The sequence below is a fragment of the Citrobacter sp. Cf132 genome, assembly GCF_030333885.1.
Classification (GTDB): domain Bacteria; phylum Pseudomonadota; class Gammaproteobacteria; order Enterobacterales; family Enterobacteriaceae; genus Citrobacter; species Citrobacter freundii.
This window is the reverse complement of the sequence record NZ_JAOWFA010000069.1, coordinates 59,014-111,259: the sequence shown is the minus strand read 5'-3', so window position 1 is coordinate 111,259 and position 52,246 is coordinate 59,014. Positions and strand designations below refer to the sequence as shown.

At 51.7% G+C, this 52,246-nt stretch carries 50 protein-coding genes, 1 tRNA gene and 1 pseudogene (1 of these 52 cut by a window edge); 36 read left to right on the top strand and 16 right to left on the bottom strand.

The annotated features are described in order from the left end of the window. Positions 1–70: 70 nt before the first annotated feature. Positions 71–1,051 carry an IS5-like element ISKpn26 family transposase gene (locus tag OGV85_RS19805; RefSeq protein ID WP_000019450.1) on the top strand — a complete coding sequence of 327 codons (981 nt, stop codon included), beginning with the start codon at positions 71–73 and terminating at the stop codon, positions 1,049–1,051. 138 nt (positions 1,052–1,189) lie between these two features. On the opposite strand, the pseudogene OGV85_RS24475 reads toward OGV85_RS19805, so the two are convergent. Next, positions 1,190–1,438 (bottom strand): annotated as a pseudogene (locus OGV85_RS24475) (undecaprenyl-phosphate glucose phosphotransferase); the annotation flags it as partial. A 1,040-nt stretch (positions 1,439–2,478) separates the two neighbouring features. Here OGV85_RS24475 and OGV85_RS19800 point away from each other — a divergent pair. The 4 genes from OGV85_RS19800 to OGV85_RS19785 are packed head-to-tail and all read left to right on the top strand — an operon-like array spanning position 2,479 to position 7,439. Then, complete coding sequence (locus OGV85_RS19800; protein WP_003037185.1) at positions 2,479–3,057, top strand: fimbrial protein; 579 nt, start codon at positions 2,479–2,481, stop codon at positions 3,055–3,057. Positions 3,058–3,111: 54 nt separating this feature from the next. Then, a complete protein-coding gene (locus OGV85_RS19795; RefSeq protein ID WP_061548175.1) occupies positions 3,112–3,783 on the top strand; it encodes a fimbrial biogenesis chaperone in 672 nt (223 codons plus the stop codon). Between the two features lie 13 nt (positions 3,784–3,796). Beyond that, positions 3,797–6,355 (top strand): fimbria/pilus outer membrane usher protein, encoded by a 2,559-nt coding sequence (locus tag OGV85_RS19790; RefSeq protein ID WP_061548176.1) that lies wholly within the window; start codon positions 3,797–3,799, stop codon positions 6,353–6,355. 10 nt (positions 6,356–6,365) lie between these two features. Next, complete coding sequence (locus OGV85_RS19785) at positions 6,366–7,439, top strand: fimbrial protein (RefSeq protein ID WP_286553869.1); 1,074 nt, start codon at positions 6,366–6,368, stop codon at positions 7,437–7,439. Here the strand turns inward: OGV85_RS19785 and OGV85_RS19780 are convergent. Continuing rightward, positions 7,432–8,883, bottom strand: a complete 1,452-nt coding sequence (locus OGV85_RS19780; protein ID WP_061548177.1) for a sensor histidine kinase — start codon at positions 8,881–8,883, stop codon at positions 7,432–7,434. The two genes, OGV85_RS19785 and OGV85_RS19780, sit on opposite strands and share 8 nt — an antisense overlap. Further along, positions 8,870–9,544 carry a transcriptional regulator TctD gene (gene tctD, locus OGV85_RS19775; RefSeq protein WP_003826032.1) on the bottom strand — a complete coding sequence of 225 codons (675 nt, stop codon included), beginning with the start codon at positions 9,542–9,544 and terminating at the stop codon, positions 8,870–8,872. Before tctD ends, OGV85_RS19780 begins: the two co-directional genes overlap by 14 nt. 153 nt (positions 9,545–9,697) lie before the next feature. Between tctD and OGV85_RS19770 the strand changes: the two genes are divergently transcribed. Genes OGV85_RS19770 through OGV85_RS19760 form a run of 3 tightly spaced genes read left to right on the top strand, consistent with a single transcriptional unit; the run spans position 9,698 to position 12,649 of the window. Then, the gene (locus tag OGV85_RS19770; protein WP_003839716.1) at positions 9,698–10,675 is read left to right on the top strand and encodes a Bug family tripartite tricarboxylate transporter substrate binding protein; all 978 of its coding nucleotides are present in this window, start codon (positions 9,698–9,700) and stop codon (positions 10,673–10,675) included. Between the two features lie 14 nt (positions 10,676–10,689). After that, entirely contained in the window at positions 10,690–11,124 is a 435-nt protein-coding gene (locus OGV85_RS19765) for a tripartite tricarboxylate transporter TctB family protein (RefSeq protein WP_008321484.1), read from the top strand. Positions 11,125–11,134: 10 nt separating this feature from the next. Further along, positions 11,135–12,649 (top strand): tripartite tricarboxylate transporter permease, encoded by a 1,515-nt coding sequence (locus tag OGV85_RS19760; protein WP_003826025.1) that lies wholly within the window; start codon positions 11,135–11,137, stop codon positions 12,647–12,649. 70 nt (positions 12,650–12,719) lie between these two features. Here OGV85_RS19760 and OGV85_RS19755 read toward each other — a convergent pair whose 3' ends face one another. Then, positions 12,720–13,610, bottom strand: a complete 891-nt coding sequence (locus OGV85_RS19755) for a LysR substrate-binding domain-containing protein (protein WP_061548178.1) — start codon at positions 13,608–13,610, stop codon at positions 12,720–12,722. Between the two features lie 98 nt (positions 13,611–13,708). Between OGV85_RS19755 and OGV85_RS19750 the strand changes: the two genes are divergently transcribed. Beyond that, positions 13,709–14,314 (top strand): short chain dehydrogenase, encoded by a 606-nt coding sequence (locus OGV85_RS19750; protein WP_003037207.1) that lies wholly within the window; start codon positions 13,709–13,711, stop codon positions 14,312–14,314. 52 nt (positions 14,315–14,366) lie between these two features. Here OGV85_RS19750 and OGV85_RS19745 read toward each other — a convergent pair whose 3' ends face one another. Next, positions 14,367–16,541: an extracellular solute-binding protein gene (locus tag OGV85_RS19745; RefSeq protein ID WP_061548184.1), complete on the bottom strand. Its 2,175-nt coding sequence runs from the start codon at positions 16,539–16,541 to the stop codon at positions 14,367–14,369. A 334-nt stretch (positions 16,542–16,875) separates the two neighbouring features. On the opposite strand from OGV85_RS19745, the gene OGV85_RS19740 reads away from it, so the two are divergent. From OGV85_RS19740 to csiR, 9 genes are all read left to right on the top strand, one after another. Then, complete coding sequence (locus OGV85_RS19740) at positions 16,876–17,700, top strand: MBL fold metallo-hydrolase (protein ID WP_003037212.1); 825 nt, start codon at positions 16,876–16,878, stop codon at positions 17,698–17,700. 11 nt (positions 17,701–17,711) lie between these two features. Beyond that, positions 17,712–18,947 carry an MFS transporter gene (locus OGV85_RS19735; protein ID WP_003037215.1) on the top strand — a complete coding sequence of 412 codons (1,236 nt, stop codon included), beginning with the start codon at positions 17,712–17,714 and terminating at the stop codon, positions 18,945–18,947. A 31-nt stretch (positions 18,948–18,978) separates the two neighbouring features. Further along, positions 18,979–19,692: an MgtC/SapB family protein gene (locus tag OGV85_RS19730; protein WP_003037218.1), complete on the top strand. Its 714-nt coding sequence runs from the start codon at positions 18,979–18,981 to the stop codon at positions 19,690–19,692. Between the two features lie 239 nt (positions 19,693–19,931). Continuing rightward, positions 19,932–20,909, top strand: a complete 978-nt coding sequence (glaH, locus tag OGV85_RS19725; RefSeq protein ID WP_049016144.1) for a glutarate dioxygenase GlaH — start codon at positions 19,932–19,934, stop codon at positions 20,907–20,909. Between the two features lie 19 nt (positions 20,910–20,928). Next, on the top strand, positions 20,929–22,197 hold the full coding sequence (lhgD, locus tag OGV85_RS19720; protein ID WP_061548179.1) for an L-2-hydroxyglutarate dehydrogenase: 1,269 nt from the start codon (positions 20,929–20,931) through the stop codon (positions 22,195–22,197). A gap of 23 nt (positions 22,198–22,220) precedes the next feature. Further along, complete coding sequence (gene gabD / locus OGV85_RS19715) at positions 22,221–23,669, top strand: NADP-dependent succinate-semialdehyde dehydrogenase (RefSeq protein ID WP_061548180.1); 1,449 nt, start codon at positions 22,221–22,223, stop codon at positions 23,667–23,669. A 25-nt stretch (positions 23,670–23,694) separates the two neighbouring features. Continuing rightward, positions 23,695–24,978, top strand: coding sequence for a 4-aminobutyrate--2-oxoglutarate transaminase (gabT, locus tag OGV85_RS19710; RefSeq protein ID WP_061548181.1), 1,284 nt, complete (start codon positions 23,695–23,697; stop codon positions 24,976–24,978). A 128-nt stretch (positions 24,979–25,106) separates the two neighbouring features. Next, positions 25,107–26,507 carry a GABA permease gene (gabP, locus tag OGV85_RS19705; RefSeq protein WP_003037233.1) on the top strand — a complete coding sequence of 467 codons (1,401 nt, stop codon included), beginning with the start codon at positions 25,107–25,109 and terminating at the stop codon, positions 26,505–26,507. A gap of 45 nt (positions 26,508–26,552) precedes the next feature. Next, positions 26,553–27,239: a DNA-binding transcriptional regulator CsiR gene (gene csiR, locus OGV85_RS19700; protein ID WP_061548182.1), complete on the top strand. Its 687-nt coding sequence runs from the start codon at positions 26,553–26,555 to the stop codon at positions 27,237–27,239. 12 nt (positions 27,240–27,251) lie between these two features. Here csiR and lysM read toward each other — a convergent pair whose 3' ends face one another. Beyond that, positions 27,252–27,701, bottom strand: a complete 450-nt coding sequence (lysM, locus tag OGV85_RS19695; RefSeq protein WP_003037241.1) for a peptidoglycan-binding protein LysM — start codon at positions 27,699–27,701, stop codon at positions 27,252–27,254. Positions 27,702–27,796: 95 nt separating this feature from the next. Next, positions 27,797–27,955: a YqaE/Pmp3 family membrane protein gene (locus OGV85_RS19690; RefSeq protein WP_032949882.1), complete on the bottom strand. Its 159-nt coding sequence runs from the start codon at positions 27,953–27,955 to the stop codon at positions 27,797–27,799. Positions 27,956–28,139: 184 nt separating this feature from the next. On the opposite strand from OGV85_RS19690, the gene OGV85_RS19685 reads away from it, so the two are divergent. From OGV85_RS19685 to OGV85_RS19675, 3 genes are all read left to right on the top strand, one after another. Then, complete coding sequence (locus OGV85_RS19685; RefSeq protein WP_003037247.1) at positions 28,140–28,439, top strand: ArsR/SmtB family transcription factor; 300 nt, start codon at positions 28,140–28,142, stop codon at positions 28,437–28,439. A gap of 9 nt (positions 28,440–28,448) precedes the next feature. After that, a complete protein-coding gene (locus OGV85_RS19680; RefSeq protein ID WP_032949883.1) occupies positions 28,449–28,976 on the top strand; it encodes a rhodanese family protein in 528 nt (175 codons plus the stop codon). A 90-nt stretch (positions 28,977–29,066) separates the two neighbouring features. Further along, the gene (locus tag OGV85_RS19675) at positions 29,067–29,246 is read left to right on the top strand and encodes a GDFGVC terminal motif YodC-like protein (RefSeq protein WP_003037253.1); all 180 of its coding nucleotides are present in this window, start codon (positions 29,067–29,069) and stop codon (positions 29,244–29,246) included. Positions 29,247–29,282: 36 nt separating this feature from the next. Here the strand turns inward: OGV85_RS19675 and stpA are convergent, their stop codons facing one another. Next, positions 29,283–29,684, bottom strand: a complete 402-nt coding sequence (stpA, locus tag OGV85_RS19670) for a DNA-binding protein StpA (RefSeq protein ID WP_003037256.1) — start codon at positions 29,682–29,684, stop codon at positions 29,283–29,285. 557 nt (positions 29,685–30,241) lie between these two features. On the opposite strand from stpA, the gene alaE reads away from it, so the two are divergent. Then, positions 30,242–30,691 (top strand): L-alanine exporter AlaE, encoded by a 450-nt coding sequence (gene alaE, locus OGV85_RS19665; RefSeq protein ID WP_003037259.1) that lies wholly within the window; start codon positions 30,242–30,244, stop codon positions 30,689–30,691. Between the two features lie 36 nt (positions 30,692–30,727). Here the strand turns inward: alaE and OGV85_RS19660 are convergent, their stop codons facing one another. Both OGV85_RS19660 and pdxR read right to left on the bottom strand, forming a co-directional pair. Next, positions 30,728–31,078, bottom strand: coding sequence for a DUF2002 family protein (locus OGV85_RS19660; protein WP_044699663.1), 351 nt, complete (start codon positions 31,076–31,078; stop codon positions 30,728–30,730). Between the two features lie 248 nt (positions 31,079–31,326). Then, positions 31,327–32,661 carry a MocR-like pyridoxine biosynthesis transcription factor PdxR gene (gene pdxR / locus OGV85_RS19655; RefSeq protein WP_003037264.1) on the bottom strand — a complete coding sequence of 445 codons (1,335 nt, stop codon included), beginning with the start codon at positions 32,659–32,661 and terminating at the stop codon, positions 31,327–31,329. Between the two features lie 90 nt (positions 32,662–32,751). Here pdxR and OGV85_RS19650 point away from each other — a divergent pair, with 90 nt between their 5' ends. From OGV85_RS19650 to emrB, 14 genes are all read left to right on the top strand, one after another. Further along, positions 32,752–33,183 (top strand): carboxymuconolactone decarboxylase family protein, encoded by a 432-nt coding sequence (locus tag OGV85_RS19650; RefSeq protein WP_003037267.1) that lies wholly within the window; start codon positions 32,752–32,754, stop codon positions 33,181–33,183. Positions 33,184–33,462: 279 nt separating this feature from the next. Further along, the gene (gene nrdH / locus OGV85_RS19645; RefSeq protein ID WP_003846033.1) at positions 33,463–33,708 is read left to right on the top strand and encodes a glutaredoxin-like protein NrdH; all 246 of its coding nucleotides are present in this window, start codon (positions 33,463–33,465) and stop codon (positions 33,706–33,708) included. Further along, a complete protein-coding gene (gene nrdI, locus OGV85_RS19640) occupies positions 33,705–34,115 on the top strand; it encodes a class Ib ribonucleoside-diphosphate reductase assembly flavoprotein NrdI (protein ID WP_061547633.1) in 411 nt (136 codons plus the stop codon). The genes nrdH and nrdI overlap by 4 nt, the downstream gene beginning before the upstream one ends. Further along, on the top strand, positions 34,088–36,232 hold the full coding sequence (gene nrdE / locus OGV85_RS19635) for a class 1b ribonucleoside-diphosphate reductase subunit alpha (protein ID WP_061547634.1): 2,145 nt from the start codon (positions 34,088–34,090) through the stop codon (positions 36,230–36,232). The genes nrdI and nrdE overlap by 28 nt, the downstream gene beginning before the upstream one ends. Positions 36,233–36,242: 10 nt before the next feature. After that, on the top strand, positions 36,243–37,202 hold the full coding sequence (nrdF, locus tag OGV85_RS19630; RefSeq protein ID WP_061547635.1) for a class 1b ribonucleoside-diphosphate reductase subunit beta: 960 nt from the start codon (positions 36,243–36,245) through the stop codon (positions 37,200–37,202). Between the two features lie 354 nt (positions 37,203–37,556). Beyond that, positions 37,557–38,759: a glycine betaine/L-proline ABC transporter ATP-binding protein ProV gene (proV, locus tag OGV85_RS19625; RefSeq protein ID WP_003037282.1), complete on the top strand. Its 1,203-nt coding sequence runs from the start codon at positions 37,557–37,559 to the stop codon at positions 38,757–38,759. Beyond that, complete coding sequence (proW, locus tag OGV85_RS19620) at positions 38,752–39,816, top strand: glycine betaine/L-proline ABC transporter permease ProW (RefSeq protein WP_003037285.1); 1,065 nt, start codon at positions 38,752–38,754, stop codon at positions 39,814–39,816. Before proV ends, proW begins: the two co-directional genes overlap by 8 nt. Positions 39,817–39,884: 68 nt before the next feature. Beyond that, entirely contained in the window at positions 39,885–40,880 is a 996-nt protein-coding gene (gene proX / locus OGV85_RS19615) for a glycine betaine/L-proline ABC transporter substrate-binding protein ProX (RefSeq protein ID WP_003037288.1), read from the top strand. A 191-nt stretch (positions 40,881–41,071) separates the two neighbouring features. Beyond that, complete coding sequence (locus tag OGV85_RS19610) at positions 41,072–42,256, top strand: MFS transporter (protein WP_003037289.1); 1,185 nt, start codon at positions 41,072–41,074, stop codon at positions 42,254–42,256. Between the two features lie 122 nt (positions 42,257–42,378). Next, entirely contained in the window at positions 42,379–43,116 is a 738-nt protein-coding gene (locus OGV85_RS19605) for an AzlC family ABC transporter permease (RefSeq protein ID WP_003839672.1), read from the top strand. Further along, positions 43,106–43,441 carry an L-valine transporter subunit YgaH gene (gene ygaH, locus OGV85_RS19600; protein WP_061547636.1) on the top strand — a complete coding sequence of 112 codons (336 nt, stop codon included), beginning with the start codon at positions 43,106–43,108 and terminating at the stop codon, positions 43,439–43,441. Before OGV85_RS19605 ends, ygaH begins: the two co-directional genes overlap by 11 nt. Positions 43,442–43,531: 90 nt before the next feature. After that, the gene (gene emrR, locus OGV85_RS19595) at positions 43,532–44,062 is read left to right on the top strand and encodes a multidrug efflux transporter EmrAB transcriptional repressor EmrR (RefSeq protein ID WP_003037300.1); all 531 of its coding nucleotides are present in this window, start codon (positions 43,532–43,534) and stop codon (positions 44,060–44,062) included. Between the two features lie 130 nt (positions 44,063–44,192). Then, positions 44,193–45,365, top strand: a complete 1,173-nt coding sequence (emrA, locus tag OGV85_RS19590; RefSeq protein ID WP_061547637.1) for a multidrug efflux MFS transporter periplasmic adaptor subunit EmrA — start codon at positions 44,193–44,195, stop codon at positions 45,363–45,365. A 16-nt stretch (positions 45,366–45,381) separates the two neighbouring features. Beyond that, the gene (emrB, locus tag OGV85_RS19585) at positions 45,382–46,920 is read left to right on the top strand and encodes a multidrug efflux MFS transporter permease subunit EmrB (RefSeq protein ID WP_003037306.1); all 1,539 of its coding nucleotides are present in this window, start codon (positions 45,382–45,384) and stop codon (positions 46,918–46,920) included. 48 nt (positions 46,921–46,968) lie between these two features. Here emrB and OGV85_RS19580 read toward each other — a convergent pair whose 3' ends face one another. From OGV85_RS19580 to OGV85_RS19555, 6 genes are all read right to left on the bottom strand, one after another. Further along, positions 46,969–48,336, bottom strand: coding sequence for a carbohydrate porin (locus OGV85_RS19580; protein WP_048218484.1), 1,368 nt, complete (start codon positions 48,334–48,336; stop codon positions 46,969–46,971). 345 nt (positions 48,337–48,681) lie between these two features. After that, the gene (luxS, locus tag OGV85_RS19575; RefSeq protein WP_003037312.1) at positions 48,682–49,197 is read right to left on the bottom strand and encodes an S-ribosylhomocysteine lyase; all 516 of its coding nucleotides are present in this window, start codon (positions 49,195–49,197) and stop codon (positions 48,682–48,684) included. 149 nt (positions 49,198–49,346) lie between these two features. Beyond that, positions 49,347–50,903, bottom strand: coding sequence for a glutamate--cysteine ligase (gshA, locus tag OGV85_RS19570; protein ID WP_003037314.1), 1,557 nt, complete (start codon positions 50,901–50,903; stop codon positions 49,347–49,349). 77 nt (positions 50,904–50,980) lie between these two features. Continuing rightward, complete coding sequence (locus OGV85_RS19565) at positions 50,981–51,409, bottom strand: YqaA family protein (protein ID WP_003037317.1); 429 nt, start codon at positions 51,407–51,409, stop codon at positions 50,981–50,983. Further along, the gene (yqaB, locus tag OGV85_RS19560; RefSeq protein ID WP_003037319.1) at positions 51,406–51,972 is read right to left on the bottom strand and encodes a fructose-1-phosphate/6-phosphogluconate phosphatase; all 567 of its coding nucleotides are present in this window, start codon (positions 51,970–51,972) and stop codon (positions 51,406–51,408) included. The genes OGV85_RS19565 and yqaB overlap by 4 nt, the downstream gene beginning before the upstream one ends. Positions 51,973–52,219: 247 nt before the next feature. Then, positions 52,220–52,246 (bottom strand) — tRNA-Arg (locus tag OGV85_RS19555); it runs 153 nt beyond the window's last position.

The following is a 52,246-nucleotide window of genomic DNA, read 5'->3' as shown; positions in this document are numbered from 1 at the left end:
AGGGAAGGTGCGAACAAGTTCCTGATATGAGATCATCATATTCATCCGGAGCGCATCCCAGAGGGACATCATGAGCCATCAACTCACCTTCGCCGATAGTGAATTCAGCACTAAGCGCCGTCAGACCCGAAAAGAGATTTTCCTCTCCCGCATGGAGCAGATTCTGCCATGGCAGAATATGACCGCTGTCATCGAGCCGTTTTATCCCAAGGCGGGCAATGGCCGACGGCCCTATCCGCTGGAGACCATGCTGCGTATTCACTGCATGCAGCATTGGTACAACCTGAGCGACGGTGCCATGGAAGATGCCCTGTACGAAATCGCCTCCATGCGCCTGTTTGCCCGATTATCCCTGGATAGCGCCCTGCCGGATCGCACCACCATCATGAATTTCCGCCACCTGCTCGAGCAGCATCAACTGGCCCGTCAATTGTTCAAGACCATCAATCGCTGGCTGGCCGAAGCAGGCGTCATGATGACCCAAGGCACTTTGGTGGATGCCACCATCATTGAGGCACCCAGCTCGACCAAGAACAAAGAGCAGCAACGCGATCCGGAGATGCATCAGACCAAGAAAGGCAATCAGTGGCACTTTGGCATGAAGGCCCACATTGGTGTCGATGCCAAGAGTGGCCTGACCCACAGCCTGGTCACCACCGCGGCCAACGAGCATGACCTCAATCAGCTGGGTAATCTGCTTCATGGAGAGGAGCAATTTGTCTCAGCCGATGCCGGCTACCAAGGAGCGCCACAGCGCGAGGAGCTGGCCGAGGTGGATGTGGACTGGCTGATCGCCGAGCGTCCCGGCAGGGTAAAAACCTTGAAGCAGCATCCGCGCAAGAACAAAACGGCCATCAACATCGAATACATGAAAGCCAGCATCCGTGCCAGGGTGGAGCACCCGTTTCGCATCATCAAGCGGCAGTTCGGCTTCGTGAAAGCCAGATACAAGGGGCTGCTGAAAAACGATAACCAACTGGCGATGTTATTCACCCTGGCCAACCTGTTTCGGGTGGACCAAATGATACGTCAGTGGGAGAGATCTCAGTAAAAACCGGAAATAACGCCAGAAATGGTGGAAAAAATAGCCTAAATAGGCTGATTCGATGTGTTTGCGGGAAAAAAATCGGCCCAGATCCGCGAAATTTTAATCAGCGAGTCAGCTTGGGAAGAAATGACCTGCTTATTCGCACCTTCCCAAGCGTTTTTGATTACGCAAACCGATCGTCTTAATCTTTTGCTGGTACATTTTAATGTATTCAGCAAACAGTAAGAAAAAGATCGAGAAGAGAAGACTCAAAATCGCAATGGTGTTAAAGGGCACCAAACCCAGCAGATGGGCGCTAAAAATTAACACCACATTGATAACAATGAAATCGACCAGTTTTAAAAAGACCGGATATCCTTGACTGCTAATCTTTAGCGAATTTTTAAGCATATCTCAACCTATTATCGATTGATCTTTAATTGTTTTTTTCTTATTTCATGAAGTTAATTATATCACAAGCTTAAAAAACACAAGGGTAGATTGTCAGCAAATGTAAAAAGAAAGATGATAAGTTGTGACAAGCACCTCACAAGATATCAGCATCAATATGATTTTATTGACTATTAAAATCAAGCTCGATTTATTTTCCACATTAGAAAATATAATTACCTGCAACAAAAATCGCATTGACAGATAACAGTTCATGAACTAATAGCAAGTGCAATTGTATGATGAATACCCGGGTCACTTACTGGGGTAGGCTCATCGGGAGCCTCTCACTTGCCGCCTTCCTACAACGAGAAATCCGTAGCATATATAAGCGTATATAATATCCTTTAGAAAAATAACACGGGAATATATTAACAAGAAAATGATTAGCAAGCTTATTGTGAGCGGGATGCTTACTGATTGGATCTTAGAATTATCGTCATTCTGATGTACAAAAATGAAGAACAATCAAATTCAGCACAAAAAATTTAGTTTAAATAATTGTAGCAACTCCGATGACTGAAGATGACCAACATGACTTTACAGGTATAAAAAACACACTGTAACTGTTCAACCCCAAAATGAATATCACATCTCGCTAATATCAACATTCTGCGAACTTATACATCTAACAACAGTAATTTCAACACAGATCAACCCGCTCATTCAAAACACCCAAAAAGAATAAATGACAACATTGATATTTTGTTAAATGTACCACAACGATAATCCCATACGTTATTTATAATCATGTATTTACCGTGTTAAAAAACCTGAAAAGATTACTAAAACACCCTTTCATCACACAAAAAAAATTATGTTTACTTATTTTTCGCAAATAAATAATATCCGCAGCGGATGACTTGTTGAGCAATTTACAAACGTTAATCGTTTCTTTTAAATGAAGTCCTGCATCATTTTTTGACATTGATGTACTCCGGCTGAATCTGCGCCTCTGACAAGTACTCTTCTGGGTAAATAATAAATTTAACGGAGTTATGATGAAGAAAATTACACTCACCTGCACCGCGCTGGTTGCTTTGTTTGCGGCTAATGTTGGCGCGGCAGGAAGTACTAATTACGCCACCACCGCGGGAGCAGGTTCTAAAGCCACCGCGACGGTCCATTTTACCGGTGAAATTGTTGCCAGCACCTGCGTAGTGAACACCGCCAATCCAACAAATACAAACGTCGTATTACCGCAAGTCACCAACCAGTTATTTGGCGGCGCAGGCTCTACCACCGGCGATACTCAGTTTACGTTGCAATTCACCAACTGCAGTGGGGCTACAGGAGGAAGCGGCTATGTGGTGGTATTTACTGATAAAACCCCTGGCAGTAACACAAAACTTCTGGAAGCGTTTCGTACAACAGTTGCTGCCACCGATGTCGGCATCGAAGTGGATCATGCCGGTAGCGCCCTCGATTTCTCCGCGGGTCAGAATGAAGTGTCATTGACACCGGACCAAAACGGCGATGCACATATTGATTTGGTCGCCAAATATCAGCAAATAGGCGCAACGCTGCCTGCGGCAGGCACAATTACTGCGGATATGAATTACACCGTCATTTATAAATAACGGACGTTGATTGCTATGGATGGCACTGTTCCCTGAATCTGGAAAGTGCACCTGATGAATAAAGTCTTCTTTTATCTGTTGCTATGCGTGGTTAGCACCGCACACAGCGCGATTAATTTGGGTCAAACACGCGTTATTTATAATGAGAACGATAAAGCAGCGATGTTTGACGTCAACAATAATACAGACAAGCCATATATGGTACAGACATGGCTGGATAAGGGTAATCCAGATGAGACGCTGGCCAATCTGCCAATGATAATTACCCCGCCGATCCTGAAACTCGACGGCCATAAATCCGCCGTGCTACGGGCTATTTACCAGGGCAACGGGCTTCCCCATGATATTGAATCGGTATTGTGGATTAACGTGCAGGAAATCCCCACCATTGAAAACGAGGAAAATACCTTACAACTGGCGCAACGAATTCGCATCAAACTCTTTTATCGCCCTGCGGGGTTGAATATGACGCTACCTGAAGCGGTCGAGAAATTACAGTGGCAATGTCACGGAAATACTCTGCGTGCCGTTAATCCGACACCGTTACATATTTCTCTGACGCAATTGCATATTAACGGCCAAAACGTTGATGCCGATATGGTGAATCCTCATGGCGAACGCACGTTTACGCTGTCGCAGCAAAAAGTTAGCCACATCGATTTTAACTGGGTAGATGATTACGGCGGCACTAACGCGGTCAATAACGTCCCGATATCGTGTTATTAAGTCAGGGGTTGCAATGATGATAAAAAATAAGCAACCGCAACGGTTTAAGGAAAAGGTCTTTACGCTGTCAACGTTGGTCCTGTGTATGCCTGCTTACGCCAACAGTGCGCCACAATTTAATACCCGTTTTGTGCACGGTGCGCAAAATATTACCTCCGTGGTGCAAATCGCCCGTAATGATGGGCTTAGCGAAGGGACGTTTGAATACGATATTTATATTGATCATAGCTTCGTTGAGACGCGCAATGTTGCCTTCAAAAGACGTCAGCCAGAAGGCAAGCCACAACCCTGCCTAAGCGCTGACGATCTGCGCAGATACGGGATTAAAATCCCGGATGACCGCAGCGATACCTGCGTTGAGCTCACAGCGCTGATAGCAAACAGCCGCCTGACGGCAGATGCAAACTACCAGCGTATTGATATTTCAGTGCCGGAAGCTTTTCTGCTCTCGACCGCACACGATGCAGTCCCGGAGTCTGCCTATGACGATGGGGTTAATGCCGCTTTTGTCGGCTACAACGTCAATACCACCCGCCTGGCCGAACAGGGTCAGGATCATGACTCCGTTTTTGCCAGTTTTGCCAACGGCATCAACCTGGCGGGATGGCATTTCCGTAACCAGTCCACGTTCAGCTACGCCAGCGGTTCAGGCCGCCAGTGGCAGGCGGTTTCTACGTGGGTGGAGCGCAATATTGTTGCGCTACGTAGCCGCTTGCGCATCGGGCAAACCTACACGGATGACAATGTGTTCGACAGCATCCAGTTTACCGGGGCGCAGCTCACCAGCGATGAAAATATGTTGCCTGATAGCCAACGCGATTTTGCCCCGGTCGTTCGCGGCGTCGCCAACAGCAATGCCACAATCGAAATCCGGCAAAATGGCTACCTGATCTACAGTAAAAACGTCGCGCCGGGCGCGTTTGACATCGACGATATTAACCCCAGCAACCAGAGTGGCGATCTGGATGTTAGCGTTATTGAAGCCGATGGCAGCCGTCGCAATTTCAGCGTGCCTTATTCGGCGGTACCGAACATGCTGCGCGCAGGTAACAGCCGTTTTCAGTTTACGGCCGGGGAATACCGTGACGGTTACAGTGGCGGCTGGCGGCCCCGTTTTGTCCAGGGAACGTTGAGCTATGGCCTCAGCTCTGGAACCACGCTGTACGGCGGTTTACTGACGGCGGAAAGTTACAACGCGATTGCCACTGGGGTCGCTCAGGATCTGCATCAGTTCGGCGCGATCTCCTTTGATATCACCACCGCCCGAGCACAGCTTGCCAGCGGAGAAGCGTCCACGGGGCAAAGTTACCGTTTCCTGTATTCTAAATCGCTGAACCAGTACGGCACGGATTTTCGTCTGGTTGGCTACCGCTACAATACATCCGGCTATTACAGCTTTAGCGACACCATTAACGAGCATAACAGCTGGTCCTCGGGTTATTACGACAACGCCTATGACGACCCCAATCAGCAGCTGCGTTACCCTGGCGAGCAGCACAACAAAAAGCATTACTACACCAGTAACTACAATAATCGCCGCCAACGTTTTGAGGTTTCTGTTAATCAGCGTTTGTGGGATAACGCCTCGCTTTACGTCAGCGCCAGCCAGCAAAACTACTGGCACAACGGGAGTCACGACCGCACGATACAGCTGGGTTACAACGATACGCTGGGGAAAATCAACTGGAGCGTATACGTGCAGGACACCCGCAACCAGTACGACTACCAGGACCGCAGTATCAACCTGACGTTATCCATCCCATTTGATTTCATGGACAGCCACGGCTTTGTCTCTGCCAACGTGATGCATAGCCAGCAGAATGGCGACAGCTACTCCACCAGCTACAGCAACACCGCATTTGACGATCGTCTGAGCTGGGGCGTTCAAGGCAGTACCACCGATCGACAGGATTCCGCTGCCGGCGTTAACGCCGCCTGGCAAGGCGACAAGATGAACGTTCAGGGAGGCTATAGCGCCGGGCGCAACTACCAGAATATGAATATGGGCATCAGAGGCGGGGCGATGCTGCACGCAGGCGGCGTTACGCTTATGCACTCTCCGGGTGACACCATGGTGTTGGTCGAGGCTCAAAATGCCGACGGCGTCCATATCCAGCAACAAAACGGCGTGGCGATAGACGGTAACGGCTATGCGGTCCTGACTGCGGCAGATGCCTGGCATTACAACGTGGTGAGTCTGAATACCGCCGATATTGGCGCCGGTCTGGATATTCCCCAGGCACAGAAAAAAATTGTCCCGACAGAGAAAGCCATCGGCAAAGTCGTGTTTGAAACCTTCAGCGGGCGCAACTATCTGGTGAATGCAGTCATACCCGGCAACATAGCCCCACCGGTTGGTGCGATCGTTCGGGATGCCAAAGGCCGCAATCACGGCCTGGTCGGTTTGCATGGCGCTCTGTATGCCAGCGGCGTGGAAGATAATTCGCGCCTGGAAGTGCGCTGGGGCTCACATACCAATGAACACTGCTTTATTCAAATGCCGGATAACCATCACCAGCCGGTGAAGAAAATCGGATATACACAAATTACTGCCCAGTGCGTCGGTTCGTAAGGTGCAATCAATGAATCCGTTAAAAATAGTTAAACTCGTGGTGCTGTTTTGTTTGCCGATCTTCAGTAGTACAAGCTATGCGGTTACCTGTACAGCAAACAGCGTCTCTGTACACGTTGATCCGATTAAAATTAGCCACAGCACCGCCGCCGGAGACACCGTCTGGGTGTCCAATTCACAGACCGTTAGCGTCACCTGCAGCGACACGGACCATATGCCCCAGGGCGAAGCGGCCAGAATCTACATCGATCCCGACCATGAGTTTGCGCATTTTTTGCAGGGAACCAATATGAAACTGGTGGTGAGCATCGATGGTCGTTCTTACGATCAGAGCGCGCAGGCCGTCACCACGCAATATCAGGCAACGCTGCCCCGCACAGGTTCAAATAACCACTGTAACAACGGAAATACCCGTTCCTGCCCGGCACTTTCGCAAACTTTCTCTTTTACCTTTAATCTCAGTCTGGTTGCTACCGGAAAACTACCTGATCCTTTACCCGCGCTGGCCGGTCGTACCATCAACAAAGTTTTCGTCGTCGATGGTATCGGCGGAATTAACGCTTGCGGTACAAACTGTTCCACCAGTCGACCGGCAAAAAATTTTGGTCCCGCGTTGACTGGCCTGAATAACATCAGTTATATCAACTGCGAACCGATCGTCTCTATTGCCTCAGACAAAGGAACGGATACCGTCGAGTTTGGCAGGATCAGCATTACCGAAGCCAAAGCTGGCAAGGATAACAGACACAGCAAACAGTTTGCCGTTATCGCTGCAGAAGCTGCCGGGAAGCATGAATGTCGCGGCATCAATTACGCGATAACCTTTACCGGCACCACGCACAACAGCGGCACGGTTTTTACCGGTCAGGGTACGCCGGATATCGGCGTTACGCTTCAGGATGCTGCACGGCCCGGCGCCGGGGATATTATCAGCGGCAACCGCATCGATTTTACCAGCGGCGCGTTTAACAACCAGAGCGACAGTCGGCGCAAAGAGTTCATGGCGACCCTGTTCTGGCTGAAGAACCCTCCTCAACCAGGCGCATTTAGTATCCCGGTCAATGCGACAGTGACCTTTAAATAACGGGCGCAGGACGACACCGAACGTCCTGCCCTTCTCGCTCCAGACATAAAAACCGCATCCGTACGCTTAACCCGCCTAATGCTTCACTCCGGGATAGCTGTGGGTGCGTACGATGCAGGCGAGCAATGTCGTTGACCAGCGCCAGACCGATTCCTGCCCCAGGAATATTGCCGACGTTATCAAGACGATGAAACGGGAGCAGCGCCTGATGCACCATTTGTTCATCAATGCCAGGCCCGCTATCTTCGACTACCAGCACCACGGCCTCTCCCTCTCTTTGCAGCCGGGCGGTCACCATCCCCTGCGTCGGCGTGTATTTCAGTGCGTTATCCAGCAGATTCCCACACAGTTCGCCGAGCAGCACTTCATCTCCCTCAACCCATACCGCGTCCTTATCCCCTTCATAGCCCAGATCGATCCCTTTACTACGCGCTTGCGCCAGTCGGGTAAAACAGCTGGTTTGCACCACCTCATACAGATTAACCGGCGAGAAATGCCTTTCCCCTTGCTCTTTGCGCTTCACCGCAGACAACTGCAACAGCCTCTCTGTCAGTTGAATGGTGTTATCCAGCGTGGTACTCATAGCTTGCAGACTCTCGTACCACTGCTGCGGCTGCTGACTGGCGAGAGCCACCGCCGCCTGAGTTTTCAGCACTGCCAACGGCGTTTTAAGCTGATGGGAAGCATCCGCGCTGAAGCGCTCCTGGCGAGAGATCAGACCGCGAAGTCGGTCCAGATAGCGGTTAAACGCCACAATCAGTAGACGGGTTTCCGACCACGGCAGCAGCTCCGGCAGCGGCGTCAGTAGCCCCGGCTCACGACGCACCATCAGCGATGACAGCTGGCGCATCGGGCGTAGCACCCGGCGCAGCAGCCAGCCAACCAGCACCAGAGTCAGTAGTACCAGCAGCCCTTGCGAGACCCACGAGGAAAACAACAGCTGTCGCGCCAGATAACGCCGCGATTGCAGCGTTTCGGCAACATAAATCTCCGCCATGCCAACAATGCCACCTTCGTTGACAGGCTGCAGCAGACGCGCCACACGGATTGCCTCACCGCGATATTCAGTGTGATAAAACCATGCCAGCGCCGGATAAAGCCGCGTGCGCGAGGTAGCAGGCGGCATCGCCGGTAAATCGTCATAACCAGAGATAACCTTCCCCGCCGGATCAACCACTTTGTAATACAGTCGGTCGTTCATATTCAATTCAAAGCTGTCCAGCACCACCCATGGCACATTCACTTCTAACTGTTTATTGCGCACCACCAGCCGCTCGGAGACGGTCCTGGCGGATGAAAGCAGCGTGCGGTCATACGCCTGGGTCGCCGCCTGTAGCGCACTGACATAGCTGTTAAATGCTGACAGGCCCCACAGCAACATTAGCGGCAGGCCCAAAAACATCAGCAGTTGCAGGTATAACGATTGGGGTTTAACCCACTTCATCGCTACGCTCCAGCACATAGCCCAGACCACGCAACGTGGCGATGCGCACATCACTTCCCTGTAGCTTTTTGCGCAAACGATGGATATACAGCTCAATGCTTTCAGGACTGACCTCATCACTCAGGCTGAAGACCTGCTCAAACAACTGCTGGCGTGAAACCGGTCGCAACCGACGGTACATCAGCACCGTCAACAGCGCCTGTTCGCGCGGCGTGAGCGCCAACGGCTGCCCCTGCAAGAGAAAATAGCCTTCATCGTGAAACGCCAGTTCCCCCAGTTGCTGGATGCCTTGTACCTGCCCCGCGCTGCGCCGTAGCAAGGCCCGCAGCCGGGCATCCAGCTCCTCGATTTCAAACGGCTTTGCCAGATAATCATCGGCCCCGACGTTCAGTCCCTTCACCCGATCGGCCACCGCGCTGCGCGCCGTAAGCAGCAGAACGGGAAGCGTCTGTCCGCGTTTACGCAGGCGCTGAACGACTTCGAGGCCGTCCAGCCCCGGCATATTGATATCCAGCACCGCCAGCGCGTACGTTTCACTATGTAAAAGGTGATCGGCCGCCAGGCCATCAAAAACGCAGTCAACGGCAAAACCGTTTTGCACCAGCGCTTTCTCCAGCCAGTGAGCTAACTCACGGTTATCTTCCGCTAATAAGAGACGCATATCACATCCTGTAAAGTTTCTGCCGCATTGAAAGGGAATTGAAAGGTTAATGTTTTAACAATCACGCAACCGAACTGCTACACATCGGCTCACATAATCACAAAAATCTTCTTCCGTACCCGAAAATCCGGTTTTCCGGCGTGAGGATAAACAATGAAAAAACAGTTACTTCGTACCCTTACTGCAAGCATTTTACTGATGAGTACCTCTGTACTGGCCGAACAAGCGCCATCGCGCACTGAATGTATCGCCCCTGCTAAACCCGGCGGTGGTTTCGATCTCACCTGTAAGTTGATTCAGGTGAGCATGATGGAAACCGGCGCTATCGAAAAACCGATGCGCGTAACCTACATGCCCGGCGGCGTTGGTGCCGTGGCCTATAACGCTATCGTCGCTCAACGCCCGGCTGAAGCGGGAACCGTGGTGGCCTTCTCCGGCGGCTCCCTGCTGAACCTGTCTCAGGGCAAGTTTGGTCGCTACGGTGTGGATGATGTCCGCTGGCTGGCAAGTGTCGGCACCGACTACGGCATGATTGCCGTACGTCAGGATGCGCCATGGAAGACGCTGAAAGATCTGCTTACGGCAATGGAGAAAGACCCTAACAGCGTGGTCATTGGCGCAGGTGCTTCTATCGGTAGCCAGGACTGGATGAAGTCGGCGCTGCTGGCGCAAAAAGCCAATGTCGATCCGCATAAGATGCGCTATGTGGCTTTTGAAGGCGGTGGCGAACCGGTTACCGCATTGATGGGAAATCACGTACAGGTGGTTTCCGGCGATCTCAGTGAGATGGTGCCCTACCTCAGCGGCGACAAAATCCGCGTGCTCGCGGTGTTCTCTGATGAACGCCTACCGGGCCAGTTAGCCAACGTGCCAACCGCCAAAGAGCAGGGTTATGACCTCGTGTGGCCTATCATTCGTGGCTTCTACGTTGGGCCAAAAGTCAGCGACGCTGAGTATCAGTGGTGGGTTGATGCCTTTAACAAACTCCAGCAGACCGATGAGTTTAAAAAACAACGCGATCTGCGCGGTCTGTTTGAGTTCAACATGAGCGGCAAACAGCTCGACGACTACGTGAAAAAACAGGTTACGGATTATCGTGAGCAGGCGAAAGCCTTCGGTCTGGCGAAGTAAACGCAGAGGCAAAGATGATGAGCGATCGTATTTTTGCAGGTATCTGGCTGTTGCTCTGCATAGCCGGGCTGTTCGTGGCCTGGCAAATCAGCAGCGAATACAGCTATGAACCCGTAGGGCCGCGTCCCTTCCCGCTGGGCATTATCAGTCTGATGTTGGTATGCGCCGTGGCGCTGCTGTTGCGCCATCCGGATACCATCAGTTGGCCCCGTCGCCACGTGCTGCAAAAGCTGCTGACGATGGTAATTGTTCTGTTGATGTACGCCTGGGGTTTTGAGTGGCTCGGTTTTCCCATCGCCACTGCCATTCTCACCGTGGTGATTGGCATGCTGTTCGGCGCAACCATCCCGGCTGCGGGTATTTCCGGCGCGGTGCTCGGCATTCTGCTGTGGTATGCCTTTGACCGACTGCTTGACGTCACCTTACCACTCGGCGCCTGGCTGGGTTAACGGAGAAACGATGGATACCTGGATTTATCTTTCTCAGGGTTTCGCGGTGGCAATGACGCCGGAAAACCTGGTCATCGCCTTGATAGGCTGTTTTGTAGGCACCATTGTGGGTTTGCTGCCTGGCCTTGGGCCAATCAACGGCGTGGCGATCCTGCTGCCGCTGGCCTTTGCTTTGCATCTGCCCGCAGAATCCGCGCTGATCCTGCTGGCTACGGTCTACATTGGCTGTGAATATGGCGGGCGCATCTCCTCCATCCTGCTGAATGTTCCCGGCGATGCGGCGGCGATTATGACCGCGCTGGATGGTTATCCGATGGCGCAGCAAGGACGCGGCGGCGTGGCGCTCTCTATCTCGGCGGTCAGCTCTTTCTTTGGTTCACTTATCGCCATCGGCGGCATCATTCTGTTTGCCCCGGCGTTAGCCCAATGGTCGCTGGCCTTCGGTCCGGCAGAATACTTTGCCTTAATGGTTTTCGCCATTGCCTGTCTCGGCAGCATGATGGCGCAAAATCCGCTGAAATCATTTCTGGCAGCGCTTATCGGTCTCGGACTTGCGACCGTCGGCGTAGACGCCAACACCGGGGTTTATCGCTTTACTTTTGACAGTGTCCATCTCTCCGACGGTGTGCAGTTTATCGTAGTGGTGATTGGGCTGTTCTCTGTCTCTGAAATACTGTTAATGCTGGAACATACCAGCAGTGGCCAGACGCTGGTGCGTAAAACGGGCCGCATGTTGTTCAACGCCAAAGAAGGCGCACAGTGCGTAGGAGCCACCCTGCGTTCATCAGTGATTGGCTTTTTCGTCGGCGTTCTGCCTGGCGCTGGCGCCACCATTGCCAGTGCCATCACCTACATGACCGAGAAAAAGCTCAGCGGCAACAGCGACAGCTTTGGCAAGGGGGATATTCGTGGCGTAGCGGCACCAGAAGCCGCCAACAACGCCTCGGCCTGCGGCTCTTTCATCCCAATGCTGACGCTCGGCGTGCCGGGCTCCGGTACCACGGCGGTGATGATGGGTGCGCTGACGCTGTACAACATCACCCCGGGGCCGGCGATGTTCACTGAACAGCCGGATATCGTCTGGGGGCTGATTGCGGCGCTGCTGATCGCTAACGTAATGCTGCTGGTGATGAACATTCCACTGATCGGTCTGTTTACCCGCATGCTGACCATTCCGCTGTGGTTTTTGGTACCCGCTATTGCGGCAGTCTCCGCGGTAGGTGTGTACGCTGTCCACAGCACTACCTTCGATTTGGTGTTGATGGTCGCCCTCGGCGTGCTGGGCTACATTTTGCGTAAAATGCACTTCCCAATGTCGCCATTGATTCTGGGCTTCGTTCTCGGGGAAATGCTGGAGCAGAACCTGCGCCGGGCGTTGTCTATCAGTAACGGGAGTATGGATATTCTGTGGGCCAGCGGCGTGGCGAAAGTGCTGCTGGTGATGGCGGTACTGGTTATCGTGGTCCCGCCGGTGCTGCGCATGATCCGTAAACGCAACAGCAAACCGCAGGTGGATATCGGTTAGTAACGCGCCTTGTCCGGCCTACGATTAATCGCCACTGTAGGCCGGATAAGCGCAGCGCCATCCGGCATTTTCATCTTAATTCCTGAACTGCACTAAGAACGTGTTCAACAAACCGTGTCAGCTTGGGCAACGGACGCAAATCCTGTCGCCACAGCAAATGAATCGGTCGCGGCTGTGGCGTAAATACTTCCAGAATACGAACCAACTTGCCAGTAGCCAGCTCTTCTGCCAACAGCACCTCCGGTTGCAATAATAGCCCAGCCCCCGCTACCGCCGCCATACGCAGTCCATGACCATCGTTACAGCGCAGGATCGCATCGCGTTTCCATCTGACTTCCCCCGTCACGCCAGGCAGTATCCACTCGTTGCGGGCCGTCCACACGGTATGGGACAGACACAGATGATCCACCAGATCCGCGGGCGTTCGGGGGGTGCCATGGCGGGCAAGATATTCTGGCGAAGCACAAATTGCCATACGGTAGGGACACAGGTATTTCGCCACCACGTCAGTCTGATGGATATCGCCAATGCGGATCGCCAGATCAACACCTTCATTAACCAGATCAACCATCCGGTTGGTTAGATCCAGTTCAATGCGCACCTCTGGCCAGGTCTGTAAAAACGCAGCGGCCAGTGGCGAGATCACGCAAGCGCCAAAAGACGTGGGCGCGCTTATGCGCAGCGTCCCTGCTGGTGCCAGCCGCAGACGCTCTACCGAACGTTCAGCTATCGATACCTGCTCCAGCACGCGACGAGCTTCTTCAAAATAGACGCGTCCGGCATCGGTCAGACTCTGGCGACGCGTATTGCGCTCCAGCAAACGCGTGCCGAGCTGCGCTTCCAGTTGGGCGATATATTTTCCCACCATCACCGCAGACATCTCGAGCCTCGTCGCCGCAGAAGTAAAGCTCCCGCACTCCACCACGGCGACAAACGTTTCCATGCCGCGTAACTTATCCATATTGCAAACCTCTGGTTAGTAATCATCTAACTTTTAGCCAGTTTATCCGATTTCATTTTCATTAAAGAATAGCGGCTCACACTATTGCGGAGGTGGTTATGAAAATCGTCATTATTGGTGCCAGTGGTACAGTGGGTCGCGCAGTCACAGAAACGTTAAGCCGTAAACATGAGGTGATCCGCGTAGGTCGCACGCAGGGGGATTACCAGGTCGATATCACCTCGCAGGAGAGTGTCGAGGCATTGTTCGAAAAAGTCGGTCGGGTAGATGCGATCGTTTCCGCCACCGGCAATCTGTTCTTTGGACCGCTGTCGACAATGACCGACCAGGACTTTAATCAGGGGCTTCAGGATAAACTGTTAGGCCAGATACGTCTGGCCTTAACCGGGCAGCATTTCCTCAATGATGGCGGTTCGATAACGTTAATTAGCGGCATTATCGCCCACGAGCCCATCGCACAAGGCGCAAATGCGGCAACGATCAATGCCGGTCTGGAAGGATTTGTGCGCGCTGCTGCCTGTGAGCTAGAGCGTGGTCAGCGTATTAACCTGATAAGTCCGACCGTACTGAGTGAATCCGCCGAAGCCTTTGACGGGTTCTTCCCCGGCTTTGAAAGCGTCCCCGCCGTCACGGTCGCCAACGCCTATCGCCGCAGCGTCGAAGGCATCCAGAGCGGGCGCATTTATAAAGTGGGTTACTGTTAACCGCTTTTTCTCGCCTCTTACGTCATCAGTAAGAGGCGAGGAGTCGCATATTTCAGGCACCCGTTTCGTTTCTGATCCGCGCATTGATGTATTCCACGGCCTGCGTGACGTCCATAATGCCGTTAATCGCATTCGTCACGCCTTGCCCGATAATAATCTCTGCCTGTCGCAGGTTAAAAGACTCACCTTTACTTCCCTGAGACTCCCGTATTCCCGTCATGCCTTTTTCATTCAGTAAATTAAACCACGGGTAGAGATTGAGAACATTTTGATCGTGACATATTCCAGACCAGGCGCTGTTGCCCCCCAATAGAACCAGATGGCGCGAAATTTCATCGGAATAAAGCCAATGAAAAAACTGCTCAACCTGTTTTTTCTTCTTACTGTAGCGAGACATTCCAATAGAGCCACCGCCCAATTGTGGAAGCTGCCCCGGAACGGGAGCATAGCCGATCGTGGGGGCGATGGTCGTATGCGCAACATCGTTAAACAAATTGAGATACATAATCAGCATGGCGAGATTTCCACGCTCAAACTGTTTAACCGCATCACTCCACCACTCACCAGGGAGATTCACGGCGATAGAAAGCTGGTGCAGATATTCTTCGAGTGCAGCGGCAGCAAGCGAAGCATCAAGTTGTACCGGCTCGCCCTCACGCACCAATCGTCCACCTAACGCGTAGTAACGTAGCAAGTACTCAGTGGCGATAAGTCCTGAGCTGCCCAACGTCACCGCCGTTCCCATTGGGCGCTGTCTGTTTTCTGGCTGATGCAATTGACTAAAGAAAGCGGCAATCTCATCAAATTGTGCGAAATTCTCTGGTAGCGTTAACTCTTTGCCTGTTGATTCATAAAACATCCGTTTAATCGTCGCATCTTCAAACAGATCTCGTCGATAAAACAGAAGCTGCATACTGGCATCAAAGGGAATTGCCCATGCAGTCCCATTCACCAGGCTGAAGTGCTGCTGAATTTGCTCAGAGAAGTTATCCAGCAATAACGGGAGTTCGGGGGAGACCGACTCCAGCGGCAATAATGCTTTTTCTGCAAACCAGGGAAAACATGCCATATCGATTCGCAGTAAATCGTAATAAGGGTGCAGGTGAAGATGAGAGAGAATTTCAAAAACCTCATCATACGGATAAACCGCAAGATTAACCTTAATACCGGTCTGGCGATAAAAGTGAGGTAACAGTTTCTTCAGCGCATCGGTCGAAGGGCTGGGCAAAATTAACATATTCAGCGTCGCCTCCGTCTCATGAGGCGGAGCGTATTGCCCATTCCAGGAAAAACCGCAATTCGTCAGAATACGGTGCTTCTCTTTACTTTTGGGTTGGCGAATACATGAAGCAATAGTTGTCCCCAGGCGGGCATAATCCATCTGATAGCTGGTGATTCCATCAAAAGATGCAGGAAGATTATCACTCAGTTGTACTATCGGCGGGCAGGACTGAGAACTCCCAAACCAGGACGCTTGCGTCAACGCACGCGTCTTCTCACTGTCCTGAACAATAAACAGATCGGGTATCGCCCCCCGGAAAAAGTCAAACGCGACGGTGTTAACTTCACTGGCATGCGCAGGTATAACCGTAAGCTTTGTGTGCGGACTTAACTCCCGGCATACCTTCTGTATCGCTTGAGTAAAGCGTGCGCTGTGGGCAAATTCCAGCGGCTCGCAGAAAACACCAATATGACCCGGCAACTGCGCCAGTGCCCTTCTTGCGGTTTCTTCCCCTGCGGTCACATAGTCAAGGCTAAAATAACAAACTGCACCGGCTGGCTGGCGATACGCAAAAAGCACATTCTCCGGGGAGAGCCTGAGCATATCGTAATAGGGCTGGCTGTTGTCCAGGCAACTCACGGTGACAACAGCCTGGTAAGACTTTGCCGCCAGTGTTTGCAAAATATCCAGTTCCAGATTGGGCAAATCATTAGTCAGGTAAAGATCAACCGGTTCGCTGAGTGAAGGTTGCCAGGCCTGGTGTAATCCCCGATAAAGTTGATAGTAACGTTCCGCATTGATGTCCGGCAGAATCAAGGCCACTCCCTGACTTTTGCTGGCTCTCAATGATTGCGCCTGCGCATTCAACTGATAGCCAACTTCTCGGGCCGCACGTTGAACCGCTTCAATCTTCTCAACGCTTACATTTCCTCTGCCATTGAGCACATTCGAGACAGTCCCATGCGATACACCGGCAATTCTTGCTATGTCTTTGATAGTTGGCATTTTTACACCCTTCCCCTGATGTTTTGATGCTAGCACGGCGCTCATCAGGAAACTATCTCCAGCAAGATAATTTGAACGTTACAATATTAAAAAGTGCATTTTATCAACACATTCTTATAACCACCTCTCAACCCCACATAGCACGAAGAAATGAACTAAAAATTTCAACACCATGAAATATAAAAATAAATTATTAAATTTTTGAAGAGGATCACTTATGCAACAAAAGATCGTTGTTGCCTTGAAGCTGCAGGATAATAATTGACACGTTCCAATTACGTTTCATTACATTTTCGTTCAAAAAACAACACTCTGTTTTGATCAAGAGGGAAACATGAATATTCATTTTCTGGGAACCGCAGCATCCGAAGGGATACCCAATCCTTTTTGCCGTTGTGAGCACTGTCAGCAAGCCCGTATTCGCAAAGGCAAAGATATACGCACGCACTCCTCAGCGATCATCGACGATGAACTGTTGATTGATGTCGCGCCTGAATTCAGCCAGCAACTGCTGCGAGATGGCCTGGACGCAACAGAGATCAAATCGCTGCTGTTCACGCATACACATCCCGATCATTTCAACGTCGGCGATCTTTTTAGCCGAATGGAAGGGTACGGATTTGAGATTACTCATCCGTTGCACATTTTTGGTAATGACCGTGCGATTAACGGCGCGGCACAAGTATTACCAGGCTACAGCGCAGAAAGATTTGCTTTTCATTGCCTGGTTCCCTTCGTAACCGTTGAAACCCGCGGATACCGAATCACTCCACTGCTGGCGAACCATGCCAAATGGGAGCTTTGTTATACCTGGTTTATCGAAAAAGATGGTCAGTCAATTTTCTATGGACATGATTCGGGCTGGTTCCCTGAACTCACCTGGCAATGGTTGAAAGGGAAAAAGATCGATTTAACGGTGCTGGAATGTACCTACGGTTTTAATGGTGATAACCGTACAAATAACCACATGAGTCTGGAAACCGTTTTCGCCGCCAGAGACAGGCTTGCAGAACTGGGCTGCCTTGAGAAAAATAGCCAACTCATCGTCTCGCATGTCTCACACAGCGGCGGTCTACTGCACGACGATCTCGTGGCGGCGTGCGACAAAGAGAACATTCTTGTCGCCTGGGATGGGCTTAACCTGAGCATCAACCAATAAGGATATGCAATATGGACCTTAATAAAACACCACGCCTGCTGGTTATGATGTTCATACAATATTTCATGCAGGGCGCCTGGAATATGACCATGGGACTGGTATTAAGTACCTATGGTATGGCGACCATTATTGGCTCATCTTATGCTTTGCTTGGTCTGGCGACCATTCTTTCGCCACTCTTTATTGGCATGGTAGCCGACCGTTTCTTTTCGTCACAAAAAGTCATGGCGATCCTGCATTTAATTAATGCTGGCGTACTGTTGTTTGTTCCACAATTTATTGAGGCGCAAAACACGGGCATGACGTTGACCATGATCTTCCTAGTCGGTCTGCTGTTTTATCCAACAACTGCGCTGGCTAACAGCATCAGTTTCAGCCACATTAACGGGGTGAAATACTTCCCCTTTATTCGTGTGTTCGGCACATTTGGCTTTATGGTCATCGGTTTTATTATTGGTGAAATGGGCTATTCTGGAAATACCATCACCTGGTATATTGCGTCAGCCTCCGGTGTCGTGCTCGGCCTTTACTGCTTTACGTTGCCAAACACCCCACCGAAAGCAAAAGGAAGCGTATTTACACTCCGCGATCTGTTATGTCTGGACGCTCTGGCACTCTTCAAGGACCGCAGTTTCTCGGTTTTGATGCTCAGTATTTTTGTCCTGATGATCCCCAAAACAGCTTATTCCGCCTATATCCCGGTCTTTTTAAAAGCGCTTGGATTCGATAACGCCGCGTCAATGATGCAGGTCGGCATCGCCTGTGAAGTCATTTTTATGTTCCTGCTCTCGTTTTTCTTACTGAAAGCCGGCTTCAAAATTACTCTCATGTTGGGCGCCGTTTGCTGGATCATCCGCACACTGTTGTTTGCTCATGCATCACTGGATGCCAACATGATGTTTGTGCTGATCGGCCTGATGTTGCAGGGATTCTGCTGGGACTTTTTCTTTACCGTGGGCGACATTTATGTTGACCGTAAAGCCGCGCCAGAGATTAAAGCACAAGCCCAAAGCTTGCGATTTATCGTCTCCAACGGCGTCGGTTTGCTATTTGCCTCTACCGTATGCGGTCAAATCTTCAACAGCACCGTGACGGAACAAGGCCCACAGGCGTTACCGCAATGGGAAACATTCTGGCTAGTTTCAGCAGGCGTTGCCGCAGTGGTCAGCGTATTCTTCCTGATATTCTTCCGGGACGATATTTCAAAACGCAAAGCAGACCTCCCATTGAAAAAAGCAAACTCCTGATCGTTAAAGACTCTTTCATTAAGGTAATTGCATGAATAATCTGGCCGCCATCATCAATGAGCAAGGATTGTTGCCTTTAACTACGATCATCAAAATCAGCATTGCATTTATTCTGGGTGGCATTATAGGCCTGGAAAGAGAATCGAAAGGGAAACCGGTTGGCTTCAAAACTTGCGTTATTTTATCCGTAGCCAGCTGTGTGTTAACTGTCGTATCAATACAATCTGCAGAATACTATGCTGAAATTTCGATGAACATCCGTAGCGATCCTATGCGTCTGGCGGCTCAGATTATTAGTGGCGTTGGTTTTCTCGGTGCGGGAGTCATTCTGCACCGACACGACGATGCTATTTCTGGTCTCACTACTGCGGCAATTGTCTGGGCATCTGCTGGGGTGGGAATCACCTGTGGGGCCGGTTTTTATTTTCATGCTTTTTTTGCCACGGCTTTATTTTTATTGGCAATTAAATTAAGCCCGTTCATTATTTTCTTACAGACTAAAAACCAGTTCCCCGGAAAAGTAAAAGTCAGGGTTATTCTTGATGAACGCGATGCGCTCGAAAATCTGATAACCCGCATCCATCAACAGAAAAACATTATTGAAAACATAACGATCAGGGATATTAAGAAGGGTAAAATCGAGGTTAATCTCAAAATCGTAATTCGTAAGAAGATGACCTTGCCTGACTTGTACCACGATCTCACTCATGTTGAACACGTCTGCGCTATTGCTCTTGAACATTAAGATGCTTTATTTCCCTCTTTAAAATCAGGTGGTTACCACCTGATATAACCGCTCTATCCCTGTCTTCGCTTTAAATCCCTATTGTTTGCAATGTTAAATATTTGTTGCTTTTGATCACAAATAATAAACAAACAAGCTCATTATGTGCGCGTTTTTCAAAAATGTAGATATTTTTAATTTATGGCTACGAAACGAGCTGCGCCATATCTCCCTGACAATCTACTGAGAGGAACGATTTGATGAACGCACTGACTGCCGTAAAACCGAACGCTGAAGATCCAGCCCAGCACTACAGCGGTTTCACGCTGAAACCATCAGCCCAGTCCCCACGCCTGCTGGAGCTGACTTTTTCTGCTGAGACCACTGAGCAATTTCTGCAGGCCGTCGCGCAGTGGCCGGTGCAGGCGCTGGAATACAAATCCTTCTTGCGCTTCAAAGTGGGCAAGATCCTCGACGACCTGTGCGGCAATCAGTTGCAGCCTCTGCTGCTGAAAACGTTGCTCGATCGTGCCGAAGGCGCACTGCTGATCAATGCCGTTGGCGTGGATGATGTGGCGCAAGCGGAAGAGATGGTCAAGCTGGCGACGGCGGTAGCGCATCTAATTGGACGCTCGAATTTTGATGCGATGAGCGGCCAATATTACGCACGTTTTGTGGTGAAAAACGTCGATAACTCAGACAGCTATCTGCGCCAGCCTCACCGAGTGATGGAATTGCACAACGACGGAACCTATCTCGAAGAAATCACCGATTACGTGCTGATGATGAAGATTGACGAGCAGAACATGACCGGCGGTAACTCGCTGCTGCTGCACCTCGACGACTGGGAACATCTGGATCAGTACTTTACCCATCCGCTGGCGCGTCGCCCTATGCGCTTTGCCGCACCGCCAAGCAAAAACGTGAGCCAGGAAGTGTTCCATCCGATATTTGACGTTGACCAGCAGGGTCGTCCGGTGATGCGCTACATCGACCAGTTCGTCCAGCCAAAAGACTATGAAGAAGGCGTCTGGCTGAGTGACCTGTCCGACGCGCTGGAAACCAGCAAAAGTATTATTTCCGTACCGGTTTCAGTGGGTAAATTCCTGCTGATCAACAACCTGTTCTGGCTACACGGTCGCGATCGTTTCACCTCGCATCCTGACCTGCGCCGCGAACTGATGCGCCAACGTGGTTATTTCGCTTACGCGACAAACCACTACCAGACTCATCAGTAAGCGCGAAGGAAAAAAGCGGATGTATGATTTTGTGATTATTGGCGGCGGCATTATCGGCATGTCGACCGCCATGCAGCTGATTGATGTCTATCCGGACGCCAGAATTGCGCTGTTGGAAAAAGAGTCCGGCCCGGCCTGTCACCAGACGGGCCACAACAGCGGCGTCATTCATGCTGGGGTCTATTACACTCCCGGCAGCCTGAAGGCGCAGTTTTGCCTGGCCGGAAATCGCGCCACAAAAGCCTTTTGCGACCAAAACAGCATCCGCTACGACGTCTGCGGAAAAATGCTGGTTGCCACCTCCCCTCTGGAAATGGAGCGCATGCGCGCGCTATGGGATCGCACCGCCGCTAACGGTTTGGAGCGCGAATGGCTGAATGCGCAGGAGCTTCGCGAGCGTGAACCGAATATCACCGGTCTGGGCGGCATTTTTGTTCCGTCGAGCGGGATCGTCAGCTACCGTGAAGTCACCGCCGCGATGGCGAATATTTTCCAGGCCAAAGGCGGTGAGATTATTTACAACGCCGAGGTCAGCGCGCTGAAAGAGCACGCTACGGGCGTGATTGTCCATACCCGTCAGGGTCAGGAATATGAAGGCGCGACGCTGATTAGTTGTTCTGGCCTGATGGCGGACCGACTGGTGAAAATGCTCGGCGTTGAACCTGGCTTTATCATCTGTCCGTTCCGTGGCGAATATTTCCGCCTGGCACCAGAACATAATCAGATAGTTAACCATCTGATCTACCCCATCCCCGACCCGGCAATGCCGTTTCTCGGTGTTCATCTGACCCGGATGATTGACGGCAGCGTCACGGTCGGCCCCAACGCGGTGCTGGCATTTAAACGTGAAGGCTACCGTAAGCGTGACTTCTCGCTCAGCGATACGCTGGAGATCCTCGGCTCTTCTGGTATTCGCCGCGTGCTGCAAAACAACCTGCGCTCAGGGCTTGGCGAAATGAAGAATTCGCTGTGCAAAAGCGGTTATCTGCGGCTGGTACAAAAGTACTGTCCGAGCCTGATGCTTAAGGATCTGCAACCGTGGCCTGCGGGCGTGCGGGCACAGGCGGTATCACCTGATGGCAAGCTTATCGACGATTTTCTGTTTGTCACCACGCCACGCTCAATTCACACCTGTAACGCGCCTTCTCCGGCGGCAACATCGGCAATCCCTATCGGTGCACATATTGTCAGCAAAGTTCATGCGCTGCTGGAGAACCAGAGTAATCCCGGACGCACGCTGCGTGCGGCACGTAGCGTGGAGACATTACACGCCGCATTTACCCGTTAAACCGATTAAGACAGGAAGCAATCATGCAACTTAACGATCCAACCTTATTTCGCCAGCAGGCACTGATCGACGGCAACTGGCGTGACGCTAACAGCGGCGAGACCATCGCGGTGACCAATCCCGCCAACGGTCAGCAATTGGGTAGCGTACCTAAAATGGGGGCAGATGAAACCCGCGAAGCGATTAACGCCGCAAACCGCGCTCTGCCGGCCTGGCGTGCGCTGACTGCCAAAGAGCGAGCCAATATCCTGCGCCGCTGGTTCAACCTGATGATTGAGCATCAGGACGATCTCGCCCGCTTGATGACCCTGGAACAGGGTAAACCGCTGGCGGAGGCCAAAGGCGAAATCACCTATGCCGCCTCATTTATTGAGTGGTTTGCCGAAGAGGGCAAACGCATCTATGGCGATACAATCCCTGGCCATCAGGCTGACAAACGCCTGATCGTCATCAAACAGCCGATCGGCGTTACCGCCGCGATTACGCCGTGGAACTTCCCGGCGGCGATGATCACCCGCAAAGCAGGTCCGGCGCTGGCGGCAGGTTGCACCATGGTGCTTAAACCCGCCAGCCAGACCCCCTACTCCGCACTGGCGCTGGCAGAACTGGCTAATCGCGCCGGGATCCCGGCTGGCGTTTTCAGCGTGGTGACCGGTTCTGCGAGCGCGGTCGGTAACGAGCTGACCGGCAACCCGCTGGTGCGCAAACTGTCATTTACCGGCTCAACCGAAATTGGCCGTCAGTTAATGCAGCAGTGCGCCAAAGACATCAAAAAGGTATCGCTGGAACTGGGCGGCAATGCGCCGTTTATCGTCTTTGACGATGCCGATCTTGATAAAGCCGTGGAAGGTGCGCTGGCCTCGAAGTTCCGTAACGCCGGGCAAACCTGCGTCTGCGCCAACCGCCTGTACGTGCAGGACGGTGTGTATGAGCGTTTTGCCGAAAAACTTCAGCAGGCGGTGAGCAAACTGCATCTCGGCGATGGTCTGCAACCTGACGTCACTACCGGACCGCTGATCGACGATAAAGCGGTTGCCAAAGTGCAGGAACACATCGCCGATGCTCTGGATAAAGGCGCGCGCATTATCGCGGGCGGTAAACCTCATGCGCTCGGCGGTAACTTCTTCCAGCCCACCATTCTGGTAGATGTGCCTGACAACGCGAAGGTCGCCAAAGAAGAGACGTTCGGACCGCTGGCTCCGCTGTTTCGTTTTAAAGACGAAGCCGACGTCATCGCTCAGGCCAACGACACCGAGTTTGGTCTGGCCGCCTATTTCTACGCCCGTGATTTAAGCCGCGTCTTCCGCGTTGGCGAAGCGCTGGAGTACGGCATCGTCGGGATTAACACCGGCATTATCTCCAACGAAGTCGCCCCGTTTGGGGGAATCAAAGCCTCCGGTCTTGGCCGTGAAGGATCAAAATACGGCATCGAAGACTACTTAGAAATCAAATATATGTGCATCGGCCTTTAATAAAATAAATACTGGAGAACACCTGATGAGCACCAACAAAGAACTTATGCAACGTCGCAGCAACGCCGTTCCCCGTGGCGTAGGCCAGATCCACCCTATTTTTGCCGAGCGTGCAGAAAACTGTCGGGTCTGGGACGTTGAAGGCCGTGAATTCCTTGACTTTGCTGGCGGTATTGCAGTGTTGAACACCGGTCACCTGCACCCGCAGATCGTCTCTGCGGTAGAAGCGCAGTTGAAAAAGCTGTCCCATACCTGTTTCCAGGTACTGGCCTATGAGCCATACCTGGAGCTGTGCGAAATCATGAATAAGAAAGTGCCGGGTGATTTCGCCAAGAAAACCCTGCTGGTGACCACCGGTTCTGAAGCGGTAGAAAATGCGGTGAAAATCGCCCGCGCCGCCACCAAACGCACCGGCACAATCGCCTTCAGCGGTGCTTACCACGGCCGTACCCACTACACCTTGTCACTGACCGGGAAAGTGAACCCATACTCTGCCGGAATGGGGCTGATGCCGGGCCACGTGTATCGCGCACTTTATCCTTGCCCGCTGCACGGCATCAGTGACGACGATGCTATCGCCAGTATTCACCGCATTTTCAAAAACGATGCCGCGCCAGAAGACGTCGCCGCCATCGTAATTGAACCCGTCCAGGGCGAAGGTGGTTTTTACGCCGCTTCCCCTGCTTTTATGCAACGTCTGCGCGCTATTTGTGACGAACACGGGATCATGCTGATTGCTGATGAAGTACAGAGCGGTGCGGGCCGCACCGGTACGCTGTTTGCCATGGAGCAGATGGGCGTTGCGCCCGATCTCACCACCTTCGCTAAATCCATCGCCGGAGGCTTCCCGCTGGCAGGCGTGACCGGACGCGCCGACGTCATGGACGCTATTCCACCAGGCGGTCTGGGCGGTACCTATGCAGGTAACCCAATTGCCTGTGCCGCTGCGCTGGCGGTACTAAACATTTTCGAGCAGGAAGATCTGCTGCAAAAAGCCAACGAGCTGGGGCAAACCCTGCGTGAAGGCCTGTTGGCTATCGCGGAAACCCACCGCGAGATTGGCGACGTACGCGGGCTGGGCGCGATGATTGCTATCGAACTGTTCGAAAACGGCGACCACACGAAACCAGACGCCAAACTGACTGCGGAAGTGGTGGCGCGTGCACGTGAGAAAGGACTGATCCTGCTCTCCTGCGGACCTTACTACAACGTGCTGCGCATTCTTGTCCCGCTGACTATTGAAGATGCGCAGATCAGTCAAGGGCTGAACATTATCGCTCAATGCTTTGATGAAGCTAAGCAAGGTTAAGACACAGGCACCCGTGCCGGATGGCGACGCAAAAGCGTCTTATCCGGCCTACAAAAAGTACCACCTGTAGGCCGGATAAGCGAAGCGCCATCCGGCAAACAGGCCAAAAACAATAACGGGGTAAGAAGATGGGGCAACTGTCACAATCACATGATTTAGGGGGCGGGCTGAAATCACGCCACGTCACCATGCTGTCTATTGCCGGGGTAATCGGCGCAAGTCTGTTTGTCGGTTCAAGCGTGGCGATTGCAGAAGCCGGTCCCGCAGTATTATTAGCCTATCTGTTCGCCGGATTGCTGGTGGTGATGATTATGCGCATGTTGGCCGAAATGGCCGTCGCCACCCCGGATACCGGTTCTTTTTCCACTTACGCCGATAAGGCCATCGGCCCTTGGGCGGGTTACACCATCGGCTGGTTGTACTGGTGGTTCTGGGTGTTGGTTATCCCACTGGAGGCGAATATCGCCGCCATCATTCTTCACTCCTGGGTGCCTGGTATTCCTATCTGGCTGTTTTCTCTGGTTATCACGCTGGCATTAACCGGCAGTAATTTGCTGAGCGTCAAAAATTATGGTGAGTTCGAGTTCTGGCTGGCGCTGTGCAAAGTGATTGCCATTCTGGCGTTTATAACCCTTGGCGCAGCGGCGATTAGCGGTTTCTACCCTTATGCCGATGTCAGCGGGGTTTCGCGCCTGTGGGATCAGGGCGGCTTTATGCCCAACGGTTTTGGCGCCGTGATCAGCGCAATGTTAATCACCATGTTCTCCTTTATGGGCGCAGAGATAGTTACCATCGCCGCCGCCGAATCCGATACCCCGGATAAACATATCGTTCGCGCCACCAACTCGGTTATCTGGCGTATCTCCATCTTCTATCTGTGCTCTATTTTTGTGGTGGTGGCGCTGATCCCGTGGAACATGCCGGGACTGAAAGAAGTCGGTTCTTACCGCTCGGTACTGGAGCTACTGCATATCCCGCACGCGAAACTGATCATGGATTGCGTCATTTTGCTGTCGGTGACTAGCTGTCTCAACTCCGCGCTGTATACGTCCTCGCGTATGCTCTACTCCCTGAGCCGCCGTGGCGATGCCCCCGCTTTTATGGGTAAAACGAACCGCAGTAAAACGCCTTATGTGGCGGTGTTGCTGTCTACCGGTGCCGCATTCCTCACCGTCATCGTCAACTATTACGCCCCGGCCAAGGTGTTTAAATTCCTGATCGACAGTTCCGGTGCCATCGCACTGCTGGTCTATCTGGTCATTGCCGTTTCTCAACTGCGGATGCGTAAAATCCTGCTAGCGCGAGGCGGCGAAATTAAACTGAAAATGTGGCTCTATCCGTGGCTTACCTGGCTGGTCATCGCATTTATTATCTTTGTGCTGGTGGTCATGCTGTTTCGCCCGGCACAACAGCTGGAAGTTATCTCTACCGGATTGTTAGCCATAGGAATTATTTGCACCGTGCCCATTATGTCACGCTGGAAAAAACTGCTATCGTGGCAAAAAGCACCATTGCAAAATACGCATTAAACCTGTTCCCGGCGCAGGCCGGGAAATCCTTTCAGGAGTATGACCATGACCGCCATTCCCCAACCGACGGCCATTGATGGATACCGCTGGCTGAAGAACGACATCATCCGCGGTGTGTATCAGCCTGATGAAAAACTGCGTATGAGCCTGCTGACCTCACGCTATGAGCTTGGCGTGGGGCCGCTACGCGAAGCGCTTTCGCAGTTAGTTGCCGAGCGGTTAGTGACGGTAGTAAATCAGAAAGGGTATCGTGTTGCCCCGATGTCAGAGCAGGAGTTGCTCGATATTTTCGATGCCCGCGCCAATATGGAAGCCATGCTGGTCGCGCTGGCCATTGAACGCGGCGACGACGCCTGGGAAGCTGAAATTCTGGCGCGCGCGCATATGCTTAGTAAGCTTGAAGCCATTGATGCCAGCGAACAGATGCTCGACGAGTGGGATCAGCGCCATCAGGCGTTTCACTCGGCGATTGTCGCTGGCTGTGGTTCACAATATCTGCTGCAAATGCGCGAACGACTGTTCGATTTGGCGGCGCGCTACCGGTTTATCTGGCTGCGAAAAACGGTGCTGTCGGTGGAGATGCTGGAAGACAAACACGATCAGCACCAAACGTTAACCGAAACAATTCTGGCACGCGATGCCGCGCGCGCCAGCGAATTAATGCGCCAGCACCTGCTGACGCCGATTCCGATTATTCAACAGGCGATGTCCGGTAAATTGCTGACGGAATAAGCCTGAATAATATTACTGCTCCGGAATACGTAACACCTGCCCAGGATAGATTTTATCCGGACTTTTCAGCATTGGTTTATTCGCTTCAAATATCTGGTTATACAGGTTGGCATTACCGTAAACCTGTTTAGCAATAGCGCTCAGGGTATCCCCTGATTTCACGGTATAAAACTGGCTTTCGCTCGCGGGCGCAGAGGTTTTAACCTGATCATCTACGCTGGCAATACCGGAGATATTACCAATCGCGATCAGAATTTTTTCTTTCGCCTCCTGACTTAATCCATCACCAGAAACAGTGGCTTTGCCTTCGTTAATTTGCACGTCCACTTTATCCGCATCAGGGATGCCAGTTTTGTTCAGGTGTTCCTGCACTTTTTTTGCCAGATCGGCTGTGTCATGGTTTCCAGTGACCGCATCCCACAGTTTTTCACCCGCATCTTTTACAAAATTGAAGAGTCCCATATCCACCTCGGTAATTAACAATTAACACCCAAAAGTGTAGCAGAGGAGAAAGGGGGCCAAAGAAAACGGCGCCAAAGCGCCGTAATTGAAAGGAATTAATTACGCGTCTGTATCCAGAAGGCATGGATCAAACCAGGGATGTAGCCCAGCAGCGTCAGAACGATATTGAGGATAAATGCCCAGCCGAGCCCCTTCCCCAGCAGCACGCCAAGCGGGGGCAGAATAATAGTAAAAACGATTCTCCAGAAACCCATACACACTCCCTACAAGCAAAAAATTAATCATTGTTTAAAAAGAGATTTTATCTCTAAGAGTAGCCATTCTACCCAACTCTGCCAGCATTCCGCGGCTGTTTTACCCTCCTTTACGCTCTTTACGCTGGCGTACGTTGGTTGTTTATTTTAGAATATGCTTAATTTAGATTATGCTTAAATACATATGACTGAACTTGAACAACTCCAGGCCAGCGCTGAACAAGCTGCCGCCCTGCTAAAAGCGATGAGTAACCCGAAACGGTTGCTGATTTTGTGCATGCTCTGCGGTTCACCCGGTACCAGCGCAGGCGAGTTAGCCCGTGTTACCGGCCTTAGCCCTTCCGCCACTTCCCAGCATCTGGCGCGTATGCGTGAAGAAGGTCTGATAGAAAGCCAGCGCGATGCCCAGCGCATCCTCTACTCCATTAAAAATGCGGCCGTGAATTCGCTGATCGCCACATTAAAAACACTGTATTGCCCATAAGGAGCCATCATGACTATTGGGACGATTTCCCCGCGCGAGGCGCAGACACTGGTCGCGCAAGGTGCAAAACTGATTGATATCCGCGACGCTGACGAGTATCTGCACGAGCATATTCCTGAGGCTCATCTGGCGCCGTTGCCCGCGCTTGAACAGGGATCGCTGCCTGCGAATTTACGCGCCGAGCAGGTGATTTTTCACTGCCAGTCAGGCAAACGTACACAAAATGCGGCAACAAAACTGAGCGCCATTGCTGCGCCAGCGCAGGTCTGGCTGCTGGAAGGTGGAATTGACGGCTGGAAAGCCGCAGGGTTGCCGGTGACGAAAGACAGTTCACAACCGTTACCGCTGATGCGTCAGGTGCAGATAGCCGCGGGTAGCCTTGCCTTACTCGGTGTTATTCTGGGTTACGCCGTCAGCAGTGCTTTCTTCCTGCTGAGCGGTTTTGTCGGGGCCGGGCTGATTCTCGCTGGCGTGACTGGCTTTTGCGGCATGGCGCGTCTGCTGGACAAAATGCCCTGGAACCGACGTACTCATTAAGCGGTAATCATTGAAACAGCACTGTACCCGCCGGTTGACGTGATCTATGGTGAGTTCTGCGATAAATGATAAATAAAGGAGCGCAACAATATGTTTAAACCTGGCGATCTGGTTCAACCGCGTATGGGCGGTCCAAAACTGAAGGTTGTTGAAGTCAATGACGATCAAATTGTGGCGGTACAAGCCAGTAATGAAAACGGTGATAAATTCACGCTGAAAGCAGCTGATGTCACGCGATATACCGAAGAGGGTGATTTCGGCGTTTGCTGAAAATAAGCGGTGAGGATCTCCTCACCGCCTTCGTAATTAGATCAAAAAGTCATCAAGAGATTTACCGGCAGCCAGCGCCTGGGCAATTGGCTTCGGTGTGCGACCTTGCCCGGTCCATGTTTTCGTTTCACCATTGAGATCGATAAAACGATATTTCGCCGGGCGCGGTTGGCGTTTTTTAACTGAACGTGTCGTAGCCGGTGTTATGCTCAGCAGCTCCTCCGGGCTAATCCCGTCTGCCTGCATCTGCGCCAGCAAGGCATTAATTTTTGCCTGCTGTTCTGCGCGTTGGCGCTGTAGCTGTTCTTCTTCATCGCGCCGTTCTTTGGTCACTACCCTGAATTTTTCAAGCATATCTTCCAGTACATCAACGGAAAATTCACGAGCCATTGCACGCAGCGAGCGGATATTATTTAAGTTTTTTAACATTGAACTCATATTAACAAAACCTCTTTAACGTAAAACATAAAAACGGTATTACGCTAAATATTGTATGCAACTGATTATTATATTTCCAGTCTAATTTATTCGCAGATCATTAAACAAATAGCCAACTCTGATATTTATAGCATCCATTCTGCTATCGCTCAGACAATATATTCTATTACCCTGATTGCAGCTTTGAATATACCTGCAAGGTATCTCAGTGCGTCACTTAAGAAACAGGCCACGGCATCGCGTGGAACCAACGAGTATACATATTGCACATCAGTCAACATTCAGAAAAGGAGCGCAAAAAATTCAGAAAAACAAGCAAAAATAACTCTTTGATCTAAAAGAATTTTAATTAACACAGCAACGAAAACACCAAAACGAACAAAAAACAAACCATTGCAGAGCATTTTATCGACAAAAAGGCAATAAATAAAAATTTTAAGCTAGTTGCTAGTTATTATCCAGGCAGATATCCTATTAAAACGCGAAAGCAGCAAGACAAATCACTAGCAGTTAAGGTATTCAGAACCTTTTTCCCCCTTTTTACAAGGAGCATTAACATGTTCTCTCCGCAGTCACGCTTGCGTCATGCAGTAGCAGACACGTTCGCGATGGTTGTTTATTGTTCTGTCGTGAACATGTTGATCGAAATATTCCTTTCTGGAATGAGCTTCGAACAGTCGCTGTATTCCAGATTAGTCGCTATCCCTGTCAACATACTGATCGCGTGGCCATACGGCATGTACCGTGATTTGTTCATGCGCGCGGCGCGTAAAGCCACGCAGGCAGGATGGGCAAAAAATCTGGCGGATGTACTGGCTTATGTCACCTTCCAGTCGCCGGTGTATGTGATTATTCTGCTGACGGTTGGTGCAGACTGGCACCAGATTACGGCTGCAGTAAGTTCGAACATCGTGGTGTCAATGCTGATGGGCGCTGTCTATGGCTACTTTCTTGATTATTGCCGCCGCTTGTTTAAGGTCAGCAGCTATCATCAGGCTAAAGCCTGACACGCTTCTTTGCGACTGGCACTGCCAGTCGCGTTATTAGTTAGAATTAACGTCGCCAAACAACCCGCTCAGATAACGCTCCAGCGCAATACGCGAGCTAAAGCCATGCGGAATACCATAATGCTCATGAGTATCTCCGGCTAAATACAGCGGGAATTGCTGGTAATGATCGCAGGTTTTAATATCCGTCGCTGGTTCTGCCAGCGAAGAGCTGCGCTCTTTTAGCGTGGGATGGATAATTAATGCGGTACGTCCCATGCGTGCTTCACGGTTAACGTACACATAATTTTCGCCACGACGATAGCCGTACGTTTTCTGCGTCACTACATCAACGGTAAAGCCCACTTTTTCAAGTACGCGCGCCACCTCATCAGGTCGTAAATACATATTATTTTCCTCGTTATCTTTTACTGCGGGCTTACCTTACCTGATTCAGCATTAGCAACGCTTTCAGAAAAGTCCATAAACGGGTGGCGATGGTGGGACGCATATCGTAAGAACCTTATATACCCTAAATAATTCGAGTGGCAGGAAGGCGGCAAGGGAGCTAATCCCCAGGAGCTTACTAAAGTAAGTGACTGGGGTGAACGAACGCAGCCAACGCACATGCAACTTGAAGTATGACGGGTATAGATTTATGTCAGCGCCATCCGCAGTTGGTACGCCGCCTGTTGCGCCATTTCCGCCGAGCTGATATTGGTAAATGACAGCAATATTCCCCCCTTTCCTTCTGACGTTATTCGCCAGCGGCTTAACGCCTGAACAGCTAACCCGGCCTGATTCGCTTTGCGCACCAGCGCAATATCATCTCCGTCCACACTCATCACCAGTTGAATCCCACCTTCCTGAGGAATGACGCTAAATCCTTGTTCGGTCAGGGCGTTTTCCATCCATTGTCGTCGTTCGGCATAATGTTGTCGCATACGTTTTAAGTGTCGCCAGAAGTGACCGTCTCGCATAAAATCCGCCAGCGTTTGCTGCCATAGAACCGGAACGCTACAGGCCGTTAGCGCCGCTTGTTGGCGAAAGTGTTCAACCTGGGTCAGGGGCACCACCAGCCATGCCGTACGCAAAGCCGGAAACATCGATTTGCTGAACGTTCCGGCATAAATCACCCGCTGGGGCGCATCCAGACTTTTTAGCGGCGGCAACGGCTTACCGTGGTAACGAAATTCACTGTCATAATCATCTTCGATTACCCACGCCTGCGCACGAGTCGCCCACTCCAGCAACTGGTGGCGACGGTCTAAAGACAGTGCTACCCCCAGTGGGCTTTGATGTGCGGGAGTGAGCAGTACAAAACGCGCCTGCGGGTAGTCGCGGATCCCGGCGCTGACATCCAGACCATCGGCATCCACCGCTACCGGCTTCAACTCAATGCGTTCTTGAGCCACCACAGGCCGAATCAGCGGAAAGCCGGGATCTTCGACCCACATTCCCTCTCCGGGATGCGCCAGAGCGCGCAGGATTAACGTCATTGATGCCGCATAGCCTGAAGTGATAAAAATCTGCTCTGGCTGGCATTCAATGCTGCGTGAGACCCGCAGGTAATCCACAATCGCCTGACGTAACGCCCGCTCGCCACACACATCGCCCACCGCCAGATCAAAACGCGTTTGGGTGCGTAAACGCCGTCCCATCACCCGCGCCCAGACTTCGCGCGGAAAAAGATCGAGTGCGGGTAATCCCATCTGAAAAGTTTGCGGTCTGGGATTTTCTCCGGCAAAAATGGCAGGAGAAGCAGGTGCCCTTTCTGGTCGCAGTTGCTCACTGACAAACGTTCCTGCCTGTCCACGCCGCGCGAGCCAGCCCTGCGCCACCAGCTCTGCATAGGCATTTTCAACCGTCGAGCGTGATACTCCCAGCTCCTGGGCCCAGGTCCGACTGGAGGGCAATCTGGTACCGGGCTTGAGTTCACCTTTCTCAATTGCGTTTTTTAACTGACGGGCGATTTGCTGATAGCGCGGCATTTATGGTCTGCTTTTTTGGCAACAATATGGCTCTCTGTAGCAGTCCATTATAGTGCTACATTGCGGGTCATCCAAACGAGGAGAAATACCATGACCATGTTACGCCAGCCCTATTATGAACTCAGCCCTGAAATCTATAACGCTCTGGTTCAGGCAAGCAAAGCGCTGGAGAACTGCGCGCTGGAACCTACGCTGACGGAACTGATTTACCTGCGGGTCTCGCAAATCAACGGCTGCGCCTTTTGTCTGGAAATGCACAGTAAAGCACTGCGCAAATCCGGAGTTGCGCAGGCCAAACTGGATGCGCTGGCAGGCTGGCGGGTGAGTCACCACTTCAGCGAGCAGGAACGTGCGGCGCTGGCGTGGGCCGAATCGGTCACTCAAATTGCCACTAGTCACGCCGAAGATGACGTTTATCTGCCGCTGCTCGACCATTTCAGCGCGAAAGAGATTAGCGACCTGACATTTGCCATTAGCCTGATGAACTGCTTTAACCGCCTGGCGGTGGGGATGCGCATGTGATTCTGCGCTTCCGGATGGCGGCATAAACGCCTTATCCGGCCTGGGAAGTGCTTTCCTGTAGGCCGGATTAGACGCGACGCGCGCCATCCGGCAACCTGCGATGGTACATATCACTTCCCCTGCCATGCCCATAACCCAGCCCATCATCAATCTAAAATTCCCATATCTTGTATGGTTGAATCTTTTTAAAACTACATCTAGTATCTTTCCTATCAGGACACACACAACCCGACGCCCTCTATCGCGCCGATCTTTTATTTTTAAATGGAAATACGAATCATGCGTATTATTATTTACACTCGCAATAACTGTGTTCAGTGCCATGCCACCAAACGGGCAATGGAAAGCCGTGGTTTTGACTTTGAGATGGTAAACGTCGATTTACAGCCCGATTTGGCTGATAACCTGCGCGATCAAGGGTTTCGCCAGTTACCGGTCGTAGTCGCGGGTGAAACCAGTTGGTCAGGGTTTCGCCCGGACATGATCAACCGTCTGCATCCGGAACACCGTGTGGTCAGCGCATGAGTCAGCTCGTCTACTTCTCCAGCAGCTCCGAAAATACGCACCGCTTTATGCAGCGTCTGGGGCTGCCTGCCATCCGCATTCCGCTTAACGAACGCGAGCCGATCCGGGTAGACGAACCTTACATATTAATCGTGCCGTCCTACGGCGGCGGCGGCACTGCTGGCGCGGTCCTAAGACAGGTGATCCGCTTTTTAAACGATACGCACAACCGGGCGTTAATCCGTGGAGTGATCGCCTCCGGCAATCGTAATTTTGGTGACGCCTACGGTCGCGCGGGTGATGTCATCTCACAAAAATGCGGCGTGCCGTGGCTCTATCGCTTTGAGCTGATGGGCACCCAAAGCGATATCGACAACGTTCGAAAAGGAGTGAGCGAATTTTGGCAACGACAACCGCAGAACGTGTAATGCAGCCAACGCTGGATTATCACGCCCTGAACGCCATGCTGAATCTGTATGATAAAGCCGGGCGCATTCAGTTCGACAAAGACCATCAGGCGGTGGAGGCCTTCTTTGCCGCACACGTCCGCCCCAACTCGGTGGCGTTTGCCAGCCAGCAGGAGCGCCTGGAAACGTTGGTGGATGAAGGCTATTACGATGCCAGCGTGTTAGCCCGCTACGATCGCGCGTTCGTGCTGAAGCTATTCGCCCACGCCCACGCCAGCGGATTCCGTTTCCAGACGTTCCTCGGCGCTTGGAAGTTCTACACCAGCTATACGTTGAAAACGTTCGACGGTAAGCGCTATCTCGAAGACTTTGAGGATCGGGTAACGATGGTGGCACTCACGCTGGCGCAGGGCGATGAAGCACTCGCGATGCAACTGACCGATGAAATGCTCTCCGGGCGCTTTCAGCCCGCCACGCCAACCTTTTTAAACTGCGGTAAACAGCAACGCGGCGAGCTGGTCTCCTGCTTCCTGTTGCGTATTGAAGACAACATGGAGTCTATTGGTCGGGCGGTCAACTCCGCACTTCAGCTCTCCAAACGCGGCGGCGGCGTGGCATTTTTGCTCTCCAACCTGCGCGAGTCAGGTGCGCCCATTAAACGCATTGAGAACCAGTCCTCTGGGGTGATCCCGGTAATGAAAATGCTGGAAGATGCGTTTTCTTATGCGAATCAACTCGGGGCACGTCAGGGCGCAGGCGCGGTGTATCTGCACGCACACCATCCGGATATTTTACGTTTTCTCGATACCAAGCGCGAAAACGCCGACGAGAAAATCCGCATCAAAACGCTCTCGCTTGGCGTGGTGATCCCCGACGTCACCTTCCGGCTAGCGAAAGAAAATGCCCGGATGGCACTGTTCTCACCGTATGACGTGGAACGGATTTACGGCAAACCGTTCGGTGATATCGCCGTGAGTGAGCGGTATGACGAACTGGTGGCCGACGAACGCGTGCGCAAAAAATACATTAACGCCCGCGAATTCTTCCAGCGGTTGGCCGAGATCCAGTTTGAGTCTGGTTATCCTTACATCATGTTTGAAGATACGGTGAATCGCGCCAATCCGATTGCCGGTCGGATCAATATGAGCAACCTGTGCTCGGAGATTTTGCAAGTTAACAGTGCCTCCACCTACGATGAAAATCTCAATTACGAGCAGATCGGGCACGATATCTCCTGCAATCTCGGCTCCTTGAACATTGCCCATACCATGGATTCACCCGATTTTGGTCGTACCGTGGAAACGGCGGTTCGCGGCTTAACCGCCGTTTCGGACATGAGCCACATCCGCAGCGTGCCTTCGATCGACGCCGGGAACAGCGCGTCGCACGCGATTGGTCTTGGGCAGATGAATCTGCACGGGTATCTGGCGCGGGAAGGGATCGCCTACGGGTCGCCGGAAGGGCTGGATTTCACCAATCTCTATTTCTACACCATCACATGGCATGCGCTGAATACGTCAATGAAGATCGCTCGCGAGCGGGGTCAAACCTTTGCCGGATTCAAACAGTCACGCTACGCCAGCGGCGAGTATTTTAACCAGTATCTGCAGGGCGACTGGCAGCCAAAAACCGACAAGGTCCGCACACTGTTTGCTGTCAGAGGCATTACGCTACCGACGCGCGAGATGTGGTCACAGCTGCGTAAAGATGTGATGCGCTACGGCATTTATAATCAGAATTTACAGGCGGTTCCGCCCACCGGTTCTATCTCCTACATCAACCATGCCACGTCAAGCATTCACCCGATCGTGTCGAAAGTGGAGATTCGCAAAGAGGGCAAAACCGGGCGCGTTTACTACCCTGCCCCGTTTATGACCAATGAGAATCTGGCCTTGTATCAGGATGCCTACGAGATCGGTCCACAAAAAATCATTGATACCTACGCTGAAGCAACGCGACATGTCGATCAGGGGCTTTCACTGACGCTCTTTTTCCCCGATACCGCCACCACGCGCGATATCAACAAAGCGCAGATTTACGCCTGGCGTAAGGGCATCAAATCCTTGTACTACATCCGACTACGCCAACTGGCGCTGGAAGGCACCGAAATCGAAGGCTGCGTGTCATGCGCGCTGTAAGGAGGAGAAAATGACATTATCCCGCGTGAGCGCCATCAACTGGAACAAGATTGAGGATGATAAAGATCTTGAGGTATGGAACCGTCTGACCAGTAACTTCTGGCTCCCGGAAAAGGTCCCGCTCTCCAATGACATTCCGGCCTGGCAAACGTTGAACGCAGCCGAACAGCAGCTAACAATCCGCGTTTTTACCGGGCTGACGCTGCTCGACACCATTCAGAATGTTGCCGGAGCACCAGCGTTAATGACTGATTCGTTAACACCGCATGAAGAGGCGGTGCTGTCGAATATCAGCTTTATGGAGGCGGTGCACGCCCGTTCCTATAGCTCTATTTTCTCCACCCTTTGCCAGACCAAAGATGTGGATGCAGCTTACGCCTGGAGTGAAGAAAATACCCCACTCCAGCGCAAGGCGCAGATCGTTTTGGCGCATTACGCCAGCGACAAACCGTTGAAGAAAAAAATAGCCAGCGTGTTTCTGGAATCCTTCCTGTTCTATTCTGGCTTCTGGTTACCGATGTATTTCTCCAGTCGCGGTAAACTGACCAATACCGCCGATCTCATTCGTCTGATCATTCGTGATGAAGCGGTTCATGGGTATTACATTGGTTATAAATATCAAAAAGGTCTGGAGCATATTTCCGAATCAGCACGCGAAGAGTTAAAGCATTTTGCCTTTGACCTGTTGATGGAATTGTATGATAACGAAGCGCGTTATACGGAAGAATTGTATGCAGAGACCGGCTGGGTGGATGACGTCAAAGCCTTCCTTTGTTACAACGCCAATAAGGCATTAATGAATTTGGGATATGAGGCGCTATTTCCGCCTGAAATGGCGGAGGTTAACCCGGCAATCCTTGCCGCGCTGTCGCCCAACGCTGACGAAAACCACGATTTCTTCTCGGGTTCCGGTTCATCCTATGTGATGGGAAAAGCGGTCGAAACCGAAGATGACGACTGGAATTTCTAGCACTCATTTTCACGGGAAATACCGTACATTTTTCGCGGAAATATTTTAACAGGATCACACTTTTGTCGTGCAAATATAATTGTGTGATCTACACTCAATATCAGCCGCATTATTCGCCTGCATTCCAGCAATTCAGGCGATTTTTCATTGCCATTTACAAAAAATATTAAGCCGCTCACATTCGCGCTCAGCCCTTATATCATGGGAAGTCCCGCCACCTGGCCTTTGGCAATATTCATGCCACAACCAAATTCAGGGTTGTCTCAGATTCTCAGTATGTTAGGGTAGAAAAAGGTCACTATTTCCATCAGGTAATATATCGATATAAACAAATAACAGGAATCATTCTATTGCATGGCAATTAAATTAGAAGTTAAAAATCTCTATAAGATATTTGGAGAACATCCCCAGAGAGCCTTCAAATATATTGAAAAAGGACTTTCAAAAGAGCAGATTCTGGATAAAACGGGGCTATCGCTTGGCGTTAAGAACGCCAGTCTGGCCATTGAAGAAGGCGAGATATTTGTCATCATGGGATTATCCGGTTCGGGTAAATCCACAATGGTACGCCTTCTCAATCGCCTGATTGAACCCACCCGCGGGCAGGTATTGATTGACGGCGTAGACATCGCCCGGATATCCGATGCTGAGCTTCGCGAGGTGCGCAGAAAAAAGATTGCGATGGTGTTCCAGTCCTTTGCCCTGATGCCGCACATGACGGTGCTGGACAATACGGCATTCGGCATGGAATTAGCCGGTGTTGGTGCGGATGAACGTCGTGAAAAAGCGTTAGATGCGCTACGTCAGGTTGGTCTGGAGAATTATGCTCACGGATACCCGGATGAACTTTCCGGGGGTATGCGCCAGCGTGTAGGCCTCGCCCGCGCATTAGCCATTAACCCTGATATCTTATTAATGGATGAGGCCTTCTCAGCCCTCGATCCATTAATTCGTACTGAGATGCAGGATGAACTGGTAAAACTACAGGCGAAGCATCAACGCACCGTGGTCTTTATATCGCATGATCTCGACGAAGCTATGCGTATTGGCGACAGAATTGCCATTATGCAAAACGGTGAAGTGGTCCAGGTCGGCACGCCGGATGAAATCCTGAATAATCCAGCCAATGATTATGTACGCACCTTCTTCCGCGGCGTTGATATTAGCCAGGTCTTCAGTGCGAAAGATATTTCACGCCGTAGCCCCGAAGGTTTAATTCGTAAAACGCCCGGGGTGGGCCCACGTTCGGCGCTGCAATTATTGCAGGACAAAGATCGCGAATATGGTTACGTGATCGAACGCGGCAATAAATTCGTTGGCGTTGTTTCAATCGACTCCTTAAAAACAGCGTTAAGTCAGGCGCAAGGTATTGAAGCGGCATTGATCGATGAGCCGTTAGCCGTAGATGCACAAACTCCTCTCAGCGAGTTGCTTTCTCATGTCGGCCAGGCCCCGTGCGCGGTGCCGGTTGTTGATGAGGAACAGCAGTATGTGGGCGTCATTTCAAAACGCATGCTGTTACAGGCTTTAGATCGTGAGGGGGTAAACAATGGCTGATCAAACTAATCCGTGGGATACCACACCAGCGGCCGACAGCGCCGCACAAACTGCCGATGCCTGGAGCACGCCATCCGGTGCGCCCACTGATGGCGGTGGCGCGGACTGGCTGACCAGCGCCCCCGCGCCGGCACCAGAGCATTTCAATATTATGGATCCGTTCCATAAAACGCTGATCCCGCTGGACAGCTGGGTCACAGAGGGGATCGACTGGGTCGTTACCCATTTCCGTCCGGTCTTCCAGGGCATTCGTGTCCCGGTGGATTACATTCTCAACGGTTTTCAGCAGCTGCTGTTAGGTATGCCAGCCCCGGTGGCGATTATCCTGTTCGCGCTGATTGCCTGGCAGATTTCCGGCGTTGGGATGGGCGTTGCTACGCTGATTTCCTTGATTGCCATCGGTGCCATCGGCGCGTGGTCGCAGGCCATGATAACCCTGGCGCTGGTGTTGACCGCGTTGCTGTTCTGCGTGGTGATCGGTCTGCCGATGGGGATCTGGTTGGCGCGCAGTCCACGGGCCGCAAAAATTGTTCGCCCGCTGCTGGACGCCATGCAAACCACACCCGCGTTTGTCTATCTGGTGCCGATTGTCATGTTGTTCGGTATTGGTAACGTCCCGGGCGTAGTGGTGACGATTATCTTCGCCCTGCCGCCAATCGTACGTCTGACGATTCTGGGGATTAACCAGGTTCCAGCCGATCTGATTGAAGCCTCGCGCTCGTTTGGTGCCAGCCCACGTCAGATGCTGTTTAAAGTGCAGCTCCCGCTGGCAATGCCCACCATTATGGCCGGGGTTAACCAGACGCTGATGCTGGCGCTCTCAATGGTCGTCATCGCGTCGATGATTGCCGTGGGCGGGCTGGGTCAGATGGTTCTGCGCGGAATTGGTCGTCTGGATATGGGGCTTGCCACCGTCGGCGGAGTTGGGATTGTGATCCTCGCCATCATTCTGGATCGCCTGACGCAGGCCGTTGGTCGCGATTCGCGTAGCCGTGGCAACCGTCGCTGGTACACCACTGGTCCCGTTGGGCTTATCACTCGCCCTTTCACGAAGTAATTCACCCGTTGCCCGGTGGCGCATTGCTTACCGGGCCTACACGTCCCTCCAATAATTAAGGAACAACGATGCGACAGAAAGCAATTATTGCCACAGCGTTTGCCACCCTTGTCTCCACCAGCACTTTCGCTGCCGACCTGCCGGGCAAAGGCATTACCGTACAGCCAATCCAGAGCACTATCTCTGAAGAATCCTTCCAGACGCAGTTAGTCGCCCGTGCGCTGGAGAAACTGGGTTACACCGTTAACAAAACCAGCGAAGTTGACTACAACGTCGGCTATACCTCCATTGCCTCTGGCGATGCAACTTTTACCGCCGTGAACTGGCAGCCGCTGCATGATGATATGTACGCCGCGGCGGGCGGAGACAAAAAGTTTTATCGCGAGGGGGTATTCGTTACGGGTGCCGCACAGGGTTATCTGATCGACAAAAAAACCGCTGAGCAGTACAAAATCACCAATATCGCCCAGTTAAAAGATCCGAAGATCGCCAAAATCTTTGACACCAACGGTGACGGAAAAGCCGATATGATGGGCTGTTCACCGGGCTGGGGTTGTGAAGCAGTAATCAACCACCAGAACAAAGCTTTCGATTTGGAAAAAACCGTCGAAGTCAGCCACGGTAACTATGCAGCGATGATGGCTGACACCATTACCCGCTTCAAAGAAGGTAAACCCATTCTTTACTACACCTGGACACCGTACTGGGTCAGCGACGTAATGAAGCCGGGTAAAGATGTGGTCTGGCTGCAGGTGCCGTTCTCTTCCCTGCCAGGCGAGCAGAAAGATATTGATACCAAGCTGCCAAACGGCGCCAACTACGGCTTCCCGGTGAACACGATGCATATTGTCGCCAATAAAGCCTGGGCGGAAAAAAACCCGGCTGCGGCGAAACTGTTTGCCATCATGAAGCTGCCGCTGGCGGATATCAACGCGCAAAACGCAATGATGCACGACGGGAAAGCGTCTGAAGCCGACGTGCAGGGTCACGTTGACGGCTGGATCAAAGCCCACCAGCAGCAGTTTGACGGCTGGGTGAACGAAGCGCTGGCCGCGCAGAAATAACCCACTCGCAGGCCTGATGAGCGTAGCGTCATCAGGCACAATAACCATACCAATGCCGGATGGTGGCGCGATGCGCCTTATCCGGCCTATCCACCCTCCTCCAATCGCACAATCCATCACTCAACAAATCAGCAACATTTAATCACTTCCGTTATGATTGTTTTCTGCAATCCATTATTCAGTTGAAAACCATGACGAAAACAACTCAGGGACTTAGCCCTTCGCTAATCCTGTTAATGTCTATCGCCACCGGCCTCGCCGTCGCCAGTAACTATTATGCGCAGCCGCTGCTCGACACCATCGCGCGCAACTTTTCGCTCTCTGCCAGTACCGCAGGGTTTATCGTCACCTCGGCCCAGCTCGGCTACGCCGCCGGCCTGCTGTTCTTAGTGCCGCTCGGCGATATGTTTGAACGCCGGATGCTGATTGTCTCCATGACGCTGTTAGCTGCTGGTGGCATGCTGATCACCGCCAGCAGCCAGTCGCTGGGTATGCTGATCCTCGGTACTGCCCTGACCGGGCTGTTCTCGGTAGTGGCACAGATTTTGGTTCCGCTGGCGGCAACGCTTGCCACACCGGACAAGCGCGGTAAGGTCGTCGGCACGATTATGAGCGGCCTGCTGCTAGGTATTCTACTGGCGCGCACCGTGGCGGGATTACTGGCGAATCTTGGCGGCTGGCGCACCGTATTTTGGGTCGCATCAGTATTAATGGCGCTGATGGCGGTTGCACTGTGGCGCGGCCTGCCGAAGATGAAATCCGATACCCATCTCAACTATCCGCAGCTGTTAGGCTCCGTATTCAGCCTGTTTATTCACGATAAATTGCTGCGTACCCGCGCGATGCTGGGCTGCCTGACTTTTGCCAATTTCAGTATTCTGTGGACCTCGATGGCGTTTTTGCTCGCCGCGCCGCCGTTTAACTATTCGGAAGGAATGATTGGTCTGTTCGGTCTGGCGGGTGCCGCAGGGGCGTTAGGCGCACGTCCGGCGGGCGGTTTTGCCGATAAAGGTAAATCCCACCTGACCACAACTATGGGGCTGCTATTACTGCTGCTCTCCTGGCTTGCTATTTGGTTTGGGCACGCTTCAGTCCCCATGCTGATTATCGGTATTCTGGTGTTGGACCTCACCGTTCAGGGAGTGCACATCACCAACCAGACGGTTATCTATCGCATTCATCCTGACGCGCGTAATCGCCTGACAGCCGGATACATGACCAGCTATTTTATTGGCGGAGCGGCAGGTTCGCTGATTTCAGCCTCTGCCTGGCAGCATGCCGGGTGGGCTGGCGTTTGTCTGGCAGGTACGACCGTTGCCATACTCAACCTGTTGGTCTGGTGGCGAGGTTTTCACCGTCAGGAAGCCGTAAATTAAGCGTATAACGCATGTTTACCGCTGATTGGGCTCCACAGGGTGTTAAGGAGCCCATCAGTCTGCTAAGGTTATAACTCATTGAACCAAGTTATATTAATTTCGGTAATGAAACCTATAACCCTATGGAAAGCCCTGTACCCCAGTCTGAATCCAGTTCGGCAACGTTAACGGAAGGATTCAAAGACAGCCTGCCAATTGTTATCAGCTACATTCCGGTCGCTTTTGCATTTGGTCTCAATGCCACTCGCCTTGGCTTTACGCCGGTTGAAAGCGTCTTTTTCTCCTGCATTATCTATGCGGGAGCCAGCCAGTTTGTCATTACCACCATGCTCGCCGCAGGCAGTTCGCTGTGGGTCGCCGCGCTGACCGTCATGGCCATGGATGTCCGTCATGTTTTGTACGGCCCTTCCCTGCGTAGTCGGATCGCCCAGCGACTGAGTAAACCCAAAAGCGCGCTGTGGGCTTTTGGCCTTACCGATGAAGTCTTTGCCGCTGCAACGGCGAAACTGGTACGGGATAACCGGCGCTGGAGTGAAAACTGGATGATCGGCATTGCGCTATGCTCCTGGGCCTCCTGGGTGTTTGGTACGGTGCTCGGCGCGTTTTCCGGCAGTGGTTTACTCAAAGATTACCCGGCGGTTGAAGCGGCACTGGGCTTCATGCTCCCGGCGCTGTTTATGAGCTTCCTGCTCGCGTCATTCCAACGAAAACAGGCGCTTTGCGTGACTGCGGCCCTCGCCGGGGCGCTGGCTGGCGTCATGCTGTTTTCCATCCCTGCCGCTATCCTTGCAGGTATTGTCTGTGGATGCCTGACGGCGCTCATCCAGTCATTTTGGCAAGGAGGTCCTGATGAGCTATGAAGTTCTGCTACTTGGCCTGTTGGCGGGCTGCGTAAATTACTGTTTTCGCTATTTGCCGCTCCGTCTTGGGGTCGGCAATGTTCGCCCGACGAAGCGCGGCGCGACGGGCATATTACTCGACACTATTGGCATTACATCAATTTGCGCCCTGCTGGTGGTGTCTACCGCGCCAGAAGTGATGCACGACGCTCGTCGGTTCGTGCCTACTCTGGTGGGGTTTGTCATACTGGGTGCAAGCTTCTATAAGACCCGCAGCATCATCATTCCAACGTTACTGAGTGCTCTGGGCTATGGATTAGCCTGGAAAATGCTGGTTGTCTTATAGATAAAAACAATCATTTTAAATTAATAATACATTTACTTTATTTGTCACTGTCGTTACTATATCGGCTGAAATTAATGAGGTTATACCCAAATGGATAGTTCGTTTACGCCCATTGAACAAATGCTAAAATTTCGCGCCAGCCGCTACGAAGAGTTCCCTTATCAGGAAGTGCTTCTGACTCGTCTATGCATGCACATGCAGGGCAAGCTGCTGGAAAATCGCAATAAGATGCTGAAAGCTCAAGGGATTAACGAGACGTTGTTTATGGCGTTGATTACGCTGGAGTCTCAGGAAAACCACAGTATTCAGCCTTCTGAACTGAGTTGTGCGCTTGGCTCGTCACGTACTAACGCTACCCGCATCGCGGATGAGTTAGAAAAACGTGGCTGGATCGAACGTCGCGAAAGCGATAACGATCGCCGCTGTCTGCATCTGCAATTGACCGAGAAAGGCCATGCATTTTTGCAAGAGGTGTTACCGCCTCAGCATAATTGCCTGCACCAGCTCTGGTCGTCTCTTAGCACCACCGAAAAAGATCAGCTTGAGCAAATTACCCGTAAACTTCTGACCCGTCTTGATCAGATGGAGCAGGATGGCGCGGTGTTAGAAGCGCTGCGCTAAGGCGTTGACTCGCTCAGAAATCCAGATTTATAAATGAAAAAACCGACAGGCCAGCACGCATACTGCTGGCCTGTCTGATAAACAGGTCGGCTCAGCCGATGTGAATAAAAAGAAGATCGTGGAGAACAACATGAGCGCAAATGCGGAGACTCAAACCCCGCAGCAACCGGTCAAGAAGAATGGCAAACGTAAAAGTCTGCTTCTCCTTCTGACCTTGCTCTTTATTATCATTGCCGTGGCATATGGGATTTATTGGTTTTTAGTACTGCGTCATTACGAAGATACAGACGATGCGTACGTGGCAGGGAACCAGGTTCAAATCATGGCGCAGGTATCAGGCAGCGTGACGAAAGTCTGGGCTGATAACACTGACTTTGTAAAACAAGGCGATGTGCTGGTCACCCTCGACCAGACAGATGCCAAACAGGCATTTGAAAAAGCCAAAACTGCGCTGGCCTCCAGCGTGCGTCAGACGCACCAGTTGATGATCAACAGCAAGCAGTTACAGGCCAACATTGAAGTGCAGAAAACAGCTCTGGCGCAGGCACAAAGCGATTTTAATCGCCGAGTCCCGCTGGGCAACGCCAACCTGATTGGCCGCGAAGAGCTGCAACATGCGCGTGATGCCGTCGCCAGCGCTCAGGCTCAGCTTGATGTCGCAATCCAACAATATAATGCTAACCAGGCAATGATTCTCGGCAGCAAGCTGGAAGATCAACCCGCCGTACAACAGGCCGCCACCGAAGTGCGCGATGCCTGGCTGGCGCTGGAACGTACCAGAATTGTCAGCCCAATGACCGGTTATGTATCCCGTCGCGCCGTACAGCCTGGTGCGCAGATTAGCCCAACCACGCCGTTAATGGCGGTTGTTCCGGCCACCAACCTGTGGGTGGATGCCAACTTCAAAGAAACACAGCTCGCCCACATTCGTATTGGTCAACCCGCGACGGTTGTCAGCGATATTTATGGCGATGACGTGAAATATACCGGTAAAGTTGTCGGCCTCGATATGGGAACGGGCAGCGCCTTCTCCCTGCTGCCAGCACAAAACGCAACCGGGAACTGGATCAAAGTCGTCCAGCGTCTGCCGGTGCGTATCGAACTGGATGCGCAGAAACTGGCACAGCATCCTCTGCGGATCGGTTTGTCTACGCTGGTTACAGTCGATACCTCCAATCGTGACGGACAAATTCTGGCAAGCCAGGTCCGCACCACGCCGGTATCAGAAAGTAATGCACGTGAAATCGACCTTGCTCCGGTCAATAAGATGATCGAAGAGATCGTGCGGGCCAACGCGGGCTAATTCAAAGGTGCGTGTGATGCAACAGCAAAAACCGCTGGAAGGCGCGCAGCTCGTCATAATGACGATCGCGCTGTCCCTGGCGACATTCATGCAGGTGCTGGACTCCACCATTGCTAACGTGGCGATCCCCACTATCGCCGGGAACCTCGGCTCTTCACTGAGCCAGGGAACCTGGGTGATCACCTCATTCGGGGTGGCGAACGCTATCTCTATTCCGATCACCGGCTGGCTGGCAAAACGCTTTGGCGAAGTAAGACTCTTTATGTGGTCAACTATCGCCTTCGTCATTGCGTCATGGGCATGCGGGATGTCCACCAGCCTGAACATGCTGATTTTCTTCCGCGTAATCCAGGGTATTGTCGCCGGTCCATTAATTCCGCTGTCACAGAGCCTGTTGCTGAATAACTATCCACCCGCCAAGCGTTCCATCGCCCTCGCGCTATGGTCGATGACGGTGATTGTTGCCCCGATATGTGGTCCTATTCTGGGGGGCTATATCAGCGACAACTATCACTGGGGCTGGATATTTTTTATCAACGTGCCAATCGGGGCTGCGGTGGTATTGATGACCCTGCAAACCCTGCGCGGTCGGGAAACCAAAACCGAGCAGCGGCGCATTGACGCCATTGGTCTGGCACTGCTGGTCATCGGTATCGGCAGTTTGCAGATTATGCTCGACCGCGGCAAAGAGCTGGACTGGTTCGCCTCGCAGGAGATTATCATCCTGACGGTGGTCGCCGTGGTTGCTATCAGCTTCCTGATCGTCTGGGAGCTTACCGACGAGCACCCCATTGTCGATCTCTCGCTGTTTAAATCGCGTAACTTTACCATCGGCTGCCTGTGTATTAGCCTGGCCTATATGCTCTACTTCGGTGCCATCGTCTTGCTGCCGCAGCTGTTGCAGGAGGTATACGGCTATACGGCAACCTGGGCTGGTCTGGCGTCCGCACCGGTAGGGATTATTCCGGTGATCCTGTCGCCAATTATCGGCCGCTTCGCGCACAAGCTGGATATGCGTCGGCTGGTGACGTTCAGTTTTATTATGTACGCCGTCTGTTTCTACTGGCGTGCGTGGACGTTCGAGCCGGGTATGGACTTTGGCGCATCGGCCTGGCCGCAGTTTATTCAGGGGTTCGCAGTAGCCTGCTTCTTTATGCCGCTGACGACCATTACGCTGTCCGGTTTACCGCCTGAGCGTCTGGCGGCTGCATCGAGCTTGTCTAACTTTACGCGAACGCTGGCCGGCTCTATTGGTACATCGATTACAACAACGATGTGGACTAACCGTGAGTCGCTGCACCATGCTCAGCTAACGGAATCTGTTAACCCCTACAACCCAAATGCACAGGCTATGTACGATAAGCTGCAGGATTTAGGGATGACGCACCAGCAGGCGTCAGGGTGGATAGCTCAGCAGATCACTAATCAGGGTCTGATTATTTCCGCCAACGAAATCTTCTGGATGTCGGCGGGGATCTTCCTGGTTTTGCTTGGTCTGGTGTGGTTCGCTAAACCGCCCTTCGGCGCGGGCGGCGGCGGCGGTGGAGCGCACTAACTATCTGATAAAAGGGATCTGCGGATCCCTTTTTTATTGTGGCCAGCATCAGAAATAATATTTGAATCTCAGGCGTCCGCCGTAACGAGCATCTTCGCTGTTGTCGCCATTGTTCGGATCGGCCTCAACCCATGAGGCATAAGCACCGAGATAGATATTAAAGTTTTTCATATCCATCACATTGGGGAATAAATATGAGGCATGAATAGTGTGAATGTCATAATTGCCGGGATCGGTGATCCAGCAATCGTTCTCACAAACGGCATCTATATTGGTAGCATTGAAGGCTTCGATTTTGTTATGCGCATAGATATAGCCCAGTTCGAATCGATGCCACAACGCGTTCACCCCAGCGGTAAAATCGGTCTCATCGGTCGCGTCCATATAAGCAGTATTCAGGTTAATCACCGCGCCGTCTTCCGCATCGGTTTTTTGTCCGTCCCAGGTCATGGTAAAACCATACCCCGTACGATCGGACTGATCGATCCACTTCCCGTTCTCATAATAGCCGTAGGCGTTGTTAACGACGTTACTTTCCATCGCCACTGCCGTCGAGAAACGCCCATTTTGCCAGGCGATCACCGGGCGCACGTAAGCCACGTTTTTATCATTGGTTAAGTCCATCCCGTGGTACTGCTTCTCGGTATAGAGCGTACTGCCATTTTCCATCAATGTATTCACTTCAAAATACCAGTTATCGATGGTTTTACTGATCAGGAAATTACCGCCGCTGTCGCTACGTCCACGCCCCTCTTTCATCATATAAATATAGCCATAGCCATCACTGTAAAGATCATTCGCCGTATTACCTGAATATTCAATAAACGTATCCTGATTCAGCGGGAACATATCGTACGCTTCAAAACGTCCGACCTTAATTTGCCAGTCTTTTTCCTGACCAAAAAAGAACACTGCATCATCGAGATTCATTTTTCCGGTCAGGTCTGCCAGCGGCTGAACTGAGAATCCGGCGAAATTACCGTTGTTCAGTCGTTGGTAGCCATCAAACCCTAATAGTAGACGCCCGTTGATATCCCAACGTTCATTCGTTCCTGGCGCCCAATCTTTATTTGCCGAAGTTCTGGTTGATGTCAGACTACCAGAGCGGCTTGCCGCATCCATATTAAACTCAACGTCGCCATAGAACTTGATATCGCTAAAACCGGATAGCGTTAACTTGGGTGGATTTTCCGTAGAGGCGGAGGGTTCAGCAGACTGTACTTGCACCGTCGGCGCTGCAGCTACCTGCTGCTGTCTCAGCGAGCGAATTTGCGATTCAGCATCTGCGGCTCGCTGTTCGGCATTAATCACGCGCTGCTCCAGTTCGACAAGACGCTGTTCAATAGCGGTATTTGCTGCCCAAAGGTTATGCGAAAAGCAAGCGCCGACCACAAGCGCTAAATATTTCACCTTCATTTTTTATCCCTAAAGTTTAATGTATACCAGATAAGATTTGATAAAAACCCCATCCACCAGCGATGAAAGAGTCTTTTTATTACCTGGATACCTGGCGTATTCCATTATGTTTTTCTATTAATTATTTATGTTTTTTGATTTATGTGATCGGTGTGGGCTGGCATCGTTAATTATCCATTATTTTCTGTTTACCAGATCACGTTTTATTATTTAATAGGTCACCCATTAATTAACTGAAATTATATTCCTGTCGTAAATATAATAGATATAGATTATATTACGAAATAAAAAACCCCGGACATAAACCGGGGTTAATTTAAATACTGGAACAGTTAATCAATAAGACTAAATATGCAGTTCCTGCAATTTCTCTTTCGGCAGCGCCAGCTCTTCATTGCTGTTCACGCGTACATCCCGCTCCAGAATATGACGCGCGATATCCTGTGCTTCGCTAAGAGAGTGCATCTGATACGTACCGCACTGGTAAACGTTCAGCTCCGGGATCTGGTTCTGATCCTGTACTTTCAGCACGTCCGCCATTGCCGCTTTCCACGCATCGGCAACACGCTGCTCGTCCGGCGTACCAATCAGGCTCATGTAGAAGCCGGTACGGCATCCCATCGGAGAGATATCAATAATCTCAACGCCATTACCGTTCAGGTGGTTACGCATAAAACCTGCAAACAGGTGCTCCAGCGTATGGATACCTTTCTCAGGCATGACTTCTTTGTTCGGAATGCAGAAACGCAGATCAAACACGGTGATTGCGTCGCCATGCGGGGTATTCATCGTTTTTGCAACCCGGACTGCGGGAGCTTCCATCCGGGTGTGATCGACAGTAAAACTATCTAACAACGGCATTTAGCCACCTCCGATAAATTTTTTAAAAATAATCTGAACTCTTTGTTCCGGGGCGAGTCTGAGTATATGAAAGACGCGCATTTGTTATCATCATCCCTGTTTTCAGAGATGAAATTTTGGCCACTCCCGAGTGGCCTTTTTCTTTTGTATCAAGCGTGCTTTTCCAGCCACACGCTAAACGGCTCAGTATCAGCCGCTTCTATCTCCTGCTGACGACGCTTCGAAGCCTCGGTTTCAGCAATAAATTCAGCTTCCTGCAATATTTCTAATGGCTCTTCACGCAGCAGATTTCGGTAAGCCTCACCCAGCGCTTTGCCCGTGCCGCCAATGCCTTCATCAATCATAGACCGTAGGATCCGGGCAGAGAAAGTCAGTTCAGGATTGTCAAAACAGACAACCAGTTCATCACAGACCTTCTGATACTCCTCTCCCCCATCGATGCTGTCCAGCGTTTGTGCCACACGTTTAAGATCGCGGAACAAATCTTTCCCAACCTTAGGCAGCGGGAACTGGGCTGTTTCACAGCCAATACCTAACGTCAGTCCAGGCTTACGCCCTTCGAGAATCACACGATTCCAGTTTTTACGCGTACACAGCAATTCATCACTGCTCATTTCCGGGGCATCGGCCAGCGCACACCAGACCATAAACAAATCGAGGAAGCGCACCTGCTGCTCGTCCACGCCGATCGGTGAGAACGGGTTGATATCCAGCGAGCGTACTTCGATGTACTCGATACCGCCACGCAGAAGCGCATCAGATGGTGTTTCACCACGACGAGTGACGCGTTTCGGACGAATAGGCGCATACAGCTCATTTTCAATCTGCAGAACGTTGCTGTTGATTTGCAGACGCTTACCGTCTTTCTCCAGACCGATCGCCGCGTACTCCTCGGAAGGAGTCTTAATCGCGCGCTTTAATCCTGCCACATACTCATGCAAATCGTTAAACGTAATTCCAAGATTGCTTTGCGACTTATTGGTATAGCCCAAATCACTCAGACGCAACGAGGTCGCGTACGGCAGGTAGTACATCCCGCAGTCGGTTTTTTCAAACGGCAGAGTTGTTGGTTTTCCTTGCAGGAATGAGGAACAAATGGCCGGAGAGGCGCCAAACAGATACGGGATCACCCAACCAAAACGGTAGTAGTTGCGGATCAGACGGAAGTAGCCCGCGGAGATCTTCTCTTTAGCATCTTCGCCTTCGGTTACGCCGCACTTCGCCTGCCAGAAAGCCATTGGCAGCGAGAAGTTGTAGTGTACGCCTGAGATTGTCTGCATCAACGCACCGTAACGGTTTTTAAGGCCTTCACGGTACAGCGTCTTCAGGCGACCGGTGTTCGACGTGCCGTACTGCGCCAGTTCGATATCCTGGCCTTCGGCAATATAGCAAGGCATGCTCAACGGCCACATACGCTCGTCGCCCAGGTTTCTGGCGGTATAACGATGCAGGTCGCGCATGAATGTGAGCATTTTCTCAATGTCATCGCCTGGCGGAGTGATAAATTCCAGCAGCGCTTCGGCAAAGTCAGTAGTTATCCATTTATGCGTTAGCGCTGAGCCTAACACCTCAGGATGGCCTGTCGTTGCTAATGACCCATCTGCATTAACACGCAGCGTTTCACGCTCCAGACCACGTTGAATCCCCTTTAACGCCTGAGGATGGTTTTCCAGCCAGGCCAGCGCCTGTGATACGTCCGGGATCAAATTGACCTCCCGCCTGTCAAAATCGTTTTAATTAGCATAATGGTATTGGTTACCCTGAAGGCTATCTCACAACACAATTAGTGCCACCACATAATGCCTTGCGTCGTAACCGCTGCGACAACAACATAGCGCAGCGCCTTGCCAAGGCATAAGAAAAAGAGAACTGGACCCCACGAGATGCGCATCCACCCGGCTAACAGGCACAATAAATCACCTACAACCGGCATCCAGCTTAATAATAGTGTGACAGCGCCATAGCGCTGCAGCCAGCCAGTGGCTTTTTCTTGCCAGCGCGATGTTTTACGCAAAGGAAAGAAACGCCCAAGGATAACGTTAGTTAACCCTCCAAGGCTATTACCCATTGTTGCTGTTAAGACTAAGACCCAGGGATGACTTATCCCGGAGACCAGCAAAGCAACTAAAACGACTTCAGAATTACCGGGTAATAGCGTGGCGCTGAGAAAACTGCTGGCAAACAGTGACAGGAGCGACAGTCCATCACTCACAATAACCGAACATCCACGGCGTCCATTCCCGCAGCGTGCGCCGCCTGTATTCCAAAATCGGCATCTTCAAACACGACGCAACGAGCCGGAATAACCCCCATACGTTCGGCACAAAGCAAAAACGTATCAGGAGCAGGTTTGTGGCGTTGTACGTGATCGGCTGCGACGACAGCATCAAAATAGCGACGCAGTCCAAGGTGAGCGAGCAGCGCTTCTGCAATTGCGCTTTCACTCCCCGTTCCTACCGCCATAGGCCGGCGACCATACCAGGCTTTCACGACGTCAACCAACGGTAGAGGCTGGACGCTATCCAGCAACATGCTTTTCACCTTGTCAGTTTTCTCGCGCGCTAAGGCATGGGGGTCAAGATCGGCATGATTCAATTCAATTACCGACTGGGCAATACGCCACGTTGGGGAGCCGTTGAGGGCGACCATGGCTTGTTCATCAAACCGCAGCCCATAATGCCCCAATACCTCATGCCACGCCTTACGGTGCGTTGGCTCAGTATCCAGGATGGTGCCATCCATATCAAAAATCAAACCCGCATAACGTTCGTACATCGTCTTCTCACAAGCCGAATGACCAGACGTTATTTTATCGTAATTGATTGATTTTGTCGCTGACAGCGAATTGAAGGGTGTTCAGAGAGTATGTGGAAATAATTTAAAGGGGGAGATGGTGCATCCGGGAGGATGACTCACTAGCGTTCGCCCTGCGGGCCGTTGCTGGAGCAACGTTATCCTTCCTGGTGCTCGCGATTATCTCGCAGACCATGAAACAACAGTTTTGCTGCTATCTCGGAGAAGATGGTGCATCCGGGAGGATTCGAACCTC

Excerpts from the sequence above, each read along its gene's own strand:
- luxS (WP_003037312.1), bottom strand. The coding sequence starts at position 49,197 with ATGCCGTTGTTAGATAGTTTTACTGTCGATCACACCCGGATGGAAGCT.
- OGV85_RS19740 (WP_003037212.1), top strand. The coding sequence starts at position 16,876 with ATGAATATTCATTTTCTGGGAACCGCAGCATCCGAAGGGATACCCAAT.
- nrdF (WP_061547635.1), top strand. The coding sequence starts at position 36,243 with ATGACATTATCCCGCGTGAGCGCCATCAACTGGAACAAGATTGAGGAT.
- glaH (WP_049016144.1), top strand. The coding sequence starts at position 19,932 with ATGAACGCACTGACTGCCGTAAAACCGAACGCTGAAGATCCAGCCCAG.
- OGV85_RS19795 (WP_061548175.1), top strand. The coding sequence starts at position 3,112 with ATGAATAAAGTCTTCTTTTATCTGTTGCTATGCGTGGTTAGCACCGCA.
- OGV85_RS19680 (WP_032949883.1), top strand. The coding sequence starts at position 28,449 with ATGACTATTGGGACGATTTCCCCGCGCGAGGCGCAGACACTGGTCGCG.
- OGV85_RS19785 (WP_286553869.1), top strand. The coding sequence starts at position 6,366 with ATGAATCCGTTAAAAATAGTTAAACTCGTGGTGCTGTTTTGTTTGCCG.
- lhgD (WP_061548179.1), top strand. The coding sequence starts at position 20,929 with ATGTATGATTTTGTGATTATTGGCGGCGGCATTATCGGCATGTCGACC.
- OGV85_RS19605 (WP_003839672.1), top strand. The coding sequence starts at position 42,379 with ATGGAAAGCCCTGTACCCCAGTCTGAATCCAGTTCGGCAACGTTAACG.
- OGV85_RS19675 (WP_003037253.1), top strand. The coding sequence starts at position 29,067 with ATGTTTAAACCTGGCGATCTGGTTCAACCGCGTATGGGCGGTCCAAAA.
- OGV85_RS19760 (WP_003826025.1), top strand. The coding sequence starts at position 11,135 with ATGGATACCTGGATTTATCTTTCTCAGGGTTTCGCGGTGGCAATGACG.
- OGV85_RS19770 (WP_003839716.1), top strand. The coding sequence starts at position 9,698 with ATGAAAAAACAGTTACTTCGTACCCTTACTGCAAGCATTTTACTGATG.
- ygaH (WP_061547636.1), top strand. The coding sequence starts at position 43,106 with ATGAGCTATGAAGTTCTGCTACTTGGCCTGTTGGCGGGCTGCGTAAAT.
- alaE (WP_003037259.1), top strand. The coding sequence starts at position 30,242 with ATGTTCTCTCCGCAGTCACGCTTGCGTCATGCAGTAGCAGACACGTTC.
- emrR (WP_003037300.1), top strand. The coding sequence starts at position 43,532 with ATGGATAGTTCGTTTACGCCCATTGAACAAATGCTAAAATTTCGCGCC.
- gabP (WP_003037233.1), top strand. The coding sequence starts at position 25,107 with ATGGGGCAACTGTCACAATCACATGATTTAGGGGGCGGGCTGAAATCA.
- OGV85_RS19755 (WP_061548178.1), bottom strand. The coding sequence starts at position 13,610 with ATGGATAAGTTACGCGGCATGGAAACGTTTGTCGCCGTGGTGGAGTGC.
- OGV85_RS19610 (WP_003037289.1), top strand. The coding sequence starts at position 41,072 with ATGACGAAAACAACTCAGGGACTTAGCCCTTCGCTAATCCTGTTAATG.
- OGV85_RS19750 (WP_003037207.1), top strand. The coding sequence starts at position 13,709 with ATGAAAATCGTCATTATTGGTGCCAGTGGTACAGTGGGTCGCGCAGTC.
- proW (WP_003037285.1), top strand. The coding sequence starts at position 38,752 with ATGGCTGATCAAACTAATCCGTGGGATACCACACCAGCGGCCGACAGC.
- OGV85_RS19685 (WP_003037247.1), top strand. The coding sequence starts at position 28,140 with ATGACTGAACTTGAACAACTCCAGGCCAGCGCTGAACAAGCTGCCGCC.
- stpA (WP_003037256.1), bottom strand. The coding sequence starts at position 29,684 with ATGAGTTCAATGTTAAAAAACTTAAATAATATCCGCTCGCTGCGTGCA.
- OGV85_RS19800 (WP_003037185.1), top strand. The coding sequence starts at position 2,479 with ATGAAGAAAATTACACTCACCTGCACCGCGCTGGTTGCTTTGTTTGCG.
- OGV85_RS19780 (WP_061548177.1), bottom strand. The coding sequence starts at position 8,883 with ATGAAGTGGGTTAAACCCCAATCGTTATACCTGCAACTGCTGATGTTT.
- lysM (WP_003037241.1), bottom strand. The coding sequence starts at position 27,701 with ATGGGACTCTTCAATTTTGTAAAAGATGCGGGTGAAAAACTGTGGGAT.
- OGV85_RS19735 (WP_003037215.1), top strand. The coding sequence starts at position 17,712 with ATGGACCTTAATAAAACACCACGCCTGCTGGTTATGATGTTCATACAA.
- OGV85_RS19650 (WP_003037267.1), top strand. The coding sequence starts at position 32,752 with ATGACCATGTTACGCCAGCCCTATTATGAACTCAGCCCTGAAATCTAT.
- gabD (WP_061548180.1), top strand. The coding sequence starts at position 22,221 with ATGCAACTTAACGATCCAACCTTATTTCGCCAGCAGGCACTGATCGAC.
- OGV85_RS19790 (WP_061548176.1), top strand. The coding sequence starts at position 3,797 with ATGATGATAAAAAATAAGCAACCGCAACGGTTTAAGGAAAAGGTCTTT.
- emrB (WP_003037306.1), top strand. The coding sequence starts at position 45,382 with ATGCAACAGCAAAAACCGCTGGAAGGCGCGCAGCTCGTCATAATGACG.
- OGV85_RS19580 (WP_048218484.1), bottom strand. The coding sequence starts at position 48,336 with ATGAAGGTGAAATATTTAGCGCTTGTGGTCGGCGCTTGCTTTTCGCAT.
- nrdI (WP_061547633.1), top strand. The coding sequence starts at position 33,705 with ATGAGTCAGCTCGTCTACTTCTCCAGCAGCTCCGAAAATACGCACCGC.
- gabT (WP_061548181.1), top strand. The coding sequence starts at position 23,695 with ATGAGCACCAACAAAGAACTTATGCAACGTCGCAGCAACGCCGTTCCC.
- OGV85_RS19765 (WP_008321484.1), top strand. The coding sequence starts at position 10,690 with ATGATGAGCGATCGTATTTTTGCAGGTATCTGGCTGTTGCTCTGCATA.
- emrA (WP_061547637.1), top strand. The coding sequence starts at position 44,193 with ATGAGCGCAAATGCGGAGACTCAAACCCCGCAGCAACCGGTCAAGAAG.
- pdxR (WP_003037264.1), bottom strand. The coding sequence starts at position 32,661 with ATGCCGCGCTATCAGCAAATCGCCCGTCAGTTAAAAAACGCAATTGAG.
- OGV85_RS19745 (WP_061548184.1), bottom strand. The coding sequence starts at position 16,541 with ATGCCAACTATCAAAGACATAGCAAGAATTGCCGGTGTATCGCATGGG.
- tctD (WP_003826032.1), bottom strand. The coding sequence starts at position 9,544 with ATGCGTCTCTTATTAGCGGAAGATAACCGTGAGTTAGCTCACTGGCTG.
- proV (WP_003037282.1), top strand. The coding sequence starts at position 37,557 with ATGGCAATTAAATTAGAAGTTAAAAATCTCTATAAGATATTTGGAGAA.
- OGV85_RS19660 (WP_044699663.1), bottom strand. The coding sequence starts at position 31,078 with ATGTATTTACGACCTGATGAGGTGGCGCGCGTACTTGAAAAAGTGGGC.
- yqaB (WP_003037319.1), bottom strand. The coding sequence starts at position 51,972 with ATGTACGAACGTTATGCGGGTTTGATTTTTGATATGGATGGCACCATC.
- csiR (WP_061548182.1), top strand. The coding sequence starts at position 26,553 with ATGACCGCCATTCCCCAACCGACGGCCATTGATGGATACCGCTGGCTG.
- OGV85_RS19730 (WP_003037218.1), top strand. The coding sequence starts at position 18,979 with ATGAATAATCTGGCCGCCATCATCAATGAGCAAGGATTGTTGCCTTTA.
- proX (WP_003037288.1), top strand. The coding sequence starts at position 39,885 with ATGCGACAGAAAGCAATTATTGCCACAGCGTTTGCCACCCTTGTCTCC.
- OGV85_RS19690 (WP_032949882.1), bottom strand. The coding sequence starts at position 27,955 with ATGGGTTTCTGGAGAATCGTTTTTACTATTATTCTGCCCCCGCTTGGC.
- nrdH (WP_003846033.1), top strand. The coding sequence starts at position 33,463 with ATGCGTATTATTATTTACACTCGCAATAACTGTGTTCAGTGCCATGCC.
- OGV85_RS19805 (WP_000019450.1), top strand. The coding sequence starts at position 71 with ATGAGCCATCAACTCACCTTCGCCGATAGTGAATTCAGCACTAAGCGC.